Source organism: Flavobacterium flavipallidum, assembly GCF_038289905.1.
Taxonomy (GTDB): domain Bacteria; phylum Bacteroidota; class Bacteroidia; order Flavobacteriales; family Flavobacteriaceae; genus Flavobacterium; species Flavobacterium flavipallidum.
This window is the reverse complement of record NZ_JBBYHU010000012.1, coordinates 57,672-103,377: the sequence shown is the minus strand read 5'-3', so window position 1 is coordinate 103,377 and position 45,706 is coordinate 57,672. Positions and strand designations below refer to the sequence as shown.

At 34.0% G+C, this 45,706-nt stretch carries 47 protein-coding genes (1 of these 47 running past the window's edge); 20 read left to right on the top strand and 27 right to left on the bottom strand.

Annotated features, from left to right (window positions below; genetic code table 11):
* Positions 1–2: 2 nt before the first annotated feature.
* Positions 3–89 carry an IS3 family transposase gene (locus AAEO59_RS16360; RefSeq protein WP_407934929.1) on the top strand — a complete coding sequence of 29 codons (87 nt, stop codon included), beginning with the start codon at positions 3–5 and terminating at the stop codon, positions 87–89.
* A gap of 70 nt (positions 90–159) precedes the next feature.
* Here the strand turns inward: AAEO59_RS16360 and AAEO59_RS08170 are convergent, their stop codons facing one another.
* From AAEO59_RS08170 to ileS, 3 genes are all read right to left on the bottom strand, one after another.
* Positions 160–759 carry a lipoprotein signal peptidase gene (locus tag AAEO59_RS08170; protein ID WP_341700243.1) on the bottom strand — a complete coding sequence of 200 codons (600 nt, stop codon included), beginning with the start codon at positions 757–759 and terminating at the stop codon, positions 160–162.
* Positions 760–863: 104 nt separating this feature from the next.
* Entirely contained in the window at positions 864–1,244 is a 381-nt protein-coding gene (locus AAEO59_RS08165) for a TraR/DksA family transcriptional regulator (RefSeq protein WP_341700242.1), read from the bottom strand.
* Positions 1,245–1,252: 8 nt separating this feature from the next.
* Entirely contained in the window at positions 1,253–4,654 is a 3,402-nt protein-coding gene (ileS, locus tag AAEO59_RS08160; RefSeq protein ID WP_341700241.1) for an isoleucine--tRNA ligase, read from the bottom strand.
* Between the two features lie 426 nt (positions 4,655–5,080).
* Between ileS and AAEO59_RS08155 the strand changes: the two genes are divergently transcribed.
* On the top strand, positions 5,081–5,818 hold the full coding sequence (locus tag AAEO59_RS08155) for a hypothetical protein (RefSeq protein ID WP_341700240.1): 738 nt from the start codon (positions 5,081–5,083) through the stop codon (positions 5,816–5,818).
* On the opposite strand, the gene recO is transcribed toward AAEO59_RS08155, so the two are convergent.
* Positions 5,819–6,532 (bottom strand): DNA repair protein RecO, encoded by a 714-nt coding sequence (recO, locus tag AAEO59_RS08150; RefSeq protein WP_341700239.1) that lies wholly within the window; start codon positions 6,530–6,532, stop codon positions 5,819–5,821. It abuts the gene before it with no gap.
* A 109-nt stretch (positions 6,533–6,641) separates the two neighbouring features.
* Positions 6,642–7,985 carry an NADP-specific glutamate dehydrogenase gene (gdhA, locus tag AAEO59_RS08145; RefSeq protein ID WP_341700238.1) on the bottom strand — a complete coding sequence of 448 codons (1,344 nt, stop codon included), beginning with the start codon at positions 7,983–7,985 and terminating at the stop codon, positions 6,642–6,644.
* 270 nt (positions 7,986–8,255) lie between these two features.
* On the opposite strand from gdhA, the gene AAEO59_RS08140 reads away from it, so the two are divergent.
* A complete protein-coding gene (locus AAEO59_RS08140) occupies positions 8,256–9,062 on the top strand; it encodes a THC0290_0291 family protein (RefSeq protein WP_341700237.1) in 807 nt (268 codons plus the stop codon).
* 75 nt (positions 9,063–9,137) lie between these two features.
* Here AAEO59_RS08140 and AAEO59_RS08135 read toward each other — a convergent pair whose 3' ends face one another.
* Positions 9,138–9,593: a DinB family protein gene (locus AAEO59_RS08135; protein ID WP_341700236.1), complete on the bottom strand. Its 456-nt coding sequence runs from the start codon at positions 9,591–9,593 to the stop codon at positions 9,138–9,140.
* A gap of 82 nt (positions 9,594–9,675) precedes the next feature.
* Between AAEO59_RS08135 and AAEO59_RS08130 the strand changes: the two genes are divergently transcribed.
* The 5 genes from AAEO59_RS08130 to nadD all read left to right on the top strand — a co-directional run bounded on the left by AAEO59_RS08130 (position 9,676) and on the right by nadD (position 12,670).
* Entirely contained in the window at positions 9,676–10,032 is a 357-nt protein-coding gene (locus AAEO59_RS08130) for an arsenate reductase family protein (protein WP_341700235.1), read from the top strand.
* 135 nt (positions 10,033–10,167) lie between these two features.
* Entirely contained in the window at positions 10,168–11,028 is an 861-nt protein-coding gene (locus tag AAEO59_RS08125) for a YicC/YloC family endoribonuclease (RefSeq protein WP_341700234.1), read from the top strand.
* Positions 11,029–11,098: 70 nt separating this feature from the next.
* The gene (gene gmk, locus AAEO59_RS08120; protein WP_341700233.1) at positions 11,099–11,671 is read left to right on the top strand and encodes a guanylate kinase; all 573 of its coding nucleotides are present in this window, start codon (positions 11,099–11,101) and stop codon (positions 11,669–11,671) included.
* 55 nt (positions 11,672–11,726) lie between these two features.
* Positions 11,727–12,035: a four helix bundle protein gene (locus AAEO59_RS08115; protein WP_407934927.1), complete on the top strand. Its 309-nt coding sequence runs from the start codon at positions 11,727–11,729 to the stop codon at positions 12,033–12,035.
* 53 nt (positions 12,036–12,088) lie between these two features.
* Positions 12,089–12,670 carry a nicotinate (nicotinamide) nucleotide adenylyltransferase gene (gene nadD / locus AAEO59_RS08110; RefSeq protein ID WP_341700231.1) on the top strand — a complete coding sequence of 194 codons (582 nt, stop codon included), beginning with the start codon at positions 12,089–12,091 and terminating at the stop codon, positions 12,668–12,670.
* 1 nt (position 12,671) lies between these two features.
* Here the strand turns inward: nadD and AAEO59_RS08105 are convergent, their stop codons facing one another.
* Positions 12,672–13,568 carry a LysR family transcriptional regulator gene (locus AAEO59_RS08105; protein WP_341700230.1) on the bottom strand — a complete coding sequence of 299 codons (897 nt, stop codon included), beginning with the start codon at positions 13,566–13,568 and terminating at the stop codon, positions 12,672–12,674.
* Between the two features lie 87 nt (positions 13,569–13,655).
* Here AAEO59_RS08105 and AAEO59_RS08100 point away from each other — a divergent pair, with 87 nt between their 5' ends.
* The 3 genes from AAEO59_RS08100 (at position 13,656) to AAEO59_RS08090 (ending at position 16,846) form a co-directional block, all read left to right on the top strand.
* A complete protein-coding gene (locus AAEO59_RS08100) occupies positions 13,656–14,420 on the top strand; it encodes a type 1 glutamine amidotransferase domain-containing protein (protein WP_341700229.1) in 765 nt (254 codons plus the stop codon).
* 1 nt (position 14,421) lies between these two features.
* The gene (locus AAEO59_RS08095) at positions 14,422–15,579 is read left to right on the top strand and encodes an iron-containing alcohol dehydrogenase (protein ID WP_341700228.1); all 1,158 of its coding nucleotides are present in this window, start codon (positions 14,422–14,424) and stop codon (positions 15,577–15,579) included.
* Between the two features lie 271 nt (positions 15,580–15,850).
* A complete protein-coding gene (locus tag AAEO59_RS08090; protein WP_341700227.1) occupies positions 15,851–16,846 on the top strand; it encodes an NAD(P)H-dependent glycerol-3-phosphate dehydrogenase in 996 nt (331 codons plus the stop codon).
* 112 nt (positions 16,847–16,958) lie between these two features.
* Here AAEO59_RS08090 and AAEO59_RS08085 read toward each other — a convergent pair whose 3' ends face one another.
* The 3 genes from AAEO59_RS08085 to AAEO59_RS08075 all read right to left on the bottom strand — a co-directional run bounded on the left by AAEO59_RS08085 (position 16,959) and on the right by AAEO59_RS08075 (position 18,936).
* Positions 16,959–17,366 (bottom strand): hypothetical protein, encoded by a 408-nt coding sequence (locus AAEO59_RS08085; RefSeq protein ID WP_341700226.1) that lies wholly within the window; start codon positions 17,364–17,366, stop codon positions 16,959–16,961.
* Positions 17,367–17,448: 82 nt separating this feature from the next.
* Positions 17,449–18,468 (bottom strand): phenylalanine--tRNA ligase subunit alpha, encoded by a 1,020-nt coding sequence (gene pheS / locus AAEO59_RS08080; protein WP_341700225.1) that lies wholly within the window; start codon positions 18,466–18,468, stop codon positions 17,449–17,451.
* A 111-nt stretch (positions 18,469–18,579) separates the two neighbouring features.
* Positions 18,580–18,936, bottom strand: a complete 357-nt coding sequence (locus AAEO59_RS08075) for a hypothetical protein (protein ID WP_341700224.1) — start codon at positions 18,934–18,936, stop codon at positions 18,580–18,582.
* A gap of 144 nt (positions 18,937–19,080) precedes the next feature.
* Between AAEO59_RS08075 and AAEO59_RS08070 the strand changes: the two genes are divergently transcribed.
* Positions 19,081–19,581: a CvpA family protein gene (locus AAEO59_RS08070; RefSeq protein ID WP_341700223.1), complete on the top strand. Its 501-nt coding sequence runs from the start codon at positions 19,081–19,083 to the stop codon at positions 19,579–19,581.
* A 54-nt stretch (positions 19,582–19,635) separates the two neighbouring features.
* On the opposite strand, the gene AAEO59_RS08065 is transcribed toward AAEO59_RS08070, so the two are convergent.
* The 8 genes from AAEO59_RS08065 to AAEO59_RS08030 form a co-directional block, all read right to left on the bottom strand.
* Positions 19,636–20,379: a tetratricopeptide repeat protein gene (locus tag AAEO59_RS08065; RefSeq protein ID WP_341700222.1), complete on the bottom strand. Its 744-nt coding sequence runs from the start codon at positions 20,377–20,379 to the stop codon at positions 19,636–19,638.
* Between the two features lie 20 nt (positions 20,380–20,399).
* Complete coding sequence (locus AAEO59_RS08060; protein ID WP_341700221.1) at positions 20,400–22,148, bottom strand: BatD family protein; 1,749 nt, start codon at positions 22,146–22,148, stop codon at positions 20,400–20,402.
* Positions 22,149–22,193: 45 nt separating this feature from the next.
* Positions 22,194–22,952 (bottom strand): tetratricopeptide repeat protein, encoded by a 759-nt coding sequence (locus tag AAEO59_RS08055; protein WP_341700220.1) that lies wholly within the window; start codon positions 22,950–22,952, stop codon positions 22,194–22,196.
* Positions 22,953–22,996: 44 nt separating this feature from the next.
* Positions 22,997–24,031: a VWA domain-containing protein gene (locus AAEO59_RS08050; protein ID WP_341700219.1), complete on the bottom strand. Its 1,035-nt coding sequence runs from the start codon at positions 24,029–24,031 to the stop codon at positions 22,997–22,999.
* A gap of 128 nt (positions 24,032–24,159) precedes the next feature.
* On the bottom strand, positions 24,160–25,161 hold the full coding sequence (locus AAEO59_RS08045; protein ID WP_341700218.1) for a vWA domain-containing protein: 1,002 nt from the start codon (positions 25,159–25,161) through the stop codon (positions 24,160–24,162).
* Entirely contained in the window at positions 25,161–26,792 is a 1,632-nt protein-coding gene (locus AAEO59_RS08040; RefSeq protein ID WP_341700217.1) for a phenylalanine--tRNA ligase subunit alpha, read from the bottom strand. Before AAEO59_RS08040 ends, AAEO59_RS08045 begins: the two co-directional genes overlap by 1 nt.
* Positions 26,793–26,830: 38 nt before the next feature.
* Positions 26,831–27,694: a DUF58 domain-containing protein gene (locus AAEO59_RS08035; protein ID WP_341700216.1), complete on the bottom strand. Its 864-nt coding sequence runs from the start codon at positions 27,692–27,694 to the stop codon at positions 26,831–26,833.
* 88 nt (positions 27,695–27,782) lie between these two features.
* Positions 27,783–28,787 (bottom strand): AAA family ATPase, encoded by a 1,005-nt coding sequence (locus AAEO59_RS08030; RefSeq protein WP_341700215.1) that lies wholly within the window; start codon positions 28,785–28,787, stop codon positions 27,783–27,785.
* 354 nt (positions 28,788–29,141) lie between these two features.
* Between AAEO59_RS08030 and AAEO59_RS08025 the strand changes: the two genes are divergently transcribed.
* Entirely contained in the window at positions 29,142–29,897 is a 756-nt protein-coding gene (locus AAEO59_RS08025; RefSeq protein WP_341700214.1) for an SDR family NAD(P)-dependent oxidoreductase, read from the top strand.
* Here the strand turns inward: AAEO59_RS08025 and AAEO59_RS08020 are convergent.
* Together AAEO59_RS08020 and AAEO59_RS08015 are read right to left on the bottom strand one after the other, a co-directional pair.
* Positions 29,894–31,666, bottom strand: coding sequence for a tetratricopeptide repeat-containing sensor histidine kinase (locus AAEO59_RS08020; protein WP_341700213.1), 1,773 nt, complete (start codon positions 31,664–31,666; stop codon positions 29,894–29,896). The genes AAEO59_RS08025 and AAEO59_RS08020 overlap by 4 nt on opposite strands.
* A gap of 329 nt (positions 31,667–31,995) precedes the next feature.
* Positions 31,996–32,742: a LytR/AlgR family response regulator transcription factor gene (locus AAEO59_RS08015; RefSeq protein ID WP_341700212.1), complete on the bottom strand. Its 747-nt coding sequence runs from the start codon at positions 32,740–32,742 to the stop codon at positions 31,996–31,998.
* Between the two features lie 280 nt (positions 32,743–33,022).
* On the opposite strand from AAEO59_RS08015, the gene AAEO59_RS08010 reads away from it, so the two are divergent.
* Positions 33,023–33,454 (top strand): hypothetical protein, encoded by a 432-nt coding sequence (locus AAEO59_RS08010; RefSeq protein ID WP_341700211.1) that lies wholly within the window; start codon positions 33,023–33,025, stop codon positions 33,452–33,454.
* Positions 33,455–33,577: 123 nt separating this feature from the next.
* On the opposite strand, the gene AAEO59_RS08005 is transcribed toward AAEO59_RS08010, so the two are convergent.
* A complete protein-coding gene (locus AAEO59_RS08005; RefSeq protein ID WP_341700210.1) occupies positions 33,578–34,399 on the bottom strand; it encodes a DUF4382 domain-containing protein in 822 nt (273 codons plus the stop codon).
* A 108-nt stretch (positions 34,400–34,507) separates the two neighbouring features.
* On the opposite strand from AAEO59_RS08005, the gene AAEO59_RS08000 reads away from it, so the two are divergent.
* Positions 34,508–35,650, top strand: a complete 1,143-nt coding sequence (locus AAEO59_RS08000) for an ATP-binding protein (RefSeq protein WP_341700209.1) — start codon at positions 34,508–34,510, stop codon at positions 35,648–35,650.
* Between the two features lie 2 nt (positions 35,651–35,652).
* On the opposite strand, the gene AAEO59_RS07995 is transcribed toward AAEO59_RS08000, so the two are convergent.
* Together AAEO59_RS07995 and AAEO59_RS07990 are read right to left on the bottom strand one after the other, a co-directional pair.
* Positions 35,653–36,063, bottom strand: coding sequence for a response regulator (locus AAEO59_RS07995; RefSeq protein WP_341700208.1), 411 nt, complete (start codon positions 36,061–36,063; stop codon positions 35,653–35,655).
* On the bottom strand, positions 36,060–37,142 hold the full coding sequence (locus tag AAEO59_RS07990; RefSeq protein ID WP_341700207.1) for a PAS domain-containing sensor histidine kinase: 1,083 nt from the start codon (positions 37,140–37,142) through the stop codon (positions 36,060–36,062). The genes AAEO59_RS07995 and AAEO59_RS07990 overlap by 4 nt, the downstream gene beginning before the upstream one ends.
* Positions 37,143–37,463: 321 nt before the next feature.
* On the opposite strand from AAEO59_RS07990, the gene AAEO59_RS07985 reads away from it, so the two are divergent.
* Positions 37,464–38,189 (top strand): metallophosphoesterase, encoded by a 726-nt coding sequence (locus AAEO59_RS07985; protein ID WP_341700206.1) that lies wholly within the window; start codon positions 37,464–37,466, stop codon positions 38,187–38,189.
* Between the two features lie 23 nt (positions 38,190–38,212).
* A complete protein-coding gene (locus tag AAEO59_RS07980; RefSeq protein WP_341700205.1) occupies positions 38,213–38,710 on the top strand; it encodes a DUF6646 family protein in 498 nt (165 codons plus the stop codon).
* A gap of 70 nt (positions 38,711–38,780) precedes the next feature.
* Here AAEO59_RS07980 and amaB read toward each other — a convergent pair whose 3' ends face one another.
* Entirely contained in the window at positions 38,781–40,334 is a 1,554-nt protein-coding gene (gene amaB, locus AAEO59_RS07975; RefSeq protein ID WP_341700204.1) for an L-piperidine-6-carboxylate dehydrogenase, read from the bottom strand.
* Between the two features lie 81 nt (positions 40,335–40,415).
* The gene (locus tag AAEO59_RS07970) at positions 40,416–41,510 is read right to left on the bottom strand and encodes an endonuclease/exonuclease/phosphatase family protein (RefSeq protein WP_341700203.1); all 1,095 of its coding nucleotides are present in this window, start codon (positions 41,508–41,510) and stop codon (positions 40,416–40,418) included.
* 232 nt (positions 41,511–41,742) lie between these two features.
* Between AAEO59_RS07970 and AAEO59_RS07965 the strand changes: the two genes are divergently transcribed.
* The 3 genes from AAEO59_RS07965 (at position 41,743) to AAEO59_RS07955 (ending at position 43,864) form a co-directional block, all read left to right on the top strand.
* The gene (locus AAEO59_RS07965; RefSeq protein WP_341700202.1) at positions 41,743–42,642 is read left to right on the top strand and encodes a S66 peptidase family protein; all 900 of its coding nucleotides are present in this window, start codon (positions 41,743–41,745) and stop codon (positions 42,640–42,642) included.
* An 87-nt stretch (positions 42,643–42,729) separates the two neighbouring features.
* Positions 42,730–43,089: a YraN family protein gene (locus AAEO59_RS07960; protein ID WP_341700201.1), complete on the top strand. Its 360-nt coding sequence runs from the start codon at positions 42,730–42,732 to the stop codon at positions 43,087–43,089.
* Between the two features lie 118 nt (positions 43,090–43,207).
* Positions 43,208–43,864, top strand: a complete 657-nt coding sequence (locus AAEO59_RS07955; RefSeq protein WP_066325704.1) for an aspartate kinase — start codon at positions 43,208–43,210, stop codon at positions 43,862–43,864.
* Positions 43,865–43,934: 70 nt separating this feature from the next.
* Here the strand turns inward: AAEO59_RS07955 and AAEO59_RS07950 are convergent, their stop codons facing one another.
* Both AAEO59_RS07950 and AAEO59_RS07945 read right to left on the bottom strand, forming a co-directional pair.
* The gene (locus tag AAEO59_RS07950) at positions 43,935–44,702 is read right to left on the bottom strand and encodes an SDR family NAD(P)-dependent oxidoreductase (protein ID WP_341700200.1); all 768 of its coding nucleotides are present in this window, start codon (positions 44,700–44,702) and stop codon (positions 43,935–43,937) included.
* Between the two features lie 99 nt (positions 44,703–44,801).
* Positions 44,802–45,706 carry the 3' portion of a helix-turn-helix domain-containing protein gene (locus AAEO59_RS07945; protein WP_341700199.1) on the bottom strand. The gene runs 28 nt beyond the window's last position, so 905 of the gene's 933 nt are visible here — the last part of the coding sequence; the start codon falls outside the window, past its right edge; its stop codon occupies positions 44,802–44,804.

The following is a 45,706-nucleotide window of genomic DNA, read 5'->3' as shown; positions in this document are numbered from 1 at the left end:
ATATAGATTACTATAATAATGAGAGAATAAAACTTAATCTAAAAGGAATGAGCCCGATACAATATCGAGCTCATTATTATCAAATTTAATTATAAATTCGTCTAAACTTTTGGGTGCAGTCTAATTAATGCCGGTTTTCTATTTTATATCGTTTCACTATTAATGTTTATGAAATGCTTTTTTATTAAAGACAATTAAGATTCCAACTCCGGTTGAAATAGCCACATCGGCAACATTAAAAATAGCATTAAAAAAGGTAAAATCTCTTCCTCCCCAAACAGGCAACCATTGTGGTAAATTACCGCTCCAAAAAGGAAAGTAAAACATATCGACTACTTTTCCATGGAAATATTTCCCATAAGGCTGATCTGAAAATAATGTAGCTAATTGCGATGTACTGTCATCAAAAATTACCCCATAAAAAACAGAATCTACAATATTTCCAAAAGCACCTGCCAGAATCAACGCTATAGCAACAATTAAGTAATTACTGCTATGCTTTCTTTCTACAGAATCCCACAACCAATATCCAATACCACCGATAGCCACTAATCGAAACAAAGTAAGAATCAATTTCCCATATTCACCCGGAATCTTCGTTCCCCAGGCCATCCCTTCATTTTCAATAAAATGTATTTTAAACCAATTGAATACCTCAACCTCATCTCCTAATACAAAATTAGTTTTGATATATATTTTAGAAATCTGATCTACCAGTAAAACTATGAAGACAAGCAAATACGCGTTTCGTAATGACATTTTTTAATTTTTAAGTGCGCAAAAATAGGTGATTTATAAAAATTAAATTCCAAATTCCAAAATTAGTTTCGGAATTTGGAATTCTAATATTGAAAATTCAATTATTATTTCTGAAGATTTTTAGCCTCAATACTCATCGTAGCATGAGGAACAATTTTTAATCTTTCTTTACTAATTAATTTTCCTGTTACTTTGCAAATACCGTAGGTTTTATTCTCTACGCGAAATAAAGCATTCTTCAAATCACGAATGAATTTCTCCTGACGGATAGCTAATTGAGAGTTTGCTTCTTTAGACATGGTTTCACTTCCTTCTTCGAAAGCTTTGAATGTAGGTGATGTATCATCCGTACCATTATTCAAGTCATTCATATAAGCACTTTTTATCAAATCTAAATCGGCCTGTGCTTTCTCAATTTTCTTTTGAATTATCTCTTTGAACTCTGCCAAATCGGCGTCGGAGTATCGTGCTACTTCATCTACCATAATCAATGTTATTTTGTAATTGTTATTCTAGTTTTAATGTCATCAAATTCAATTTCTGTGCCATTCTCGATTTGTGTTTCAAAAACCAATTCTTCTGTTAAGGTCTCTGACTGAATGTAACTTTTGTTCTCATTCACCGCTGCTTCTAAAACTGCATTGCTTTGCAAATACACCTTAATTTTGTCGGTCACTTCAAATCCTGAATCTTTTCGAATATTCTGAATTCTGTTTACTAACTCCCTTGCAACTCCTTCTTTTCGCAATTCATCAGAGATCGTGATGTCAAGCGCTACGGTAATTCCATTAGAATTTGCAACTAACCAGCCTTCAATATCCTGTGATGTAATCTCTACATCGGCTAATGATAAAGTTACGTCATTTCCTGCAATAACAATACTTATACTACCTTCTCTGTCCAACTGATTGATTTGATCCGGAGAAAAATTTTGTATCTCTTTGGAAATCAATCCCATATCTTTACCAAAACGTGGCCCCAGCGCCTTGAAATTAGGTTTAATTTGTTTCACTAACACACCCGAAGCATCGTCTAAAAGTTCAATTTCTTTCACGTTTACCTCAGCTTTTATTAGCTCAGAAACCGCCTCAATTTCACCTCTCTGACGCTCGTCAAGTACCGGAATCATTACCTTTTGCAGCGGTTGACGCACCTTAATCATTTCCTTCTTACGCAGTGATAAAACCAGTGATGAAATCGTCTGTGCTTTCTGCATTTTGCTCTCTAACGATTTATCAACAAAGTTTTCAACGTATTTTGGAAATTCCGCCAAATGTACACTATCAAATTTTTCTGTTTGTGTAGCCTGCGTTAAGTCTCTGTAAAGCTTATCCATAAAGAATGGAGCTATAGGAGCGCTAAGTTTACTTACGGTTAACAAACAGGTATATAAGGTTTGATAAGCCGCAATTTTATCCTGCGCATATTCCCCTTTCCAGAAACGACGGCGACACAAACGAACGTACCAGTTACTTAAATTCTCCTGAACGAAATCAGAAATCGCGCGAGCAGCTCTTGTTGGCTCATAATCAGCATAAGCTTCATCAACCAATTTAATCAACGTATGTAATTCTGATAAAATCCAACGGTCAATTTCAGGCCTTTCATTCAATGGAACTTCAGCCTCATCAAATTTGAAACCATCAATATTAGCATACAAACTAAAGAATGAATAGGTATTATAAAGTGTTCCAAAGAACTTTCTTCTCACCTCAGCCACACCTTCAATATCAAATTTCAGGTTGTCCCAAGGATTTGCATTGGCAATCATGTACCAGCGTGTCGCATCAGGACCATATTCTTTTAATGTTTCAAATGGATCTACGGCATTCCCTAAACGTTTGGACATCTTTTGTCCGTTTTTGTCCAATACCAATCCGTTAGAAACTACGTTTTTATAAGCGATATTATCAAAAACTAAAGTTCCGATAGCGTGCAGCGTATAGAACCACCCACGGGTTTGATCTACACCTTCAGCGATAAAATCAGCCGGGAATGATTTATTATTATCAATTAAATCTTTGTTTTCAAATGGATAATGCCATTGTGCATAAGGCATCGCACCTGAATCGAACCAAACGTCAATCAAATCAGCCTCGCGTTTCATTGGCTTTCCTGAAGCCGAAACTAATGTAATTCCGTCCACCACATTTTTATGTAAGTCAACCAAATCATAGTTGCTTTCGCTCATGTTTCCAATTTCAAATCCTTTAAACGGATTTGCTGATTGAACCCCGGCTGCAATCGCTTTTTCGATTTCGTTGAACAATTCTTCTACCGAACCAATAAGGATTTCTTCTTGTTTATCTTCAGTTCTCCAAATTGGCAATGGAACTCCCCAATATCTAGAACGTGATAAATTCCAATCGTTGGCATTTTTCAACCAGTTTCCAAAACGCCCTTCTCCGGTTGCTTTTGGTTTCCAGTTGATGGATTCGTTCAAATCAAACATTCGGTCTCTTACCTCTGTAATTTTGATAAACCAAGAATCCAAAGGATAGTACAAAATTGGCTTATCTGTTCTCCAGCAGTGTGGGTAACTGTGTACGTATTTCTCTACTTTGAAAGCCTTATTTTGTTCTTTCAAAAGAATCGCAATCTCAACATCTACCGAACGTTCCGGTGCCTGATCAGCATCGTAATATTCGTTCTTTACATATTTTCCACCAAAATCTCCTAATTGCGGAACAAATTTTCCTTGCAAATCAACCAATGGAACCGGAGTACCATTTTCGTCTAAAACTAACATTGGCGGCACTTCAGGCGTAGCTTCTTTGGCTACCTTAGCATCATCAGCACCAAAAGTTGGAGCTGTATGCACAATTCCTGTACCGTCTTCAGTTGTTACGAAATCTCCCGAAATCACTCTAAACGCATTTTCCGGATTTTGATATGGCAACGCCCATGGCAATAATTGCTCGTAACGAATACCTACCAAATCAGCTCCTTTTGCTTCGGTTAAAATTTGGTAAGGAATCTTTTTATCTCCTGCTTTGTAATTGTCAAAATCAGCAACATCTTCGCTTAAGAAAAAGCCTTTTCCAAATTGTTTTCCAACTAAATTCTTAGCCAAAACAACATTGATTGGCTCAAAAGTATATTGATTGAACGTTTTAACTAAAACATAATCGATTTTTGGACCTACAGTCAAAGCTGTGTTTGAAGGCAAAGTCCAAGGAGTTGTCGTCCAGGCTAAAATATGAATATCTCCAAAACCTTCTAAAAAGCTTGGCAAACTTTCATTTTTAGCTTTAAACTGAGCCACAATGGTAGTATCAGTTACATCACGATAGGAACCCGGTTGGTTTACCTCATGTGATGACAATCCTGTTCCTGCTTTTGGAGAATACGGTTGAATGGTGTATCCTTTGTACATCAAATCCTTGTTGTAGATTTGTTTCAACAACCACCAAACACTCTCCATATATTTGGATTTATAAGTAATATACGGATCTTCCATATCTACCCAATAACCCATCTTTTCGGTCAAATCATTCCATACGTCTGTATAACGCATCACGGTTCTTTTACAAGCCTCGTTATATTCGGCTACCGTAATTTTTGACCCGATATCCTCTTTGGTAATTCCTAATTCTTTTTCGGTACCTAACTCTACTGGCAAACCATGGGTATCCCAACCTGCTTTTCGCTTTACCTGATATCCTTTTTGAGTTTTATATCTGCAAAAAATATCTTTAATAGCACGCGCCATCACGTGGTGAATTCCCGGCAATCCATTTGCCGAAGGCGGTCCTTCAAAAAACACATAAGGTTTCGCCCCTTCGCGTGTCGTTACACTTTTTTCAAATATATTTTCTTGCTTCCAAAAATCCAGAACTTCCGACGCTACTGTAGGCAAGTCAAGTCCTTTGTATTCAGTAAATTTTGTACTCATTGTATCCTTTTCTTAATCGAGGTGCGAAAGTAAGGAATTTTGAGGAAATTAGAGAAAGGAGGAAAGAAAAAAGAGGAAAGAAACGCAATTTTTGAGCGTTTTTATAATCGTTTTGAGGATTTTTGCTAAGGAATTGATTCTGAAGCCTGTTATTTTCAAAAAAAAAATACTTTCAAACTTTTTATTTTCTACACGAATAACAGCCCCTTATTAAGGCTAAAATTTTCATGAAATTTCACTAAATTTATTATACTCAAATTCTACATATAAAAAAGAAAATCAAATCATTAGTACAGCTAATTGATTATTGAAAAAACACTCCTGTATTTCCCACAAAAGTTCAAAAACCAAACTGCAATTTGAACTGAACAAAAAACTACTACACCAACCGTCTCTAAACATCTATTTCCACTTATAAAAAAGATTATGAAAACAATTTTACTCTTCATCGCAATCCTAACTTTAGGATGCAGCCCCGAATATTATGTTCCCAATTCCCAAAACATTCCAATTATGGAATCCAAGGGACAAACCAATTTAGGGATAGGCTACAACGAAAGTGATTATACGCAAGCGTTCGAAATCCAAGCCGCTCATGCTATCACCAATCACATCGCTCTGCAATTCAACACCGACTGGGTTAACACTAAAAAAAGTGAAACCTCAGATGAATATGACGCTAAGGGAAATATGCTGGAAATAGGTGCTGGATATTTTAGTTCTATCTCACGGCATTTTGTATTTGAAACCTACGGATTAGTTTGTTTTGGCAGTCTCAAATACGAATCTTTATCCTCATCAAATGCTCAGAATTTCTCGGCTAAATTTAATCGGATAGGTATTCAGCCCAGTATAAGTTATAACCGAAAACATTTTACTGGTTCGATTTCCTCAAGAATTGTCCATCTCAAATACAGAGACATTAATGGCGACCCAAATTCTACTGACTTTGATACCAATTATTTAAGCACAAACAATAGCTATTGGTTACTGGAACCAGCCATTACTTTGCAGGCAGGAACAGAAAATGTAAAATTTCAACTTCAATATGTTTACAGTCAAAACCTAACTGATTCCTCATTTCCTCAGGAACCGGATATTATTTCTTTAGGAATTAAATTTAAAATAAATCCCAAAAAACAAATGGCAACTATGAATAAATAATTACGCAAAAACCTCCTTTAAAACCTGCAGTGATTTGGGTCTTTTGAAACCATCCAAATGATAAGCGTAGTAGTCAATGAGAATTTTCAAGAGGATTTGTCTTTCGATTACATGAAATACCTTCTGGTCATTATCAAATTTTAAAGCAATCAGTTTTTTGAACAAATTACTTTCATGTTCGCTCAAAGAACCTATGGCATGAAAAGGAGTAAAAACACCTTCGTTCATTTCGAAAAAAGGCATATCCACATCAGAAGTATCGGGATAAAAACCGAGATATTTGGTCATTTCGAGCATCAAAATCAGATGAAAATTAGCAATTTCGTCATGATGGTCTAACCAATGCAACGCCGTTTCTAAAAAAGTAAAAAGCGACTCGTTTCTTTCTTCTTCATGTATCGAATGATGCAAAATTTCAGAAAGAAACAGCGCAATAGTACTCTTGTAAATATCTGAATGTATCGACTGAAACGGATCTGCAATTTTAATTTCTTTAAAATGCTCCATCGTGCCTTTATTCTTATGTGTGGCTTCAATTTCCAGTATGCTCATGGGCTGAAAATAAGCCATTTTTTGAGACGTTTTTCTACTTGAAAAAGCATCACGAACAAAATAGGTTTTCAATCCATGCGACAACGTAAAGCATTTTACTATCAGGCTTTTTTCCTGGTATTTTAAAGCCGAAATAACGATTGCTTTGGTTTTTATTTGCATGGATTTTATTTTTTGCGAAGATAATTAAAAGTCCTTAGTCCCTAGTCCTTAGTCCTTAGTTTCTATTTTGTGCTAAGGACTAGGGACTAACTACTAAGGACTAAAAAAACTAAACCACTCCTTGTGCTATCATCGCATCGGCTACTTTTACAAATCCGGCAATATTAGCTCCTTTTACATAATCCACATAACCATTGCCGTCAGCACCATATTGTACGCAGGCGGCATGAATATTTAGCATAATACCTTTTAATCTTTCATCGACTTCTTCGGCAGTCCAGCTCATTCGCAAGGAGTTTTGCGACATTTCTAGACCAGAAGTAGCAACTCCACCGGCATTTGAAGCTTTTCCGGGTGAGAATAATATTTTAGCCTTATGAAAAACTGCAATTGCCTCTGGCGTTGAAGGCATATTAGCTCCTTCGGCTACACAAATACAGCCATTCGCAATAAGAGCAGCAGCACTTTCAGCATCCAGTTCGTTTTGAGTAGCACAAGGCAAAGCGATATCACATTGTTGCTCCCAGGATTTTGCTCCGGCAATGTATTTTGCTTTTGGATATTTTGCTACATAGTCACTTATACGGGTACGCAACTCATTTTTTAAATACATGACATACGCTAATTTCTCTGCATCGATTCCATCAGAATCATAAATATAACCATCAGAATCCGACATCGTAATTACCTTAGCGCCTAACTGAGTCGCTTTTTCAACCGCATATTGTGCCACATTTCCTGAACCGGAAACCGCAACAATTTTGCCTTTCAAGTCATCGCCTTTAGTAGCCAGCATACTTTGAGCAAAATAAACCACTCCATAACCTGTCGCCTCTGGTCTTATCAGCGATCCCCCAAAAGAAATTCCTTTACCCGTTAAAACCCCGGTAAACTCATTTCGGATTTTTTTATATTGCCCAAATAAATACCCAACTTCTCTGGCTCCTACTCCTAAATCTCCCGCCGGAACATCGGTATCAGCACCAATGTGCTTGCATAATTCAGTCATAAACGCCTGGCAAAAGCGCATTACCTCAATATCTGACTTTCCTTTAGGATCAAAATCCGAACCTCCTTTTCCTCCGCCCATTGGCAAAGTGGTCAAACTATTTTTAAAAGTTTGTTCAAATGCCAGAAACTTAAGAACACTTAGATTCACCGTAGGATGAAAACGAAGTCCGCCTTTATAAGGCCCTATAGCCGAATTCATCTGAACACGAAAACCTCTGTTAATTTGAATTTGCCCTTTATCATCAAGCCAGGCTACCCTAAAAACGATAATCCTTTCTGCTTCAACCATTCGCTCCAGGAGCTTTTTATTTTGGTACTTTGGATTTTCTTCAATAAAAGGAATAACTGTTTCAGCGACTTCTAAAACGGCCTGTAAAAATTCAGGCTCATGAGCATTTTTGAGAGCAACTTCATTTACAAAATTTTGGATAGCTTGAGACATAATTAATAAGAGTTTTATAGTTAAGAAAACGTTTTCGTAGCTTAAAACAAAGTTACGTTTTAAATAAAAATTATACTCATTGAGAGCACTTTTAGTGCTACGAATTATTTAAAGTTAAAACATCTTTCTAAAATTCAAAAAATACTATACCAATTCTTATAAAAACATTAACATTACAACAACTAAAATGCTGTTTTACAACTTTATTGTAAAAACTATTAACTGACTTAAAGTTTTTATATCTTTGTTCCACCCTGACTTACAACTAAAATGCTCCGCAATAATTGGCTCAACTTTTTGATTACATTTATTTTACTTGGAATAACAAGTAAAACGAATGCGCAATTTGGTTTTTCCCATGAAATTGGAGTAATTGCTGGCCCTGTAGCCTTTCAGTCAGATTACGGAGTACGCCATGATTTTGAAACCAATGCTGGAAACACAGGAACGGGTGTTGGAATTATTCACTATCTTAACTTTTCCTATAAAGCAGAATGTAACTGTTACACTCCTGAAACCTATTTTAATGACCACTTCAAGTTACGAAGTGAACTTTCTTACAATAAAACTAATTTTGAGCATCTTGGAGAATGGGTCAAAAGAAATTCTCCTGAAGCAATGCAGCTAAGAGAAATGAAAGGCGAAAGTGCGGTAACTAACATAGGAATGCAATTAGAATATTTCCCTTTTAGTATTCGTGACTTCACCGCAAGAATAGGAAGTCTGGGACCTTTTGTGAGTCTGGGAGCACAATTTAGCAACTATAACACTAAGGCTTATTCCTCCTTAGGACCTTTAGGAACACCCCTTACCACATATCCTAAATACCTGACTCCTACAGATGATAGACCTTATGGTTTTTCTACCGAAAACGGAACCGTTTGGTCCATTGTTTCCAGTGTAGGAACTCGTTACAAATTAACTCCTTTGAGTGATTTCATGGTTGATTTACGATTTCAGTATTACTTCTCAGACTGGGTTGACGGTTTAAAACCAAATCCTGCTTTATACAAAGAAAACAAGGCTAATGATTGGTTAGTTTGGTTCAATGTAGGCTACATCTACTACTTGCAATAAGTCTTAAATTTAGAAATAAAAAAGAGCCTTCGCAGAAAAGACTCTTATCTAAACTATTTTTTTCTTAAAGATAAATTATACCAATTTTCGAATGGCCATAATGACCCCTATATGAAGCCCTTCGTGGAAATTATTGAATCGCATCGAATCTTCATTATTTTTTAATACAAAACCTGTAGATGTTGGGTATTCTGTAAAATTTTGGAACAAATTATTTTGAATATCTTTCTCTGTTTGCGCAACCGTAGTATGCAACAAATTCAAAATTTCGTTTACTTCTTCCTGAGAAGCCACATGCTCAGTTTGGGTTCCTTTTTTGTATTTTTCTACCAATTCTTCAGAAACCATCATTGGCAGACCAGCCAGTTTATAAACCAATAATTGCTGGGTAACTACAACATGCGCTACATTCCAAATCAAATTGTTTTTAAAACCGTCAGGAACTTTATTTAATTGTTCTAGTGTATATCCCTGAACCAATTTAGAAATCATATTTCTACTGGTTTTTGTAATGGCTAAAATCTCTTGCATCGTATTGAATTTGTAAATTTTGGCGTAAAAATAATCATTTAACGTCTTAAATGATTTTTCTTTGCATAAAGAATTAAAAATTATGACCAATAAAGTATACCATCTTTCCTCTTGTGACACTTGTCGAAAAATTATCAAATCCTTACCTGAAAACCATAATCTGGAACTTCACGACATCAAACAAAGTCCGATTACCTTAGAAGAATTAGAAGAAATGTATCAACTTTCAGGGAGCTACGAAGCGCTATTTAGCAAGAAAGCACAGCTTTACAAATCGATGGGATTGAAGGATCAAAACTTAACCGATGACGATTTTAAGCAATATATTTTAGAACATTATACTTTTTTAAGCCGCCCTGTTTTTATTATTGATGAAAAAATTTACATTGGCAACAGCAAACAAAATGTGGAAAATGTAATTCTGGCTTTGACAAAATAATATTCACAATATAGATAATTTCAAAGTTTTAAACCATTAAGGATTTAAATTATAAAATGGTTTTTATCAGCTGAATACCGAAAACTGACTACTGAATACTTTTTTAGTATCTTTGACCACCTTTTAAAAAATGACATGATACAATCAATGACCGGTTTTGGTAAAGCAACTTTGCAATTACCAACCAAGAAAATAACTGTCGAAGTAAAATCCTTAAATAGTAAAGGTTTAGACTTAAATGTTCGAATGCCTTCACTTTATCGCGAAATGGAATTGGGTTTACGTACTCAAATTGCAACCGCATTAGAAAGAGGAAAAGTAGATTTTTCTATTTTTATCGAAAATACTGCCGAGCAAACTTCGACTAAAGTCAATGTACCTATCGTAAAAGCTTACATCGCTCAGCTTAGAGAAGTTTATGCAGATGCTGATGAAACCGAGTTGATGAAAATGGCTGTTCGCATGCCCGATACCATGAAAGTAGAAAGAGAGGAAATCGACGAAAACGAATGGGCTCAAATAAAAAACGTAATTGACGAAAGTTTGAACAACATTCTTTCTTTCAGAAAAGATGAGGGTGAATCGTTAGAAAAAGAATTCCAATTGCGTATCGGCAATATCCGTCAGTTCATGAATGATGCATTGGCACTGGATCCGGAACGTGTTCAAAACATCAAAGACCGTTTGCAAACTGCCATTGACGAACTAAAAGTAAACGTTGACGAAAACCGTTTTGAGCAGGAATTAATCTATTATTTAGAAAAGTTAGACATCACCGAAGAAAAAGTACGTTTGACAAACCATTTGGATTATTTCCTGGAAACCATCAAAGGAACGGAAGCCAATGGTAGAAAACTGGGATTCATTACTCAGGAAATGGGACGCGAAATCAACACCATGGGTTCAAAATCCAATCATGCACAAATGCAAAAATTAGTCGTGATGATGAAAGACGAATTGGAAAAAATCAAAGAACAGGTTTTAAATGTTTTATAAGTAAATAGTCCTTAGTCCCTAGCATTGAAGAACTACTAAGGACTAAGGACTAAGGACTAATACTAAAAAAATGAAAAAAGGAAAATTAATCGTATTCTCGGCGCCATCAGGTTCGGGAAAAACAACGATAGTTAGGCATTTATTAAAGCAGGAAGACTTGAATTTAGAGTTTTCTATCTCGGCAGCAACACGTGCAGCCAGAGGGGAAGAGGTAAATGGTAAGGATTATTATTTTATCTCTTTGGAAGAATTCAAAAACCATATCAAAAACGAAGATTTCGTGGAATGGGAAGAAGTTTACAGAGACAACTTTTACGGAACTTTAAAAAGCGAAGTAGAACGCATCTGGGCTTTGGGCAAAAACGTAATTTTTGACATTGATGTTGCAGGTGGTTTGCGTATCAAACACAAATTCCCGGAAGAAACTTTAGCCGTTTTTGTAAAACCACCAAGTGTGGACGAACTAAAAAGACGCTTAAAAGAACGTTCTACCGAAAGCGAAGACAAAATCAATATGCGTATCGCCAAAGCTCACGTCGAACTGGCTACCGCTCCGCAATTTGATGTAATTATTAAAAATTATGATTTGGAAGTAGCTTTGGAAGAAGCAACTGAGCTAGTTAGGGATTTTGTTAATAAGTAGTCCTAAGCAGTTAGTACATAGTCCTTAGCATTAAAAACAATAAATTATGAGTGGGGTGAAATCACACAAAGAATTATTAATTTGGCAAAAGGGTATCAAAATTGTGGTTTTGATTTACAAACTCACAAAGGATTTTCCTAAAGAAGAAATTTATGCTTTAACGAGTCAATTAAAAAGAGCTAGTGTATCAATCCCTTCAAATATTGCAGAAGGCTTTGGACGACAAACAGATAAATCATTTAATCATTTTTTAAATATTGCCAGAGGTTCATTAAATGAAATAGAAACACAACTCATTATTGCAAAAGAATTAGATTTTGTTTTTAATAGAGGAAGAAAGCAAAATGATCAATGCCTTCTCTAAAAACCTAAAAGACTAAAACTTAGAACTAGGGACTAACTACTAAGGACTGGAAAATGAAAATCGGACTGTATTTCGGGACATTCAACCCCATTCATGTGGGGCATTTGATTATTGCCAATCACATGGCGGAGCATGCCGATTTAGATCAGGTTTGGTTAGTGGTTACCCCACACAATCCTTTGAAGAAAAAAAGTACTTTGCTGGACGATTACCACCGTCTGCAAATGGTTTTTCTTGCTACTGAAGATTATCCAAAATTGAAACCTTCGGATATTGAATTTAAACTTTCGCAGCCCAATTATACAGTAAACACCTTAGTTCATTTGGAGGAAAAATATCCTAATCACGAATTTTCACTGATTATGGGAGAAGACAACCTAAAATCGTTTCATAAGTGGAAAAATTACGAAGCGATTTTAGAACACCACGATATTTATGTGTATCCGCGAATTTCGGCTGAAGAAGAAAACCTAGAATTGAAACAACATCCAAAAGTACACTTAATTGATGCTCCAGTTGTAGAAATTTCTTCAACAACTATTAGAAAAAATATCAAATCAGCTAAAAATGTACGTCCTTTACTCCCTCCAAAAGTTTGGGAATACATTGATCATAATTTGTTTTATAAAAAGTAAATCAGACCAATACTTTTTTCAACTCTTCTTCTATTCCCTGAGCAGCCGAGTTAAATCCACTATGCTTACCTGATAACAGATACACTTCGGTTTCCGGCATCTGGTTTGTTTCCCAAATGATTTGCAGCTTCCCTTCCTTAATAAAAGACTGTGCATTAATATCCCAGGTTACAGCAACACCTGAATTTCTGGAAAGCATTTCAAGCATTTCATATTCTGATGGAATGATATAATTGGAAACCATGGATGGTCGCTTCTTATTAAATACATGAAGCCAAAATAATTTCACGTGTGGAATTCCGGAATCATGACTGTACCATTTTTGGTCGTTTAACCAATTTTCAACAGCTGAATAATCTGCATTTTTTATCATTGATTTTAAAATTGCTGAATCAATGTTTTTCGAACCCACAATAATTTGTTTTATAGTTCCTAACTCTTTCTGGATGGTATCAAAAGTTTCTATTTTTTTTGTAACAATAGCATAATCTATTTTCTTATTATTCACCAATTCAAACAGCTCATTATTCTCATAGAAACTAAAATCGATATAATCAAATTTGTCAATCAGATGACTTCCAATACTACTGAACAAATGTTTTGAAATCCCCACTGTAATCAACCGATTGGCATCAAAAGCTTTAGAACGAAAACCATTTTCTACATTTTCCAAACGATCCAAAGCTTCAATAATTAAATTATTAAGCAATTTGGCGTATTCGGTTGGCTCTACTCCTTTTGATTTTCGATTAAACAACTTATAACCTACATGAGTTTCCAACATAGAAATCTGCTGACTTACCGCAGGCTGACTGATAAATAATTCTTTGGCAGCTAAAGAAAAATTACCGTTTTTATAAACCGATTTAAACGTTCGATACCATTCTAAATTAACCATGATATAAATATATTTATCACAAACATAATTTAAATTATTTTTACTAATAACATTTGCGTCATAAATTTGTATCAATAAAAATCAAATATGAAAAAATCAATATTACTCTCGCTTTTCGCTTTAACAGTTAGTTGCTTCTCTGCAACAGCACAAAATAAAGAACACATGAAAAAAGTATTATTTGTAGTTACCAGTCATGATAAACTGGGAAATACAGGTGAAAAAACCGGATTTTGGACGGAAGAATTTGCGGCACCTTATTATGAATTGGCCGACAAAGGAATCCAAATAGACATTGCGACTCCTCTGGGCGGACAACCTCCAATTGACCCAAGAAGTGCTGATCCTGCATCGGCAACTGAGGACACTAAAAGATTTGATGCCGACACTGCATTATTGAACAAATTAAAACACACTTTAAAATTAGCCAATGTAAAAGAGGCTGATTATGATGCTATTTTTTACCCTGGAGGTCACGGACCTTTATGGGACTTAACAAAAGATAGAAATTCGATTACATTGATTGAATCTTTCTACAAGCATAACAAACCAGTCGCTTTTGTATGTCATGCACCAGCTGTTTTAAAAGATGTAAAAATAAACGAGGAATACTTAGTAAAAGGAAAAAAACTAACCGGATTCTCAAATACCGAAGAAGCTGCAGTAGGATTAACTAATGTAGTTCCGTTTTTATTAGAAGAAGTACTTCAGGCTCGTGGTGGTATTTATTCAAAAACTGAAAACTGGCATCCCTATGCTGTTGAAGACGGACTTTTAATAACTGGTCAAAATCCGGCTTCGTCCAAACTGGTAGCACAAAAATTATTACAACAACTAAACACTCAAAAATAAGATGTTAAACTTCGAATTATACAATCCTACCAAATTAGTTTTTGGAAAAGGACAAATAGAAAAATTAGGAACATTAATTCCTGCTGGTGCTAAAATCTTATTAGCTTATGGCGGTGGGAGTATCTTTAAAAACGGAATTCACCAGCAAACTATCGATAACTTAAAAGGATTTGAAGTCGTGGAATTTGGCGGAATTGAACCGAATCCACATTTTGAAACTTTGATGAAAGCCGTAGAAATTATCAAAGCCGAAAAAATTGATTTTATTCTGGCAGTAGGCGGTGGCTCTGTAATTGACGGTGTGAAATTCATTTCGGCCGCAGTTAACTTTGACGGAAATCCTATTGATATTTTGCAAAAACACATTTTAATAACCGAAAATGCGATGCCTTTTGGAACCATTTTAACACTTCCTGCAACGGGAAGCGAAATGAATTCCGGTTATGTAGTAACGATTAAAGCCACTCAGGAAAAATTAGCTTCTGGCGGAAGTGCTTTATTCCCAAAATTCTCTATTTGCGACCCAACAGTAATTCAGTCGTTACCAAAAAGACAATTACAAAACGGCGTTGTGGATGCTTTTACTCACGTTATGGAGCAATACTTAACTTATCCTCATGAAGGCTATTTACAAGATCGAATTGCCGAAGGAATTTTGCAAACTTTAATCGAAGTGGGACCAAAAGTAGTTGAAAATCCATCAGATTATGCACTGGCATCCAACTTTATGTGGAGTTGTACCATGGCTTTGAACGGATTAATCGCAAAAGGAGTTCCAACAGACTGGGCGACACACATGATTGGTCATGAATTAACAGCATTATATGACATTGATCATGCGAGAACATTAGCCATTATTGGACCTAATTTATACCGTGTTGTATTTGAAACCAAAAAAGAAAAACTGGCTCAATACGGGAAACGTATTTTTAACTTAGAAGGAACAGTTGACGAAATTGCTAATGAAGCTATCAACAAAACAGTCGAATTTTTCCACATCATGGGAATCGACACAAAACTTTCGCAATACACTGAAGACTACAGCAAAACAGCTGATTTTATTGTAGATCGTTTTGATGAAAGAGGCTGGAAAGCAATGGGAGAAAAACAAAATATTACTTTGGACAAATTAAAAGCCATAGTAGAATTGAGTTATTAATTCTTACTTATTTATAAATCAATACAAAAGGCGACACCTAAATTATAGATGTCGCCTTTTTACTAATACCAAAAACTAAACTAACAAATACTAAACACAAATTACTTATTTACAAAAACTTACAACGCTAATCACATTTCAATTATTGTATTTATTCAGAAAAAAATTAAAAAAATATTATTTCGATTTCAAAACCTTAACCCAATTCAAAAGGATTCCTCTTGTTTCATTAGTACATTTTTAAGTACTTTTGATTAAACTATTAAAAAGGATGAGTCAAGATATAAAGTTTGCAGTAATTGGAGGAGGAAGTTGGGCAACAGCCATCACAAAAATGCTTTGCGGAAATCTTTCTGAAGTTTCGTGGTACATGCGCAATGAATCGGCGATTGATCACATTAAAAACCACAAGCACAATCCAAACTACATAAGCTCAGTAGAATTTGACACCAAAAAACTCAAACTAACCAGCGATATTAACGAGGCCGTTGAATATGCTGACTATCTTATTTTTGCTATTCCTTCTGCCTTTTTGGACGCCGAATTGCAAAAACTTACCGTTTCCCTTAAAGACAAAATCATTTTCTCGGCAATTAAAGGAATTGTTCCGGAAACCAGTTTAATTGTGGGGGAACATTTTCATTTTCAATACGACATTCCTTATTACAATATTGGGGTAATTACTGGTCCTTGCCACGCCGAAGAAGTGGCTTTAGAGCGTTTATCCTATTTGACCATTGCTTGTGGCGATGCAGGAAAAGCAAAAGTAGTCGCCAAAAATCTAGCTGGAAACTATATCAAAACTAAAATTACCGATGATATTATTGGCACTGAATATGCTGCGATGCTTAAAAACATTTACGCTATTGCAGCAGGAATTGCGCACGGTTTAGGTTATGGCGATAACTTCCAATCGGTGTTGATGAGTAATGCTATTCGCGAAATGAAGAAATTCATCCGAAAAGTACACAAGATGAAACGCAACATCAATGATTCTGCTTATTTGGGCGATTTATTGGTAACTGGTTATTCGGTATTTTCAAGAAACAGAATGTTCGGAAATATGATTGGAAAAGGCTACACCGTAAAAAGCGCCATGATGGAAATGAGTATGGTTGCCGAAGGTTATTATGCCGCTAAAAGTGCCTATAAACTCAATCAGGGTTATGGTGCTAAAACGCCAATTATAGATGCCGTTCACGAAGTTTTGTACCAAGGCAAAAACGCCAGAACCGTATTTAAAAAACTGACTGAAAAACTGGATTAGAAATCCTTAGATAATAGAAAAAAGAGACAAGAACAAAGAATCATCTCTTAAAAGGAAAAAGAGTCAAAATATTATGTTTTTGACTCTTTTTCCTTTTCCTTTATATTATTATCTATCTCACAATAACCCCATCTACAAAAAGAATAGGCACTTCCTCAGTATTTTTTTCGTTGATGGAATTGGCTTTAAAAATAAATTTCTTGTCGTATAAAGTATTCCCGATGAAATAAGTCAGCATGAATTCATTATTCAAAGCCAAAAGACTTTTTTCGACCATTTCAATTTTCACTACAGAAACAGCTGGCAACTGTACAAAAGCATGACGCAAAATAGACGTCTTTTTCATTTCACCATCGATAGTTCCAAAAGCTTTAGAAACCACCATCACGCTGTCAATATCAAAATCGCTGTCGTTTACTAAATAAGCATACCAAACTTTCTCCATAAAATCGTCGCTCCATTCCTGAACAGCGGCAATAAATACGTTTTCTACTTCGGGGATTGTGATGTCTTTTTTCATAAATTAGATAAAGAGTACTTAGTCCCTAGTCCTTAGCAGAACACTTTACTAAGGACTAGGGACTATTAACTAAGGACTAAAATTATATTATCGATTTGAATTGCTCTAAGAAACGAACATCGTTTTCATAAAACATACGGATATCGCCAATTTGATACAACAGCATCGCAATACGCTCTACTCCCATTCCAAAAGCAAATCCGTTGTATTCATCAGGATTGATACCACAGTTTTTCAAAACATTAGGATCTACCATTCCACAACCTCCAATTTCTAACCAACCTGTTCCTTTAGTAATTCTGTAATCGGTTTCGGTTTTCAGTCCCCAATAAATATCAATTTCGGCACTTGGCTCCGTAAATGGGAAATAAGAAGGACGTAAACGGATTTTAGATTTCCCGAACATCTCTTTGGTGAAATACAAAAGTGTTTGCTTCAAATCTGCAAAAGAAACCTCTTTATCCACATACAAACCTTCTACCTGATGAAAAATACAGTGCGAACGTGACGAAACCGCTTCGTTACGGAAAACACGCCCCGGAGAAATCGTTCGGATAGGCGGTTTATTATTTTCCATATAACGCACCTGAACAGATGAAGTATGAGTACGCAATAAAATATCAGGATTAGTCTGAATGAAAAAAGTATCCTGCATATCACGCGCCGGATGGTATTCTGGCAGGTTCAATGCCGTAAAGTTATGCCAGTCGTCTTCAATTTCCGGACCTTCGGAAACATTGAATCCAATGGTTGAAAAGATATCGATAATTTGGTTTTTCACAATCGAAATCGGGTGACGCGAACCAATGGTTACCGGCTCAGCAGTACGAGTCAAATCGCCATAAAAACCTTTAGATTCTTCCTTGCTTTCTAAGGCTTCCTGAATAGATTTTACTTTTTCTTCAGCAGAAGTTTTCAGCAGGTTAATTACCTGACCAAATTCCTTTTTTTGTTCGTTTGGCACATTTTTAAATTCAGCAAAAAACTCTTTTAAAATCCCTTTGCTTCCTAAAAATTTAATTCTAAACGCTTCTAATTCGGCTGTATCCTGTGTTGAAAAAGCTTGTGCTTCACCAATATATTCTTTAATCTTATCTATCATTTTCATCCAATAATTGAGAGTGCAAATTTAAGTAAAAGTTAGAAGTTAGGAGTTAGAAGTTGGAAGTTTTTCTAAATTTCTTAACTGATTACTGCTACTGAACACTGTATACTAATCAATAAGTTCTTTTTCTATGAAATAATTCACAATGGCTTCTTTCATCAAAACGGATTGTTCTCCTGCTTTTAATGGAGGAAGTTGCTCTTTTACTTTGTAATGAGGCCAGCCTTCCTGATCTACAAAATCAAATTCGTAATAACCATAAGGTTCTAACAAACGACAAATAGCAATATGCATCAGGTTTACTTTCTCGTCTTTTTTGTATTCACGATGTAGCTGCCCTAATTCCTGCACCCCAATAAGAAAAATGATGGAATCTAAATCTAAATCTTCGCCTTGCGAAAACTGATCAGAAAGTATATCTACGAGCCTGTCCCAGCGCTCTTTAAGTTGTGTGTCTCTTGACATATATGAAAGTTAGAAGTTAGAAGTTAGAAGTTAGAAGTTGGCATTCTGATTTCTACTATCTAAAATTATTTTCGCAAAGATAAGCAGTCCGTTTTGACTTTAGAATATTCTTTTACCTTTGTTCCTCAAATATAAATTTCACAAATGGGTTTTTTAGATATTATTTTAGGTGCCTTATTGGGCTTTGCATTGTACAAAGGAATTACTAATGGTCTTTTTATCGAATTGGCCTCATTTATTTCGCTAATAATTGGCGCTTATTTGGCGGTAAAATTTTCGGTTATTACTAAGGATGTTTTGTCCGGATTTTTACATTGGAACCCAAATACTATTCAGGTGATTGCCTTTATTATTACTTTTATTGGAATTGTAATCGGAATTCATTTTTTAGCCAAAATCCTTACCGGAATTGCCGATTTTGCTTTCCTGGGATGGATTAATAAAGCAGGCGGAGGCTTATTCCGTGTTTTAAAAATGGTCTTGATTATGGGACTTATCTTTTCTGTTTTCGAAAAAATAAATTACAATCATTTTTTTGCTAAAAAAGAAACGCTGGATAATTCTATTTTCTACAATCCGATTCAAAAAACAGCCGGATTTATGTATCCTTCGATTTCAAAATGGTATGGGAATTTAAAAAAGTAAGCAGATTTCAGACAGCAGAATGCAGCTGCATTCTGCTGTCTGAAATCTGTAATCTTATTTTACTTCCTGAATGGCATTGCTGTCAATCCAACCTTCGGTTCCGTCAGTCAATTGAACTTTTTTCCAATTATCTACTGTTTCTTTTACAAAAACTTTAGTTCCTTCATGTAGGACAACAACTGCTTCGCCCATTTTTTGAGGTTCACTTTTTACTTCAGTAATTTCGGCAAAAACAATCGCCGGCCTATCGTTTTTAAAATAGCTCTTTTCAAAACCAGCCGAAGCAACACTTATCAAAACTAACAGCAACATTACAAACATTCCAAAAAAGTAAGCTCTTTTGTTGAATGCCAAAGCTGAAAAATAATACCCTAAAAAACAGCCTAAAAATAAGACTGAAAATACAACTGCAATCCAAGCCCAGGTATTGTAATGAAACATAGCTGTAAAGTCGCGAATGATTTTATCAAATCCTACTTTTGGCACCACTTTGATTTCGTCAACAGTACGTTTTTGAGCAAATCTTAAATTGTTCTGTATATCTTTATCATTAGGACTTAACACCAATGCTTTCTCGTAATTATAAATAGCAGGAGCAACTTTGCTTAACTTATAATAGGAATTCCCTAAATTATAATACAATTCTGCCGACTGTTTCTTAGCACTTAGCACTGAATTATATGCATCGATTGCCTGTTCGTATTTTCCATTTTTATACAATTGATTTCCTTTTTCAAAGTCATTTTGAGCAAAGAAAACATGGCTTACCAATAATAATATATAAAGTATCTTTTTCATATTTTTAAACACTAATGACTTTAAGAAAGTTGTTTTTCTAAATCAGAAATAATACTTACCGCTTTCTCATAATCTTTTTGAATACTGGCACTTGACGAAGGCGCATATCTTGCAATCTCACAGTTTTCAGTAAGTACTATAAACTCATTTACCGCCACAGGATTAGCGTTTTTAGATAACAAAATTTCTCTGATATTATCTTTACTCATTTCTGAAGTTTCAATATGTAATTTAGCCTTCAAGAAATTATGCATTGCTTTTTCCAATGCCACATAAAAAGGTTCTTTGTTGTTGATATGCTTTTTGGCTTCTGATAAATACTTTTTAGCCAAACGGTTGTTTCTCTTAATTCTATTTCCAACAACATCCCCATCGATTGCTTCTTTTTTCTTCTTAGCCAAGATAATTACCGGCAACAAACCAAAAGGAATCAGCAACAAACTATAAAACAATTTGGAACCAAAGAAATCATTAACCTGAATTGGTTCTAAATCGGTATCCAACTTTATGTATTGGAATTGTTCATTAGCCACCACTTTGTTTTTAGTAGTATCTGCATTAGAAGCAACGGCAGCTACAGGAGTAGGACCATCCAATACCTTAACAATAATTTCTTGTGAAGTTATGGTTTTGTAACGCCCTGAATTCAAATCAAAATACGAGAAAGACATCGGTTTAATAGCATACTCCCCTTTGTATTGCGGAACAATGGTATAACTATCAGCTATTTTTCCAGCCATCCCTGAAAGCGGTGTATTCACCTGTTCTTTATGCACCGGATCGTACATTTCAAGCGCATTTGGCACCACCGGTTTTGGCAAGGTAAACAATTTTAAATTTCCTTTTCCGGCTGCACTTACCACTAAATCCAGACTTTCGCCACTCTTCAAAACGGTTTTTGAAGGTATTACTCTAAAATCAAAACTTCCTACAGCGCCTGAAAAATCGATTGGTTTTCCAGCTTCAGGCAATGCTTTTACCGAAATAGTTCTTGCTCCGGCTGAAACTCTTTTCCTGTCATCCTTAATTAGCATTTGACCAAACACATTTCTACGATTGGTAGGCAATTGCACATCAATATCCAATGCCAAGGGTTCAATAGTTAATTTACCAGATTTTTGAGGATACAAAACCACTTTCTTCAATACGATATAACGGTAATTTTGCCCTTTAAACATACCTTCTTCAACAGAAAATTGCTTGATATCAATATTCTGACTCCAAAAATCATTGTATTTTGGTTTATTTACCTCTGTTGAATTAGTTATTCCAATATTATTGAAATACAACTTATACACCACCGTTATCGGTTCGTTGATATAAGGATTCGTTTTAGAAACATCGGCTACTAAATACAAATTATTATCTGCCGAAACACTTACATCATTTGGATCTCTAGGTTGCTGAATAGCATTAGTTACATTTACTTTTACAGGTAAAGTTTTATAAACCCTTCCATTATATTCAATGGTTGCCTGTTTAATTACCAAACTTCCTTTTTGGAGAGGCATAAGGTAATAGGTATATATTTTCTCAAAAGAACTTTTACCATTTACCCATGACTGACTTACTTGTTGCATAGGTCCTGCTACAACTCTGAATCCTTCAAAAGAGGGTTCATTAAAGTTATCTCCGTCAATATTCATAAAAAAATCCACCTGAAGTCTCTCATTAAGACCCAGTGTATTCTTGCTCACTCGGGTCTCAAACTGAATCTGAGCCCAAAGTCCTTGAAAACTTAACAGTATTAATACTAAATATCTTTTCATTGTTTTGTTATCCTATAACATTTATTTGGAATACAATTTTCAGAATTACCAATCTTTATCGGTTTCAACTGGTTTTCCGTTTACTTTTTTAGCGTTTACTTTGTCTTGAATTTTCTTTTCTTCGTTATTCACCGCATCCAAAAGATTTTTCAATCGATCAGGAGAAATTCCTCCTGGCTGTGGTTTAGGCGGTTGATTTGGATCTTGTTTGTCTTTTCCGTCCTTTTTATCTTGATTTTTCTTGTCTTGATCTTTTTTATCCTGGTCTTTCTTGTCCTGATCCTTTTTATCTTTATCCTTGTCTTTGTCTTTATTCTTGTCTTTGTTTTTATCTTTCTTGTCCTTATTATCTTTAGGCGGATTTTCTTTTAGCATTTTTTTAGCCAATGCATAATTGTATCTTGTTTCTTCATCAGAAGGACCGTTTCTAAGTGCATTTTTATAAGCTTCAACTGCTGCAGAATAATTTTTCTCTTTCATAAACACATTTCCTAAATTGTGGTAAGCTTTGTGTTTTTGAACTCTCGATTTGGCATTCTTTAAAGCTTTTGCGTAAGCATATTTAGCTTCCGTAGCTTGATTTTGTCTGTAAATAGCATTTCCTAAATTGTATGGAGAAACTGATCTGTTAGGGAATTTTGAATTAGAAATTCTATAATCTGCCTCTGCTTCAGCATACTTACTCTTGCTGTACTCTTCATTTGCTTTTGGCAAAGTTTTGTCCTTTTCCTGTGCAGAAATCCCTCCCAGTCCTAGTAACAGGAATGCAAAAAAAGTAAATCCGTATTTTATAAAATTCTTCATTTTCATTTTTTTATGTTCTTTCTCTAAAAGGTGAGAACTCACATTTATTTTTCGTCGTTAAATAAATCTAACTTTTTAACCCAATTGGTCTTTTTCTCCAAAAGGAAGATATCCAGAAATAAAAGCAAAAACGCAAAACCTACAAACCATTGAAATTGGGATTGAAAATTGGACATTTGTGTCGATTCAAATTCGGTTTTCTGAATATTATCCAGGGTTTTCTTGATATAATCCAAGACTTCTTTGGTGTTATTTCCACTTACATAACCTCCTTTTGTTTCTTTGGCAATTAATTCTAGACCCGCTTGATTCAATTTGGTTACCACCACTTCATCATTTTTATCGCGTTTATAACCCTGCACTACACCATTAACTTTTAACGGAATCGTTCCTCCTTTTTCAGTTCCAATTCCAATAGTTACGATGCGCATCCCTATTTTATTAGCCTCCTCGGCAGCTGCCTCAGCACCATCAGAATGATCTTCTCCATCCGAAAGCATAATTAACAACTTGGAGGTTTTACTTTTTTCATCAAAATAAGTGGAAGATAATTTTATGGCTTCGTCCAATGAAGTTCCTTTAGATGAAACAATATCCGTATCCATCCCTTGCAAAAACATTTTAGCTACACTATAATCGGTCGTGATAGGCAAAACAGGAAAAGCACTTCCGGCATAAGCCACAATCCCAATGCGGTCATTTCCCAGTTGATTGATAATTTGAGAAACAATTTGCTTACTTTTTTCTAAACGATTAGGAGCAACATCCTCACAAAGCATACTTTTTGAAACATCCATTGCAAAAACAATGTCAATTCCCTCTCTTTTTACCGTTTCTAATTTGGTCCCAATTCTAGGATTAACCAAACCAATTATCAAACACAAAAAAGCTAACAGGAAAACAATTAGTTTTAAAACAGGTTTAAAAACCGAGCGCTCCGGACTTAATTTATTGATGATTTCTAAATCACCAAACTCCTTTTGTTTTCTCTTTTTCCAATACATATTCATTAGAAAAAGTAGCACCACAAGAGGCAGTATTATAAGCAGATATAAATATTTTTTTTCGTCTAATTCCATAAATTATATAAATTCCAATAAAAAAATCCCAAATTCCAAATTTCCATTCTAACCATTGGAATTTGGAATTTTAAAAATTGATTTTTGTTTTATTTAAGAAATATCGAATTACTTAAATTCAATATTTCTTAAATAAAGCTTTTGTAAACCGTATTTCTCAATCCAATTTCGATTAGCACTAAAAGACAGGCGAATAAAACAAACGGTCTGAATTTTTCATCGTAATCATAAAATTTTAATTCTTCTATTTCAGTTGTTTCCAGTTTATTGATTTCGTTATAAATTTCGGCCAACTTACTGTTACTAGTTGCTCTAAAATATTTTCCATCGGTTTTAGCAGCAATACTTTTCATCAGTCTTTCATCAATTTCCACCTTCATCATTTGGAACAAAAACTCTCCGTTAGGAGCAACTGCATAAGGAAACTCAGCCATTCCATTGGTACCAATACCAATAGTATATACTTTAATTCCGTACTGTTTAGCAATATCAGCTGCCGTTTCCGGCTCAATAAAACCGGCATTATTTACCCCATCAGTTAACAGAATGATTACTTTACTTTTGGCTTTGCTGTCTTTTAATCGATTAACTGCTGTTGCCAGTCCCATCCCTATTCCGGTTCCGTCCTGTAAAACATTATCGTATTTTATACTTCCTATAGCTTCCTCTACGATTACTTTATCACTTGTTACGGGCGTTTTAGTATACGCTTCCGAAGCATAAACGACTAATCCAATTCGGTCATTAGGTCTTTGTTCCACAAAATCGGCTGCTACTCTTTTTAAAGCCTCCATACGGTTAGGCTTCAAATCTTTGGCCAGCATACTTCCTGAAACATCCACTGCCATCACAATGTCAATTCCTTTAGTCGTTTTAGTTTGATTACTAATATCTACTGTTCTTGGTCGTGCTAAAGCTATAATTAAAGAACTTAAGGCCAAAAGTCGCAATACGTTTAAATAAGGTTTTAATTTGGCTAAAGTTGATGTCCTGGATTTAAAACCTTTAATCGAACTCACTTTCAAAGTCGCTGATTGTTGATCTTTTTTTAATACCAACCAAATAATGGCCAATGGTATCAAAAGAAACAACCAAAAAAACTCCGGATTTAAAAAAGATATATTTGCCATTATCTGTCTTCGTGTTTTAATTCAACTGAGCTTAACACTCTTTCTGAAATTTCATTAGCATACTTATCCCCTTCCTGATGTAAAATCAAAACCTGTTGTAAACCACCTTCCTGACTGAACAACAAGATTTCATAATACATTCTTTCATTTCCACTGGTCAATCCATTATCTCTTGTAAATGTACCGTAAGACTTTATTCCTGTGATTCCTTCTTTAGTCTCGTAATCTTCCTGCTTTACAAGCATATTTTGTGCGCCCTGAGTTTCCATATATTGCAAATAAGCTTCCATTGATTTCTTTAAATCAACTTGAGTTTCCTGCTTATAATGTAGGGTTGAAACCATCAGATAAAAAGAATCGGCCCAATTTCCATAGGTAAAAGACTGCATGTCTTTAACTAATGCTGCACCGTCTTTAGGTAATGATTTTGACATATCAGTACGCAAAAGCACTTGAGGCGTTTCAACAATTACTCCCGGATTTCCATAGTCGCTTCTTACCCATTCTCCTTCCAATAATTCTTTGGACGGGTGACCTAAAAGATTGTCTTTTACATAATCAAATCCTTTGGTAGCCATTAAATAAAAAGTAACCGCTACGAGTAAAATCGCTACCGTTAAAACAGAATTAACGATACGTTTGTTTCTTTTTTTCTTTAATTGAAGCGCAATTTGTTTTTGTCTTTGCGCTTCATTTAATAAAATATCTTCTTCATCAGGAATTTCAACCGGAATAGAATTGTCAAGCGTTAAAATGGCTTTTTGGATTTTATTTCTATCATCGGTAATTTCATATTCCAAAGGTTTTGATTTAGCAAATTTTACTAAATCGGCCTGTCTTAGAACCCTTTCTAAATTTTCAATTATTTCGGCCGAAAGTGTCATTTTCTTTTTAACCGAAGCCGCTTTTAAACCGGCAATCAATTCAGATGTTGTACTTTCCATTGCTGGAATTTCTATCGCTTCTTCAATATAATTTCGAGCAATATCAGTCAATTCACTGTAGTATTCTTTTACTTCTCCTTTTTGCCAAAGCTCTTTCTTTTCTAGGTTATTCAATAAACTTGTGGCTTTTTCAATTGGAGTTTTATAAACTTCCTCTTCAATTTTTTTCTTCTGTTTGTTTTTAAGAAACCAATAAACAGCTGCACCAATTGCTAAAAGAACTAGTATTCCTAAAAGATATTTCCACCAATTACCAATGGAATCATTAGCTGGCTGAATATCTTTAATATCATACATTTTTTGTTTTAAAGTATCCACCTGAACATTGGCTACCTCAACAGGAATAGATTCTGTTTGATATGCTTTATTATTGATAAGTACTTTGACACTAGGAATTACATAACGACCAGAATCAAATTGCGTCAAGCCGTATCTTTTTATCAATTCATAACGGTCGTTGTTTTTTACAGTATCAATAGGATAAGATTGGATAACTTCTAATTGCCCAAATGATTTTAAATTTGGAAAAACAACCTTAGACAAAGTATCTACCGAGGTTTTTAATGTCAACTTAAACTCGGCACCAATTTTATTTTTAGTAGTATCAATACTTGTTTCTACTCTTTTTTGTTGCGCAAAAATGCTCGTAGACAGCAGTAGAAATAAAAAGAATATTATTTTTTTCATGTTGTATTAATCCGATTAAAATCTTCAATCCAGATTCTTTATCTCGATTTGAAATAACCTAACAATTTGGTTACATAACTTTCGTCAACTCTTGTATTTACTACGCCCGAACCTGATTTACTAAAAGTTTCTTTGAAATAATTTAACTGATCCTGATAATATTTCTCATAACTCATACGAACGGCTTTTGAACCGGTATCTACCAATTGCATTTCGCCTGTTTCGGCATCCAGCATGGGAACCATTCCTAAATTTGGCATTTTTTCTTCACGAATATCATAGACACGAATTCCTGTAACATCGTGTTTTTTAGAAGCAATTTTCAAAGTTTGTTCGTAATCAGCCGACATAAAATCGGAGATTACAAAAACAATGGCTTTCTTTTTTTGTGTACTGGACAAAAATTTCAATGCCTGAGCGATATCTGTTTTATGACTTTTAGGTTCAAATTCTATTAGTTCACGAATGATACGCAATACATGCGAACGACCTTTCTTGGGCGGTATATATAATTCGATTTGGTCAGAAAACAAAATCAAGCCAATTTTATCATTGTTTTGTGTAGCCGAAAAAGCCATCGTTGCAGCAATTTCTGTTACGATGTCTTTTTTAAATTGGTTTTTAGAACCAAAACTTTCCGAACCCGAAATATCCACCATCAACATCATGGTCAATTCACGTTCTTCTTCAAAAACTTTTACATGGGCTTCATTATAGCGAGCGGTAACGTTCCAATCAATATTTCGAATGTCATCTCCATACTGATATTGACGTACTTCACTAAAAGTCATACCACGGCCTTTGAAAGAAGTATGATATTCCCCTGAGAAGATATGATTACTCAGTCTTCGGGTTTTGATTTCTATTTTTCGTACTTTTTTTAAAAGCTCTTTTGTATCCATTTTTTTAGTAATTAGTCCTTAGTCCTTAGCTTTTAGTTCATAGTCCCGAGAAAAAACTAAGGACTAATCACTAGGTACTATTTTACTATTACGGTACTTCTACTTCGTTAATGATTTTATTGATGATATCAACTGAAGTGATATTCTCAGCTTCAGCTTCATAAGTAACACCCACTCTGTGACGCAATACATCATGAACTACAGCGCGAACATCTTCAGGAATTACATAACCTCTTCGTTTAATAAAAGCATAACACTTAGCCGCAGTAGCTAAATTGATACTTCCACGAGGAGAAGAACCAAAGCTAATCAAAGGTTTCAAATCGGCTAATTTGTATTTTTCAGGGTAACGGGTTGCGAAAATGATATCAAGGATGTATTTCTCGATTTTTTCGTCCATATAAACCTCACGAACTACCTGCTGTGCTCTTAAAATTTGTTCTACAGAAACAACTTGATTTACGGTTTCGTAACTTCCTGTTAAGTTTTGACGAATTACTAATCGTTCTTCATCCATTTTTGGATAATCAATCACCGTTTTCAACATAAAACGATCCACCTGTGCTTCTGGTAATTGATAAGTTCCCTCTTGCTCGATTGGATTTTGTGTAGCTAAAACCAAAAACGGTTTTTCTAGTTTAAATGTAGTATCACCAATGGTAACCTGTTTTTCCTGCATCGCCTCTAATAAAGCTGATTGCACCTTAGCAGGAGCACGGTTAATCTCATCAGCCAAGACGAAATTAGCAAAAATAGGTCCTTTTTTAATCGAAAATTCATTTTGCTTAATGTTGTAAATCATTGTACCAATAACATCAGCAGGTAATAAATCAGGAGTAAACTGAATACGACTAAAAGAACCATGAATCGCTTTTGACAAAGTGTTAATTGCCAAAGTTTTAGCTAATCCAGGAACACCTTCTAACAAAATATGCCCTTGTCCTAATAATCCAATCAATAATCGTTCAACCATGTGCTTCTGGCCCACAATCACCTTATTCATCTCCATAGTAAGAAGGTCTATAAAAGCACTCTCTCTTTCTATCTTTTCATTGATTGCTCTAATATCCAAAGTCGCTGTATTCTCTTCCATAAAATTATTTTTAATTCCTTGAATTTAATGCCTTAATTTTGAGAGTGCAAATTGAATTTTTTTTTAAAGGAAAGATGTTAAAAAATGGTTAAAACTTCTGCCAATACTGCAATTTTAAGGACGAATTATGATACAATTTCCATAATTTTAAGAACTTTCGAAATTAGTATTTGAAAAACGTTTAAAATGTTGATTTTTTCGCAATTTTCAGATTTAAACCATTTCCAAATAACAGGTTCCAAGCGCTTTAAAAACGGCAAAAAAAATTCATTTTCAAAAGCAAAAAAGCCTCTATTATTTTCTTCATTTGTAAATTTGACAAAAAAATTAAAAAGCAATTAAGCACTACTTATCATGACACATAAAACGGCTTTAATAACCGGAGCAACAAGCGGAATAGGAAAAGCAACCGCACAAATTTTAGCCCGAAACAATTATAATGTAATCCTTTGTGGAAGACGCACAGACCGACTTGAAGAATTAGAAAAGGAATTAAGTTCATTGACAAAAGTTCATTGTCTTTCATTTGATGTTAGTGATAAAAATGCTGTTTTTGAAAGCATCAATTCCTTACCAGAATCTTTCGCTAAAATTGATACTTTAATCAATAATGCCGGAAATGCCCATGGCTTAGAACCTATTCAGGAAGGCAACTTAGACGATTGGGAAAATATGATTGATATTAATCTAAAAGGTCTTTTATATGTATCCAAAGCTATTATTCCAAAAATGATTGCTCAAAAGTCAGGACACATTATCAATATTGGCTCTACTGCAGCTAAGCAAGTTTATCCAAACGGGAATGTATATTGCGCCACCAAACATGCCGTAGATGCTTTGAACAAAGCAATGAAAATGGATTTAAATCCTTACGGAATTCGTGTAGGAGCCATTCATCCCGGACTGGTTGAAACCGAGTTCAGTCAGGTGCGTTTTAAAGGCGACACCGAAAAAGCGGCTAATGTATACAAAGGATTTATACCTTTGAAACCGGAAGACATTGCCGATATTATTCACTTTGTAATCACAAGACCTTACCACGTTAACATTTCTGACATGGTTGTTATGTGTACCGCACAAGGTTCGGCAACGATTATTCAAAAAGATTAACTCAATAATGCTATTCTTAATTTAACCCTTGTTCCAGTTGTTTTAGCGTTTAAATCTTCTAAATCTTCATAGATTAAGACTTCTTCAATAGAGTTTGTGTCATTTAGAAGCTGTAAACGCTGAGCAATTGATTGGGTAGAAAAGGAATCATGTCTATTATTAGTCTTAATTTCTTCTGCTTTCTTACGACCAATACCATTATCTTCAATCGTACAAAGCAAGTACTCTTCATTAGTATCTATATCAAAATTTATTTTTAGGATTTTCAGTCCTTTTTTATGCAATAAACCATGCTTAATACTATTTTCTACAAAAGGCTGAATAAGCATGGGAGGCAATTCTACATATTGATCGTCAATGGAACTATCAACTGAAATATAGTAATTGAAATCGGTTTCAAAACGCATTTTTTCGAGTTCAAGATATTTGGTCAAAATTTCAACTTCAGTTGCTAATGAAATTTTCTTTTTCCCTGAGATAGAAAGAATTTGCCTGGTTAAATACGTAAAATTGCTCATTTGTTCATTTGCAATTAGTTTATCACCAAACATAAATTGCTCCTGAATAGAATTAAGCGCATTGAATATAAAATGGGGATTCATTTGACTTTTCAATGCTTTTAATTCGCTTTCGGTTGCTTTTTTCTCAGCGTTTAATGTTTTTTCTTTTTCTTGAAATGTAACTTTCAAAAGTTCATTTTCCTTACTGGATTTATACCTTTTTAGCATTAAAAAAATGAGTAAACCCGAAAAAATCGATCCGATGACAATGGAAAAAATAATTGTTTTTTGTCGCTGATTTTCCAGTAAGGCAATTTTTTTCTGTTGGGACAGCAGTTTGATTTGTGCATTCTGCTTTTGAGCTTCATATTTAAATTCTGACTTTAAAACAATGTTTTTATTTTCATCATAAAAAATACTATCACCAATGCTTTTGGCAATAGACTGAAAAGTATAAGCTTCTTTAAATTTTTTATTTAACTGGTAAATTATACTTAACAATTCAGCAGCCGATTTTTTCTCTGAAGGGTAATTTGATTTTTTAGCAATCTCAAAAGCTTCATTGGCATACATCAGAGCCTTTTGATTATTATCACGCTTTATATTAATTGACCCTAAATCGATTAAAAGCCTGGCATAATTATTATCAACATTATATTTTTTAAATATTCCAGCTGATTCTAAAAAATATTTTTCGGCTTCCAAAAAATCATTAGCCCTAAACTTCACATCGCCTATATGTTTTAAAGACATTGCTTTAGCAGTTTCAAAATTATTTTTTTGAGCAACTAAAAGCCCTTTTTTAGCATAGTATTCAGCCTGAATATCTTTTTTAATTTGAAAATAAGAATACGACAAGCTATTCAATAAAATGCACTTTCTATTTTCAAAATTATTTTCTGTAGCTATTTTTAATCCTTTTTGGTAATAAGAAATTGCTTTTATAAATTCTTTTTGAGTATCAAAAATTCGCCCTAAAGCAAAATAAGTTCTCTCAACACCTTCAAGGTCTTTTATTTCTTCAAATATATTTAATGCTTTAAGATTGTTTTCAATGGCCAAAGTGATATTGCCTTTTGAATTATAGACATAACCTAAATCAGTCAATACGTAAGCTATATTAGTTTTATTCTTTGATAAATTTGCAAAAACTAAAGCTTTTTTAAAGTAGACTAAACTACTGTCTATTTTTCCTAAATAATCAAAAGCAGTTCCTATGTTTTGAAGATTTGAAGCACATTCTTCATAAAATTGTATTCTCTTGGCCATATGAAAGGATCTTTTATAAAAGATTATCGCCATTTCATAACGATCCGTATAATTATAGTATGCCCCTTCATTCAATAGCGAAGTTGCATAATATTTTTGAAACTTTTTTCGAAAAGTTAAATCATTGCAATTAAAATTCTTAGCACAAATTTTCTTTAATGCATTGTTATATTGAATCCAAATATGATGATTATTTTCGTTTTCTATTTTTTCAATTAGCTGATGACAAACCAAGCTGTCATTTTGCAATATTTTTAAATCATTTTTTTGCTGAGAAAAAACAAAAAAAGAGATACAATTTACCAATAAGAGCAGTATATATTTCTTTTTCATACTACCATTTCACTAATAAATTCGTCAAAATCATTTTTCTTTTCGCGAGCAACCGGAATCAATTTGTCATTTTCAAAAACGAGTGTAGCTCCCTCTCTTTTATTGTATTTTGAAATTTTTAAAATGTTCACTAAATAAGATCGATGAACGCGATAAAAACGATTGTCATTTTGCAAAAGCTCATCAAAATCTTTTATTTTTTTACAAACCAAATAATTAGCCGTTGTGGTAATTACTTTGGTATAAGATCCATCTGCTTCAAAATAAAGTAAATCTTCAATTTTGAGAAACTGCAACCCGTCCGACAAAGGCAATCCTATTTTTTGCAATTTAGTTGAGGACAAATTCTCTTTAAGTATTGAAATATGCTCTATAATTTTATTTTGACCTCTGGTTTTTATGGCTTTCTCAACAGCACTTTGTACTTTAGTGATTGCAATGGGTTTCAAAATATAATCTATTGCCGAAACTTCAAAAGCCTTCAACGCAAATTCTGAATAAGCAGTACAAAAGATAGTTTCAAAGGGAGGTTTGTCAAAATAATCAAACAAGGCAAAACCATTATCTGAAGCCATTTCAATGTCTAGAAAAACAATATCCGGCTTTTGCTTATTAATAATTTTTACCGCTTCTACTACACTTGAAGCATCATCTGCAAGTTCAATTCCTTCACAATATTTAAGAATAATATTTCTTAGAATAGATCTGGCTTTAGGTTCATCATCAACGATTATGGCTTTCATGTGTGTTTCAGTTTTTTCAAAAATAATGATTTATTTTCTTATAAAATTCGAATAAAAAAACCTTTTATGAAGTGAAAACGACTTTTGAAACAAAATTGAATAATAAAAACTACTATTCATTTTACTTACTATCACAAATTTAAAGTTTAAAAACCACCTATCATCAAGTCATAACTACCATTCATGAAGTTATGCACCACAAACTCGTAAGACAATTCTACTTTTACATCATAAAATTATAAACCGAATTATTATGAAAAAAGCATTAAAACTTTGTCTATTGTTACTTTCTGTAGCCTTTATGAATTTATCTTGTTCAAATGATGATGAACCTACAAATTCAATCGTTGGTACTTGGGAAAGAAGTAAAACAGGATATATTGACAGCAACAACGAACCGTATGATGTAAAGGATTATGAACATGGATGCACAACAAACAAAGATAATTGGACCTTTACTGAAAACGGAAATTACACTATCACTGAATATTACAATTGTGATAGTGAACCTTACACTGAAAACTTCAATTATACATTAACAGATAAAATTTTATCTTACACTAGTCAATCTAATGAAGTAGTTACCATGAACAATTCATTTACTATAATATCCTTAACAGCTACTCATTTAAAAGTAAAACAAACTAATAATAAGCTAAGTAAATCAACAAAAGATTCTTCAAATCGCTATTATGAGTTTGTAAGAAAATAATATTATAAAATTAAATACAATTATAATAATAGACTCCTTTTAAAATCTTTTCAAAAAAGTAAACAAAAAAACAGCCTCAAATGGAGCTGTTTTTTTGGTATTTAAATTATTCATTAGCCAATTTTATGGAACTGCATCTAAAGTAATATTGCCTAAATCAGTCACTTCTCCATTTACCACAAGTACACTACTTACTGTTTTAATAGCTTTACCTGAACCCGTTTCAGGAGTTAATGTAACTGTGTAAGTACCTGCTGGAATTCCGTTTAATTGAAACGCTCCCGTTTCATCAGAATAAGCTGACACTGTAGTATCTCCCACTGGAACTGTGGCCACAACCTGGAAACCTGTCAAAGCCGGACTAATCTTTCCTTTAATTACTCCCGATGTAGCTGTAGTCGAAACACGAATAACCGGTTTTAAATTATACAAACCTGAACTTCCAGCCGAAACTATAGACTTAGCTACATCAAAATCCAGAAGAAAATCATAGGTAACCCCAGCTTGCAATGTTTGATTAACCATCAATTTTAATCCGGATTGCATTGCGCTAGGAGTCGCTAATGGATAAACAACATTATCTTTAACAAAATTATTTCCATCTCCTAAAACTAATCGAACTTGTCCCAATTCTCCAGCCGGAACAATATTATCAGCCAGTAAAATAGAAACTCCACCTGTTAAATCTAATAAATTATACATTCCAGGAACAAATGTATCACTTACAATACTAACCCAACCATCCTCTCCGGAATCAGTTGAAGTCTTTATCATAATATCTTGTACATTAACATTTACTTCATCGTAATCTCCGGGAGCATCAGTCATTCTAACTACCATCCTTGCAGTTTGACTACTGTCGTCATTATCATTACATGCTGTAAAAAAAGTAGCTAGTAAAAGAATGACAAAAAATAATTGAGGGCAAAATTTAATCTTTCTCATTTTTTCTTACTTATTAAAATTAGTATATTCACAACGCCATAAAAACAATAAAATTGCCTTAAAAAAAATGTTTTTTTGTAAAACTCAAATCGTAAATTTCATTATCAAATGATAAATAAACGGCTTTTAATAAAAAATTTGCTTTCTCATAACGATGAAAATAGTTTTTACGATAAAAAACGCCAACTAAATTTACACACAAAAGAAGGGAAATCCAAATTTTTAAAGCACATTTGTGCTCTATCTAATTCAAATCCAGCCAATAACTCATATATTGTAGTAGGTGTTGAAGATCAGGACAACGAAATTGTAGGTGCTGATTTTTTTGACGATAGTCATATCCAGAATCTTATTAACGCTTATTTAGACAATCCGCCTAAAATACAATACGAAAACGTCCCATTTCCTAATTTACCTAAGGATAAAGTAATAGGCTTAGTCACTATCAAACCCAAAAATAAAATTTCCTCTTTTAAAAAAGGAATACATACCATACCTGCACATAGTATTTTTATCAGAAGAGGCAGCAACACTACTCCTACCGAAGACAAAATCGAAAAGAATTATCTAAATACCGAAACAGTTATTGATCTCGAAAATAATTCCCGAAATAATATCAAATACACCTTAGACGGTTTTTATGATTTTATGAATTTTAGACATAAAGACATGGCTCCAAAATACAAGGTCTTCAAAGAGTTATTTGTGATTTGCTGGGCCGGAATTCCAAAAATAGTTAGAGACAAGACCTTCTTATCCAGAGTTGATATCGAATTAATTAACGAACACATCAAACTTTTCTACTCTGCTCAGGACGTTGTAACCATTGATTTTGACGAAAATAGTTTTACCATTATTGAATATGTTCCTCTGGGACTAAATGACAAAACCAGCTTCTATCCTTTGGAACAACAAACGATTCATTTTTTTGAAAACGGATACTATAAAATTGAAAGTAAAATGCTTTTTGAACCTCCTGCTTTCAACAAAAAATTACTTTTTCATATTTACAACAACAACGAAACTTTAATAAATAAACTCAAAAAGAATCAGCAACTATCACTAAGAGAACAAAAAGATCTGGAAAACCTTCCTTCTACCTTAATGATTTGTTACCTCAACGGTTTTGATGATGCCAAAAGAAAACTGATTGATGTAAAAACATATCTTAAAGCATTCCCTTTAGTATATTTATCTTTTAAAGAGGCCATGCGCATTTTAAGGAAGATGAAATATGATGTTCAACCCTAAAACTAAATCTCTTCTATAATATTTTTCAATAAATCAATCAATTTTTCTTTTGTGATTGGTTTTATTATATAATCAGAAACTAAATTGTTCTTTTTAGCTAATTCTACATCGCTTGGTGAAATTGATGACGAGCATATATATATTGTTATTTTTTTGTCAATTTTTGGTGCCAGTTTAGTAAACTGATCCATAAACTGCCAACCGTCCATGATAGGCATACTAATATCTAATAAGATAATCTCGGGCAATGAATCTACGTCTTGATAATGCTCCCTAAGAAAATTTATAGCGTCTAATCCATTCCCAAAAACCTTTACTAACTCAACTAAACTTGTGCTTTCAATTGCTTTTCTAGTTAAAAAAACAAAAATATCGTCATCATCTATTAATGTCATATTCTTAATTTTCTTCATACCCTTATATTTTTAAATTCTACAAAAAAAGTTGAACCCACATCAACTTTGCTTTCAACCCAAATTCTCCCACCCATGGCCTCAACCTGAGTTTTAATTAAATAAAGACCAAATCCTTTTGCCTCTTTGTGTCTATGGAAAGTTTTACGAATTTTGAAAACATGATGTTTATGCATATCTAAATCAATCCCCAAACCATTATCGCTAACAGCTAATAAAAAAGTATCCTTCTCCTGCTTCGTTTTGATTTCAAGAACTAATTTTCTATCTGGAGAACGATATTTTATAGCATTACTAATTAAATTAGTTAACACACTATCGATATACTTTTGCGGAAAATAAATTTTAGAAACCCCCTTTAATTCCGTTTTAACTTCAATTTCATATTTTTTTGTTTGGGTTTCAAAAAAGCTTAAATTCTTCTCAACACATTCTTCAACAATAATTTCGTCAATTTTCACTCCTGTATCCTGCTGCACCTGTATCGACTCTACTAATTCATTAAAAACCTCTAATAAATGATTTATTACTGGTTTTATTTTTACCTGAATTTCATTGCGTTCTTCTTCACTTTTACTTTGCTCAATAAAATCCACCAGCATAGCAATATTGGTTAATGGGGCTCGTAAATTATGAGAAACAATGTTACAAAAATCAACTAATTGCCTGTTTGTTATTTCTAATGCTTTGGAATATTTAATTAAATCATCCTCTGCTTTTTTTCTATCAGTAATATCAGAACGAATGGCGATGTATTGATAAGGTTTCCCTTTTTTATCTAAAAAAGGCACAATAGTAGTATCAACCCAATACGTAGCGCCATCCTTTGCTTTATTCTTTAATTCTCCTTTCCAAATTTTACCATTAGCTATAGTAACCCATATGTTTTTTATGAATTCCTTAGAATGATAACCTGAATTAATAATCCTATGATCCTGACCTATTAACTCCTCTCTACTATATTTAGAAATTTTGCAAAAATTATCATTGGCATGGATAATTGTACCTTTTTGATCAGTAATTGCTACTATAGCTGACACATCGAGAGCATGCTTATAATCAGAAAGTTCTTTTTTCATATGAAAAACGCATTATTAATTCATAACTCTTCTATGAAATATTTTATTAAATACATTATTAAAAAACAAAACACATCATCATCTTTATTTCCATCAGGTTTTTTTAGCAAATATCCATACATTGTAATTTACAGTATAAAACTACAAAAAACCATTTGAATTTCATGGAAAAGAATTATTTTTTTTACAAAAAAAACACATTCCGTATCTATTTTTTAATCCTATTTTAATATTGACAGACTTACTTATTAAAATTTTTATTTCTGCCTTACTCTTAGAACATTTTTTATTATATTGGAAAATAAAAGCAGATTTCAAAAAATGAGAACATTAGTCATAGGAGATATTCATGGAGGTTTACGAGCTTTACATCAAATAATGGAAAGAGCTAAAGTCACCGAAAAAGACAAACTGATTTTTCTGGGAGATTATGTTGATGGCTGGAGTCAATCACCACAAGTACTGAATTATTTAATTGAATTAAACGCTAAAAACGACTGTGTATTCATAAGAGGAAATCATGACGAATTATTACTTCATTGGTTAAAAGACAATAAAGACAATGCCTTATGGTACAATCACGGAGGGGAAGCCACCGTTATTGCTTATGAAGATGTGAGCGATGGTATCAAGCAAAGACATATTGAATTTTTACAATCCTTGCACGATTATTATCTGGATGACAAACAACGACTATTTATTCATGCCGGATTTACAAATATGAACGGCATCAATTATGAATATTTCCCTAAACTATTCTATTGGGACCGAACTTTATGGGAAACTGCATTGGCATTAGACCCAAATTTAAAAACAACAGATTTATCCTATCCAAAAAGACTAACCTTATATAACGAGATTTACATAGGCCACACTCCAGTTACCCGAATAGAAAAAACGACACCCGTAAATAAAGCCTGCATTTGGAACGTTGATACCGGAGCAGCCTTTAAAGGACCATTAACCATCATGGACATCGATACTAAAGAATTCTGGCAAAGCGAACCCTTACATCAATTGTATTTTGACGAAAAAGGCAGAAATTAACGTAGCATAACATATAAATCATCATGAAAAAAATATTCATATTCATTGTATTTTTCACCGTTTCAATAGTAAACGCACAAGCTTTTAAGGGTAAAGAAGACACTAAATTTGATGTTACCGCCACTATTCAGGAACACGGATCAGGAATCAGAATCTCCAATGATTATGGTTTGGGCGAAAACATTTCTTTAGGAATAGCTGCTTCCTATTTATTATCGGTTGACAGAGATGGATTAGGAAACAAACCTGATTTTGGAGATCGGGCTGACATTAAGCTTCGTTTTAATGCCAATATAGGTAATGTCTTTAACGTAGATGAAAAACTTGATATTTATCCGGGACTGGATTTGGGTTTACGAAATTTTGGCGCTCATCTCGGATTTCGCTATTTCTTCACCGAAGGCTTTGGTGTAGTAAGCGAAATAGGCTTTCCTATTGCCAAATACAAACCGGAAGCAATAGGTTTTGAACGATTAAACAATCAGTTTACTTTTAATATTGGTGCTTCTTTTAATTTGTAAATCATAGATTAAAAACAAAAACGGCTATTTGAGTTTTTCAAATAGCCGTTTTTGTTTATGTTGTGAGAATTTACAAATCAAACTTAATCCCCTGAGCTAAAGGCAAACTACTACCATAATTAATGGTATTGGTTTGTCTTCTCATGTAGACTTTCCAGGCATCTGAACCTGATTCTCGACCGCCACCGGTTTCTTTTTCTCCGCCAAAAGCACCACCAATTTCGGCTCCTGAAGTTCCAATATTTACATTGGCAATTCCGCAATCAGAACCTGCGGTAGACAGGAATAATTCGGCTTCGCGCAAATTGTTCGTCATAATTGCTGAAGACAAACCTTGTGCAACATTATTCTGCATAGCAATTGCATTCTCAACTAAACCTGAATATTTAATCAAATACAAAATTGGAGCAAAAGTTTCCTGCTGTACAATTTCAAATGAATTATCAACTTCCACTATAGCGGGTTTTACATAACAACCGCTTTCATATCCTTCTCCCGAGAGCAAAGCACCATCTACAAGAATTTTACCTCCTTCGGCAACTGCTTTATCAATGGCTTTTGCATATTTTTCAACTGCATCAGTATCAATTAGCGGTCCTACATGATTGTTTTGGTCTAATGGATTCCCAATACGCAATTGCTGGTAAGCAGCAACCAAAGCAGCAGCCACTTTATCATAAACACTTTCGTGAATTATTATTCGACGGGTCGAAGTACAGCGCTGACCTGCAGTTCCTACTGCACCAAAAACAGCTCCAATCACAGTCATTTTTATATCGGCATCCGGAGTAACAATAATAGCGTTGTTTCCACCCAACTCTAACAAGGATTTACCCAAACGTGCTGCAACAGTTTGCGCCACAATTTTCCCCATTCGAGTAGAACCAGTAGCTGAAATTAAAGGAATACGGGAATCTTTTGTCAATAATTCACCTATCGTAAAATCACCATTAATCAGGCACGAAATCCCCTCAGGCAGATTATTTTCTCTTAAAACATCTGCTAAAATATTTTGACAGGCAACACCACACAAAGGTGTTTTTTCAGATGGTTTCCAAACACAAACATCGCCGCAAACCAAAGCCAAAGCTGCATTCCAGGACCAAACCGCTACCGGAAAATTAAAAGCCGAAATGATTCCAACAACACCCAGCGGATGGTATTGTTCATACATACGGTGATTAGGCCTTTCTGAGTGCATCGTCAAACCATGCAATTGTCGGGAAAGTCCAACAGCAAAATCGCAAATATCAATCATTTCCTGAACTTCGCCGTAACCTTCCTGCAGGGATTTCCCCATTTCGTAAGAAACTAATTTGCCTAAAGCATCTTTATTTTGACGCAACTTTTCCCCAAACTGACGCACCATTTCACCACGTTTTGGCGCCGATATCAATCGGAATACTTTGAAAGCCTCTGTTGCTGCCTGTATTACTTTTTCATAATCAGCTATCGAAGACATTCTTACTTTTGCAATTAAAGCACCATCTACAGGCGAATAACTCTCCAGAATTTCCCCAGTTGAAAAAAAATCTTTACCCGTTGAAGTTCCGTCATTTATATCCGAAATTCCTAATTGTGCCAATGCGGCTTTAATCCCAAATTGTGTAGCAATTGTTGACATTGTAAAATGATATTGTTGTTTTTATAGCCGAAGAAATCCCTCCTCTTCCCGATTACATCTGGAAAAGCTAAGGTACAAAATCTATTTGGCTTCCTTAATCAAATAAACATAAACGGGAAAGTGATCACTAAAACCTACTTCTGTTGCCGAATGCCGTTTAGGATAACCTTTGTATCGTCCTGAAGTTTGAATCAAATAACTTCTATTAAAAATACCCGCTTTCCAATATTGATAAGTCGAAAAATCATTCTTGATCAAAGATTGTGTAAGCATGATTTGGTCAAAAATATCCCAGGCATCACCAAAAGCAATTGTACCCAATCCTTTTTTAGCCATTTCTTCGAAAGGATTGAAAATTCCAAATTCTGGAACTTCTTGTTTTTTAGCTTTTGTTTCCAATGCTTTTTTAACACTATTATTAAAAGGACTGTCATTTAAATCACCAAGGGTAATCACCTTAGCATTTGGATTGATTTTTTGCAACGAATCAATAATTTTCCTATTTAACATTCCGGCTGCTTCTCGATACGGACTCGATTTTTTCTCTCCACCCGAACGCGAAGGCCAGTGATTGACAATTATATGAATTTCCTCTCCCTCCAAAAACCCCGTTACTAAAAGCTGGTCACGAGTAAAAATGCGATTTTTAGAACTATTCTCTACTATTTGATCATCTGTTTCTTCAGAATCTCCATCAAACGGCTGATTTTCCTTTCTACGAATATTCAAAGGGATATTTCTATAAGACGTAGGCATGAAAAATTTCTTTTGATACAACAAAGCCACATCAATTCCTCTTTTGTCAGGAGAATCAAAGTGGATAATTCCATAATCCTGAGCGGCCAAATTGGGTTGTTGGATTAAATCTTCAAGTACATTTCTATTTTCAATTTCAGAACCTGCAATAAGTGTGGGAGCATTAGCATTATCAGGTTTTCCAATTTCGCTTAAAACCCGCGCAAGATTTTTCAGTTTTTGTTGGTATTTGGATGCAGTCCAATGTTGCAATCCTTGAGGAGTCCATTCCTCATCATGAGTATCAGGACTGTCAATGGTATCAAATAAATTTTCGAAATTATAAAATGCTACCGTATGAATCCGATAACTTTTGGACTGGGAAAAAGCCATTGGAACCAAAAAAAACAAAGCGACAACAGCCAATCTCCACTTTTGCATAAACAACTAATTTAAAAGACTTTAGTAAATTTAATCCATTTCATACAATTTGCAATATAATATTTTTGGTTTTTAATTATCTTTGTTTTGATGCCGGAGTAAGGCATATCATTTTTATTTATTCAGGAAAAATACAAATATGACTACTTCCCGATTTTTATTTTCAAACCGAATATTTCGTTTATTTCTGATTTTATTTTTTCAATCTTTCACTAGTCAAGCCCAACAAAACATGATTACACCAGCCGCTTTACAAAAAGGAGACACTATTGCTATTGTAGCCACCGCCCGAAAATATACCGAAAACTTATTACAACCCGCCATCGATTTATTGCACAGTTGGGGACTTGAGGTTGTGATAGGAAAAAGCATAGGCTTAGACAACAATCAGCTTGCAGGTACCGATGAAGAACGAACTGCCGATTTTCAAGCCCAACTGGACAATCCAAATATCAAAGCCATTTGGTGCGTCAAAGGCGGTTATGGAACTGTTAGAATAATTGACTATTTAGATTTTACCAAGTTCAAACAGAATCCAAAATGGATTGTAGGTTTTAGTGATATCACGGTTTTACACAATCACCTCAATACCTTGGGATATAAAACCATTCATGGTATCATGCCGGTAAGTATTCCAAGAGCTACTCCGGAAGCCAAAGAAACTTTAAGAGAAGCCTTATTTAATGAAGCTATTAGCTATACAATTCCTACCGACAAAATGAACCGTTTTGGGAAAGCAACAGGCGAATTAGTAGGTGGAAATCTTTCCATTTTATACAGTTTATTTGGTTCTCCTTCAGCGATTGATTGTCATGATAAAATTTTATTCATCGAAGATTTAGACGAATATTTATACCACATTGACCGTATGATGATGAATTTAAAACGCAACGGTTGCCTGGAAAGCATCAAAGGAATTGTAGTAGGTTCGATGACAAAAATGAAAGACAACGAAATTCCTTGGGGAAAAAATGCCGTTGAAATCATAGAAGATGTTACTAAGAAATACAACATCCCAGTAATTTATAACTTTCCGGCAGGTCACATTCAAGACAACAGAGCATTAGTTTTAGGGAGTACCGTTACTATGGAAGTTACTCCTGAGAAAAGTACATTGAAATTTGAAAATTAATCTATAACAATTTCAATTTTAATTAGGCATTTGAACTGCTTACTGATCCCGATAGTTATCGGGACTGAACACTGAATACTATTTTTAATGGCTCAACACAACGAATTAGGAAAACTAGGAGAAGAATTAGCTGTTGAATTTTTAGAAAAAAACGGCTATACAATTCTGGAAACCAATTGGACATTTCAAAAAGCCGAGATAGACATCATAGCCCAAATAGATGATACACTTGCTATTGTAGAAGTTAAAACGCGTTCCTCTTTGGAATTCGGACTTCCTCAAGACGCAGTCAATACTAAAAAAATCAAACTACTTACGAAAGCCATCGACAACTACGTAGTCGAAAAAGATCTTGATATTAACGTTCGTTTCGATATAATTTCCATTCACAAAGAAGATAAATCTTTTGTAATTGAGCACCTTACAGATGCCTTTTTTCACTTTTAAAGCATTTTTTTTATGTTATTTTTGTAACAAATTGTTTTTTTAATTATATTTGCCCATATTTTTAACGATTTAACTAAGTAAATCGACTTAAAAACTAAGTAAAAACACCTATTTGATTATGAAAACAGTTTCATCAATTGTCGAAAATTACATCAAAACAAAACCATTTTTATTAAATGCTTTGTCACTTGGAATCATCAACTTAACCTCTTTATCCAGAAATATCATGTCTGAATTAGAGAGTGAATTTGGAAAAGAAGTAAAACAGGGCGCTGTTGTGATGTCCTTGAAACGATTAACCGAAGAATTAGACTTTAGATTAAATCATAAAATCAATAAAGTAATCAAAAACATTGGTGAAATTACAGTTCGTTCTGCTTTAACTGACTACACATTTGCAGTTTCGGAAACTGTTTTAAACAAACAAGCCGAATTAATTTCGGACATCAATGGTTTTCCGGATGTTTTTTATACTTCTTCAAGAGGTGTAAACGAAATCAACATTGTAGTAAGCAACACGGTTAACAAATTAGTTGACAAACATTTTTCTAACGAAAAACTTATACAGAAATTAGACAATCTGGCTTCAATCACTGTAAAACTTCCAAAAGAAAACATTGTGGTTCCAGGAATTTATTATTTCATTTTCCAACGTTTGGCTTGGGAGGGAATCATCATCAATGAGGTGATTTCAACTTCAAATGAGTTCACTATTCTAGTAGGCGAAGATCAGGTAGATGTTGCTTTCAAAGTAATTAAAGATTTGAAAAACTAATCAGAATTCAATAATATAAAAAAGCTTCCAAACGAAATAGATTGGAAGCTTTTTTTATACCTATAAATAATTACAAATTCATTCCTCCCGAAACTTCAATTCGTTGCGCATTAACCCATTTAGCATCATCTGTACATAAAAAAGCCACCACACTACCAATATCATCCGGTAAACCAACTCTTCCCAGTGCAGTTACAGAAGCAATATGCTGATTTAATTGTTCGTTATCACGAACTACGCCTCCACCAAAATCTGTTTCTATAGCACCAGGCGCAACTATATTGACTCTAATTTTTCTTACTCCTAATTCCTTAGCCTGGTATTTAGTCAAGGTTTCCATCGCTCCTTTCATACTTGCGTAAACTGCATAACCAGGGAATGAAAAACGAGTTAATCCAGAAGAAACATTTACAATTCCACCACCATCATTCATTAACAATAATGCTTTTTGAGTTAGAAAAAAAGCACCTTTAAAATGAATATTAACCATACTATCTAACTGTGCATCGGTTGTAGATACAAAACTTTCATGTACACCAACACCGGCATTATTAATCAAAAAATCAAATTTAGCCTTGCCAAAAGTATTTTTCAACACATCTGAAATTTTTTCAAAAAACGAATCAAAACTTCCAGATTCGGCTACATTCAATTGCACAGCAATTGCTTTTTGACCTAAACTTTCAATTGCACTTACAACTTCATTAGCTTCATCAATTTTGCTATGGTAAGTAAGAATAATATCGAGTCCTTTTTTGGCAAGACTCAAAGCCATATCTTTTCCTAAACCGCGACTTCCCCCAGTAACCAGCGCTATTTTACTTTCTTTGAATTCCATCTTAATATTATATTTAAATTAATACAGCAAAATTATGGGAGAACTACACCACAAAATTTGCAAATATCAATCTGTAATTTGCAAAATTCAAATACAACATTAATCTCTAAATGAAATTGGGGTCAGACTTGTTTGTTTTTTGAAAAAATTAGAAAAATGCGCCAACTCTTCAAAACCTAGCGAGTAAGCAATTTCAGAAATATTCCAATCGGTTTCTTTCAATAAAATTTTGGCTTCATGAATTAATCTTCTACTGATTAATTCGGTTGTTGTTTTTCCGGTATTTTCTTTTAATACTTTGTTCAAATGATTCACATGAATGGCTAAACGACCGGCATAATCCTTGGCCGTTCGCAATTCTAATCTTTGACGTGGCGAATCAATAGGAAACTGCCTTTCTAATAATTCTGTAAAAAGGGAAGCCACTCTTGCAGCCGAATTATGCTTAGAATATAGCGCTGTGGCAGGTTGTAATTTTTGTCCAAAATGAATTAACTCAGAAACATAATTTCGAATTAAATCATATTTAAATGCATAATCTGAATTAATTTCAAGCTGTATCTTTTTAAATATTAACTCAATAGACTCAGAATCAGCTGTAGATATTTCAAAAATCGGAAAACCATCAGGATGAAAGATGGGTAAATTATCCAAATCTATCCCGCTTTTTTCTTTGGCTAAAAATTCTGCCGTAAAAACACAAAAATATCCTGATTGTTGTTGCAAATCCAGAGGAACATAATGGTAGGGAATTTTTGGCGTAGCAAATAACAATGCATTTTCCTCAATATTAATTACCTTATCAGCATATTCGGCTCTGTTCTTTCCTTTTATTAAACTGATTTTATAATAAGCTCTCCTGTCATAAGGCATAACAGGCTTGTCTTTAAAAGCTTCATAAAGTTCCCCAATGTTAAAAACATTAAAATGCCCTATTTCTTTTTGAATACCATCAGGCAACAAGGAAATTTGATCCACATTAGCTGGATTAGTGATTTCACTAT

What these genes read in the sequence shown, in the direction of transcription:
- AAEO59_RS08005 (WP_341700210.1), bottom strand. Translation starts at nt 34,399, where the DNA reads ATGAGAAAGATTAAATTTTGCCCTCAATTATTTTTTGTCATTCTTTTA.
- AAEO59_RS08065 (WP_341700222.1), bottom strand. Translation starts at nt 20,379, where the DNA reads ATGAAAAAGATACTTTATATATTATTATTGGTAAGCCATGTTTTCTTT.
- AAEO59_RS08015 (WP_341700212.1), bottom strand. Translation starts at nt 32,742, where the DNA reads ATGAAAGCCATAATCGTTGATGATGAACCTAAAGCCAGATCTATTCTA.
- AAEO59_RS08035 (WP_341700216.1), bottom strand. Translation starts at nt 27,694, where the DNA reads ATGGATACAAAAGAGCTTTTAAAAAAAGTACGAAAAATAGAAATCAAA.
- AAEO59_RS08075 (WP_341700224.1), bottom strand. Translation starts at nt 18,936, where the DNA reads ATGTCAAGAGACACACAACTTAAAGAGCGCTGGGACAGGCTCGTAGAT.
- AAEO59_RS07955 (WP_066325704.1), top strand. Translation starts at nt 43,208, where the DNA reads ATGAAAACAGTTTCATCAATTGTCGAAAATTACATCAAAACAAAACCA.
- nadD (WP_341700231.1), top strand. Translation starts at nt 12,089, where the DNA reads ATGAAAATCGGACTGTATTTCGGGACATTCAACCCCATTCATGTGGGG.
- AAEO59_RS08140 (WP_341700237.1), top strand. Translation starts at nt 8,256, where the DNA reads ATGCTCCGCAATAATTGGCTCAACTTTTTGATTACATTTATTTTACTT.
- recO (WP_341700239.1), bottom strand. Translation starts at nt 6,532, where the DNA reads ATGCAAATAAAAACCAAAGCAATCGTTATTTCGGCTTTAAAATACCAG.
- AAEO59_RS07980 (WP_341700205.1), top strand. Translation starts at nt 38,213, where the DNA reads ATGAAAAAAATATTCATATTCATTGTATTTTTCACCGTTTCAATAGTA.
- AAEO59_RS08055 (WP_341700220.1), bottom strand. Translation starts at nt 22,952, where the DNA reads ATGAAGAATTTTATAAAATACGGATTTACTTTTTTTGCATTCCTGTTA.
- AAEO59_RS08070 (WP_341700223.1), top strand. Translation starts at nt 19,081, where the DNA reads ATGGGTTTTTTAGATATTATTTTAGGTGCCTTATTGGGCTTTGCATTG.
- AAEO59_RS08085 (WP_341700226.1), bottom strand. Translation starts at nt 17,366, where the DNA reads ATGAAAAAAGACATCACAATCCCCGAAGTAGAAAACGTATTTATTGCC.
- gmk (WP_341700233.1), top strand. Translation starts at nt 11,099, where the DNA reads ATGAAAAAAGGAAAATTAATCGTATTCTCGGCGCCATCAGGTTCGGGA.
- pheS (WP_341700225.1), bottom strand. Translation starts at nt 18,468, where the DNA reads ATGATAGATAAGATTAAAGAATATATTGGTGAAGCACAAGCTTTTTCA.
- AAEO59_RS08045 (WP_341700218.1), bottom strand. Translation starts at nt 25,161, where the DNA reads ATGGCAAATATATCTTTTTTAAATCCGGAGTTTTTTTGGTTGTTTCTT.
- AAEO59_RS08050 (WP_341700219.1), bottom strand. Translation starts at nt 24,031, where the DNA reads ATGGAATTAGACGAAAAAAAATATTTATATCTGCTTATAATACTGCCT.
- AAEO59_RS08095 (WP_341700228.1), top strand. Translation starts at nt 14,422, where the DNA reads ATGTTAAACTTCGAATTATACAATCCTACCAAATTAGTTTTTGGAAAA.
- gdhA (WP_341700238.1), bottom strand. Translation starts at nt 7,985, where the DNA reads ATGTCTCAAGCTATCCAAAATTTTGTAAATGAAGTTGCTCTCAAAAAT.
- AAEO59_RS07990 (WP_341700207.1), bottom strand. Translation starts at nt 37,142, where the DNA reads ATGAAAAAAGAACTTTCTGATTATAAGCATGCTCTCGATGTGTCAGCT.
- AAEO59_RS08130 (WP_341700235.1), top strand. Translation starts at nt 9,676, where the DNA reads ATGACCAATAAAGTATACCATCTTTCCTCTTGTGACACTTGTCGAAAA.
- AAEO59_RS08000 (WP_341700209.1), top strand. Translation starts at nt 34,508, where the DNA reads ATGATAAATAAACGGCTTTTAATAAAAAATTTGCTTTCTCATAACGAT.
- AAEO59_RS08170 (WP_341700243.1), bottom strand. Translation starts at nt 759, where the DNA reads ATGTCATTACGAAACGCGTATTTGCTTGTCTTCATAGTTTTACTGGTA.
- AAEO59_RS08155 (WP_341700240.1), top strand. Translation starts at nt 5,081, where the DNA reads ATGAAAACAATTTTACTCTTCATCGCAATCCTAACTTTAGGATGCAGC.
- AAEO59_RS08020 (WP_341700213.1), bottom strand. Translation starts at nt 31,666, where the DNA reads ATGGCCAAGAGAATACAATTTTATGAAGAATGTGCTTCAAATCTTCAA.
- AAEO59_RS07950 (WP_341700200.1), bottom strand. Translation starts at nt 44,702, where the DNA reads ATGGAATTCAAAGAAAGTAAAATAGCGCTGGTTACTGGGGGAAGTCGC.
- ileS (WP_341700241.1), bottom strand. Translation starts at nt 4,654, where the DNA reads ATGAGTACAAAATTTACTGAATACAAAGGACTTGACTTGCCTACAGTA.
- AAEO59_RS07985 (WP_341700206.1), top strand. Translation starts at nt 37,464, where the DNA reads ATGAGAACATTAGTCATAGGAGATATTCATGGAGGTTTACGAGCTTTA.
- AAEO59_RS08105 (WP_341700230.1), bottom strand. Translation starts at nt 13,568, where the DNA reads ATGGTTAATTTAGAATGGTATCGAACGTTTAAATCGGTTTATAAAAAC.
- AAEO59_RS08040 (WP_341700217.1), bottom strand. Translation starts at nt 26,792, where the DNA reads ATGAAAAAAATAATATTCTTTTTATTTCTACTGCTGTCTACGAGCATT.
- AAEO59_RS07970 (WP_341700203.1), bottom strand. Translation starts at nt 41,510, where the DNA reads ATGCAAAAGTGGAGATTGGCTGTTGTCGCTTTGTTTTTTTTGGTTCCA.
- AAEO59_RS07995 (WP_341700208.1), bottom strand. Translation starts at nt 36,063, where the DNA reads ATGAAGAAAATTAAGAATATGACATTAATAGATGATGACGATATTTTT.
- AAEO59_RS08025 (WP_341700214.1), top strand. Translation starts at nt 29,142, where the DNA reads ATGACACATAAAACGGCTTTAATAACCGGAGCAACAAGCGGAATAGGA.
- AAEO59_RS08100 (WP_341700229.1), top strand. Translation starts at nt 13,656, where the DNA reads ATGAAAAAATCAATATTACTCTCGCTTTTCGCTTTAACAGTTAGTTGC.
- amaB (WP_341700204.1), bottom strand. Translation starts at nt 40,334, where the DNA reads ATGTCAACAATTGCTACACAATTTGGGATTAAAGCCGCATTGGCACAA.
- AAEO59_RS08125 (WP_341700234.1), top strand. Translation starts at nt 10,168, where the DNA reads ATGATACAATCAATGACCGGTTTTGGTAAAGCAACTTTGCAATTACCA.
- AAEO59_RS08165 (WP_341700242.1), bottom strand. Translation starts at nt 1,244, where the DNA reads ATGGTAGATGAAGTAGCACGATACTCCGACGCCGATTTGGCAGAGTTC.
- AAEO59_RS07960 (WP_341700201.1), top strand. Translation starts at nt 42,730, where the DNA reads ATGGCTCAACACAACGAATTAGGAAAACTAGGAGAAGAATTAGCTGTT.
- AAEO59_RS08090 (WP_341700227.1), top strand. Translation starts at nt 15,851, where the DNA reads ATGAGTCAAGATATAAAGTTTGCAGTAATTGGAGGAGGAAGTTGGGCA.
- AAEO59_RS07965 (WP_341700202.1), top strand. Translation starts at nt 41,743, where the DNA reads ATGATTACACCAGCCGCTTTACAAAAAGGAGACACTATTGCTATTGTA.
- AAEO59_RS08030 (WP_341700215.1), bottom strand. Translation starts at nt 28,787, where the DNA reads ATGGAAGAGAATACAGCGACTTTGGATATTAGAGCAATCAATGAAAAG.
- AAEO59_RS08135 (WP_341700236.1), bottom strand. Translation starts at nt 9,593, where the DNA reads ATGCAAGAGATTTTAGCCATTACAAAAACCAGTAGAAATATGATTTCT.
- AAEO59_RS08060 (WP_341700221.1), bottom strand. Translation starts at nt 22,148, where the DNA reads ATGAAAAGATATTTAGTATTAATACTGTTAAGTTTTCAAGGACTTTGG.